Source organism: Phaeovulum veldkampii DSM 11550 (assembly GCF_003034995.1).
GTDB classification, from domain to species: domain Bacteria; phylum Pseudomonadota; class Alphaproteobacteria; order Rhodobacterales; family Rhodobacteraceae; genus Phaeovulum; species Phaeovulum veldkampii.
The window spans coordinates 1-56,182 of the sequence record NZ_PZKF01000010.1 but is presented as its reverse complement, the minus strand read 5'-3'; the positions used below and the strand labels follow the sequence as shown (position 1 = coordinate 56,182).

52 protein-coding genes, 3 tRNA genes and 1 pseudogene (1 of these 56 cut by a window edge) are annotated in these 56,182 nt (G+C 62.7%); 17 read left to right on the top strand and 39 right to left on the bottom strand.

Annotated features, from left to right (window positions below):
• Positions 1-255, top strand: the end of a protein-coding gene (gene rpsB / locus C5F46_RS06085) for a 30S ribosomal protein S2 (RefSeq protein ID WP_107324501.1). 504 nt of this gene lie to the left of the window's left edge; only the last 255 of its 759 coding nucleotides appear in the window; its start codon lies off the left edge, out of view; the stop codon is at positions 253-255.
• A 75-nt stretch (positions 256-330) separates the two neighbouring features.
• Positions 331-1,242: a translation elongation factor Ts gene (tsf, locus tag C5F46_RS06080; RefSeq protein ID WP_107324469.1), complete on the top strand. Its 912-nt coding sequence runs from the start codon at positions 331-333 to the stop codon at positions 1,240-1,242.
• 49 nt (positions 1,243-1,291) lie between these two features.
• Here tsf and C5F46_RS06075 read toward each other — a convergent pair whose 3' ends face one another.
• Positions 1,292-2,086, bottom strand: a complete 795-nt coding sequence (locus tag C5F46_RS06075) for a helix-turn-helix transcriptional regulator (protein WP_107324468.1) — start codon at positions 2,084-2,086, stop codon at positions 1,292-1,294.
• Positions 2,087-2,279: 193 nt separating this feature from the next.
• On the opposite strand from C5F46_RS06075, the gene C5F46_RS06070 reads away from it, so the two are divergent.
• The gene (locus tag C5F46_RS06070; RefSeq protein WP_107324467.1) at positions 2,280-3,461 is read left to right on the top strand and encodes an NAD(P)/FAD-dependent oxidoreductase; all 1,182 of its coding nucleotides are present in this window, start codon (positions 2,280-2,282) and stop codon (positions 3,459-3,461) included.
• A 6-nt stretch (positions 3,462-3,467) separates the two neighbouring features.
• Here C5F46_RS06070 and C5F46_RS06065 read toward each other — a convergent pair whose 3' ends face one another.
• From C5F46_RS06065 to C5F46_RS06005, 13 genes are all read right to left on the bottom strand, one after another.
• Positions 3,468-3,899 carry a protein tyrosine phosphatase family protein gene (locus C5F46_RS06065; protein WP_107324466.1) on the bottom strand — a complete coding sequence of 144 codons (432 nt, stop codon included), beginning with the start codon at positions 3,897-3,899 and terminating at the stop codon, positions 3,468-3,470.
• A gap of 93 nt (positions 3,900-3,992) precedes the next feature.
• Positions 3,993-4,703 carry an HAD-IA family hydrolase gene (locus C5F46_RS06060; RefSeq protein ID WP_107324465.1) on the bottom strand — a complete coding sequence of 237 codons (711 nt, stop codon included), beginning with the start codon at positions 4,701-4,703 and terminating at the stop codon, positions 3,993-3,995.
• On the bottom strand, positions 4,700-5,356 hold the full coding sequence (gph, locus tag C5F46_RS06055; protein ID WP_107324464.1) for a phosphoglycolate phosphatase: 657 nt from the start codon (positions 5,354-5,356) through the stop codon (positions 4,700-4,702). Before gph ends, C5F46_RS06060 begins: the two co-directional genes overlap by 4 nt.
• The gene (locus tag C5F46_RS06050; protein WP_107324463.1) at positions 5,356-5,910 is read right to left on the bottom strand and encodes a thioredoxin family protein; all 555 of its coding nucleotides are present in this window, start codon (positions 5,908-5,910) and stop codon (positions 5,356-5,358) included. Before C5F46_RS06050 ends, gph begins: the two co-directional genes overlap by 1 nt.
• Entirely contained in the window at positions 5,910-6,854 is a 945-nt protein-coding gene (locus C5F46_RS06045) for an MBL fold metallo-hydrolase (RefSeq protein WP_107324462.1), read from the bottom strand. Before C5F46_RS06045 ends, C5F46_RS06050 begins: the two co-directional genes overlap by 1 nt.
• Before the next feature lies 1 nt (position 6,855).
• Positions 6,856-7,773, bottom strand: a complete 918-nt coding sequence (locus C5F46_RS06040) for an MBL fold metallo-hydrolase (RefSeq protein WP_107324461.1) — start codon at positions 7,771-7,773, stop codon at positions 6,856-6,858.
• A gap of 99 nt (positions 7,774-7,872) precedes the next feature.
• Entirely contained in the window at positions 7,873-8,562 is a 690-nt protein-coding gene (gene rpe / locus C5F46_RS06035) for a ribulose-phosphate 3-epimerase (protein ID WP_107324460.1), read from the bottom strand.
• 54 nt (positions 8,563-8,616) lie between these two features.
• Positions 8,617-9,990 (bottom strand): ribulose-bisphosphate carboxylase, encoded by a 1,374-nt coding sequence (locus tag C5F46_RS06030; RefSeq protein WP_107324459.1) that lies wholly within the window; start codon positions 9,988-9,990, stop codon positions 8,617-8,619.
• Between the two features lie 21 nt (positions 9,991-10,011).
• Entirely contained in the window at positions 10,012-11,076 is a 1,065-nt protein-coding gene (gene fba / locus C5F46_RS06025; RefSeq protein WP_107324458.1) for a class II fructose-bisphosphate aldolase, read from the bottom strand.
• A gap of 29 nt (positions 11,077-11,105) precedes the next feature.
• Positions 11,106-12,107 (bottom strand): type I glyceraldehyde-3-phosphate dehydrogenase, encoded by a 1,002-nt coding sequence (gene gap / locus C5F46_RS06020; protein ID WP_107324457.1) that lies wholly within the window; start codon positions 12,105-12,107, stop codon positions 11,106-11,108.
• Between the two features lie 15 nt (positions 12,108-12,122).
• Positions 12,123-14,096: a transketolase gene (gene tkt / locus C5F46_RS06015; protein ID WP_107324456.1), complete on the bottom strand. Its 1,974-nt coding sequence runs from the start codon at positions 14,094-14,096 to the stop codon at positions 12,123-12,125.
• A gap of 8 nt (positions 14,097-14,104) precedes the next feature.
• Complete coding sequence (locus C5F46_RS06010; protein ID WP_107324455.1) at positions 14,105-14,977, bottom strand: phosphoribulokinase; 873 nt, start codon at positions 14,975-14,977, stop codon at positions 14,105-14,107.
• Positions 14,978-14,982: 5 nt separating this feature from the next.
• Positions 14,983-15,981: a class 1 fructose-bisphosphatase gene (locus C5F46_RS06005; RefSeq protein ID WP_107324454.1), complete on the bottom strand. Its 999-nt coding sequence runs from the start codon at positions 15,979-15,981 to the stop codon at positions 14,983-14,985.
• Between the two features lie 111 nt (positions 15,982-16,092).
• On the opposite strand from C5F46_RS06005, the gene cbbR reads away from it, so the two are divergent.
• From cbbR to C5F46_RS05990, 3 genes are all read left to right on the top strand, one after another.
• Positions 16,093-17,025, top strand: coding sequence for a LysR family regulator CbbR (cbbR, locus tag C5F46_RS06000; protein ID WP_107324453.1), 933 nt, complete (start codon positions 16,093-16,095; stop codon positions 17,023-17,025).
• An 88-nt stretch (positions 17,026-17,113) separates the two neighbouring features.
• Positions 17,114-17,938, top strand: coding sequence for a cyclase family protein (locus tag C5F46_RS05995; RefSeq protein ID WP_107324500.1), 825 nt, complete (start codon positions 17,114-17,116; stop codon positions 17,936-17,938).
• A gap of 108 nt (positions 17,939-18,046) precedes the next feature.
• The gene (locus C5F46_RS05990) at positions 18,047-19,018 is read left to right on the top strand and encodes a quinone oxidoreductase family protein (protein ID WP_107324452.1); all 972 of its coding nucleotides are present in this window, start codon (positions 18,047-18,049) and stop codon (positions 19,016-19,018) included.
• Between the two features lie 130 nt (positions 19,019-19,148).
• On the opposite strand, the gene C5F46_RS05985 is transcribed toward C5F46_RS05990, so the two are convergent.
• The 6 genes from C5F46_RS05985 to C5F46_RS05960 form a co-directional block, all read right to left on the bottom strand.
• Positions 19,149-20,774 carry an alpha-D-glucose phosphate-specific phosphoglucomutase gene (locus C5F46_RS05985; RefSeq protein WP_107324451.1) on the bottom strand — a complete coding sequence of 542 codons (1,626 nt, stop codon included), beginning with the start codon at positions 20,772-20,774 and terminating at the stop codon, positions 19,149-19,151.
• Complete coding sequence (gene glgX / locus C5F46_RS05980; protein WP_235820098.1) at positions 20,771-22,867, bottom strand: glycogen debranching protein GlgX; 2,097 nt, start codon at positions 22,865-22,867, stop codon at positions 20,771-20,773. The genes C5F46_RS05985 and glgX overlap by 4 nt, the downstream gene beginning before the upstream one ends.
• Entirely contained in the window at positions 22,858-24,291 is a 1,434-nt protein-coding gene (gene glgA / locus C5F46_RS05975) for a glycogen synthase GlgA (protein ID WP_107324449.1), read from the bottom strand. Before glgA ends, glgX begins: the two co-directional genes overlap by 10 nt.
• Positions 24,292-24,394: 103 nt before the next feature.
• The gene (gene glgC / locus C5F46_RS05970; RefSeq protein WP_107324448.1) at positions 24,395-25,666 is read right to left on the bottom strand and encodes a glucose-1-phosphate adenylyltransferase; all 1,272 of its coding nucleotides are present in this window, start codon (positions 25,664-25,666) and stop codon (positions 24,395-24,397) included.
• 16 nt (positions 25,667-25,682) lie between these two features.
• Entirely contained in the window at positions 25,683-27,830 is a 2,148-nt protein-coding gene (gene glgB / locus C5F46_RS05965; protein ID WP_107324447.1) for a 1,4-alpha-glucan branching protein GlgB, read from the bottom strand.
• Between the two features lie 9 nt (positions 27,831-27,839).
• Entirely contained in the window at positions 27,840-30,227 is a 2,388-nt protein-coding gene (locus C5F46_RS05960) for a glycogen/starch/alpha-glucan phosphorylase (protein WP_268939039.1), read from the bottom strand.
• A 157-nt stretch (positions 30,228-30,384) separates the two neighbouring features.
• Between C5F46_RS05960 and C5F46_RS05955 the strand changes: the two genes are divergently transcribed.
• Positions 30,385-31,995: an alpha-glucosidase gene (locus C5F46_RS05955; protein WP_107324445.1), complete on the top strand. Its 1,611-nt coding sequence runs from the start codon at positions 30,385-30,387 to the stop codon at positions 31,993-31,995.
• A gap of 106 nt (positions 31,996-32,101) precedes the next feature.
• On the opposite strand, the gene C5F46_RS05950 is transcribed toward C5F46_RS05955, so the two are convergent.
• On the bottom strand, positions 32,102-33,145 hold the full coding sequence (locus C5F46_RS05950) for an ATP-binding protein (protein ID WP_107324444.1): 1,044 nt from the start codon (positions 33,143-33,145) through the stop codon (positions 32,102-32,104).
• A gap of 228 nt (positions 33,146-33,373) precedes the next feature.
• Between C5F46_RS05950 and C5F46_RS05945 the strand changes: the two genes are divergently transcribed.
• Complete coding sequence (locus C5F46_RS05945) at positions 33,374-33,769, top strand: hypothetical protein (protein WP_146160216.1); 396 nt, start codon at positions 33,374-33,376, stop codon at positions 33,767-33,769.
• 25 nt (positions 33,770-33,794) lie between these two features.
• Here C5F46_RS05945 and C5F46_RS05940 read toward each other — a convergent pair whose 3' ends face one another.
• From C5F46_RS05940 to C5F46_RS05930, 3 genes are read right to left on the bottom strand one after another with little or no spacing between them, the layout of a single operon-like run.
• The gene (locus tag C5F46_RS05940) at positions 33,795-34,313 is read right to left on the bottom strand and encodes a gamma carbonic anhydrase family protein (RefSeq protein WP_107324442.1); all 519 of its coding nucleotides are present in this window, start codon (positions 34,311-34,313) and stop codon (positions 33,795-33,797) included.
• On the bottom strand, positions 34,310-34,966 hold the full coding sequence (gene gmk / locus C5F46_RS05935) for a guanylate kinase (RefSeq protein WP_235820097.1): 657 nt from the start codon (positions 34,964-34,966) through the stop codon (positions 34,310-34,312). The genes C5F46_RS05940 and gmk overlap by 4 nt, the downstream gene beginning before the upstream one ends.
• Positions 34,967-34,969: 3 nt before the next feature.
• The gene (locus C5F46_RS05930) at positions 34,970-35,860 is read right to left on the bottom strand and encodes a YicC/YloC family endoribonuclease (protein ID WP_107324498.1); all 891 of its coding nucleotides are present in this window, start codon (positions 35,858-35,860) and stop codon (positions 34,970-34,972) included.
• A gap of 160 nt (positions 35,861-36,020) precedes the next feature.
• On the opposite strand from C5F46_RS05930, the gene C5F46_RS05925 reads away from it, so the two are divergent.
• Positions 36,021-36,704, top strand: coding sequence for a PAS domain-containing protein (locus C5F46_RS05925; protein WP_107324441.1), 684 nt, complete (start codon positions 36,021-36,023; stop codon positions 36,702-36,704).
• Between the two features lie 30 nt (positions 36,705-36,734).
• Here C5F46_RS05925 and C5F46_RS05920 read toward each other — a convergent pair.
• Positions 36,735-36,810, bottom strand: a tRNA-Val gene (locus C5F46_RS05920).
• A 439-nt stretch (positions 36,811-37,249) separates the two neighbouring features.
• Between C5F46_RS05920 and C5F46_RS05915 the strand changes: the two genes are divergently transcribed.
• Positions 37,250-37,516 (top strand): DNA cytosine methyltransferase, encoded by a 267-nt coding sequence (locus tag C5F46_RS05915; protein WP_107324440.1) that lies wholly within the window; start codon positions 37,250-37,252, stop codon positions 37,514-37,516.
• A gap of 113 nt (positions 37,517-37,629) precedes the next feature.
• Here the strand turns inward: C5F46_RS05915 and C5F46_RS05910 are convergent.
• A pseudogene (locus C5F46_RS05910) lies at positions 37,630-37,980 on the bottom strand (IS110 family transposase); the annotation flags it as partial.
• A 113-nt stretch (positions 37,981-38,093) separates the two neighbouring features.
• Positions 38,094-40,652, bottom strand: coding sequence for a CFI-box-CTERM domain-containing protein (locus C5F46_RS05905; RefSeq protein ID WP_181317734.1), 2,559 nt, complete (start codon positions 40,650-40,652; stop codon positions 38,094-38,096).
• A gap of 523 nt (positions 40,653-41,175) precedes the next feature.
• On the opposite strand from C5F46_RS05905, the gene C5F46_RS05900 reads away from it, so the two are divergent.
• Both C5F46_RS05900 and C5F46_RS05895 read left to right on the top strand, forming a co-directional pair.
• Positions 41,176-42,108: an IS5 family transposase gene (locus C5F46_RS05900; protein ID WP_107324437.1), complete on the top strand. Its 933-nt coding sequence runs from the start codon at positions 41,176-41,178 to the stop codon at positions 42,106-42,108.
• Positions 42,109-42,149: 41 nt separating this feature from the next.
• A complete protein-coding gene (locus C5F46_RS05895) occupies positions 42,150-42,965 on the top strand; it encodes a tyrosine-type recombinase/integrase (RefSeq protein ID WP_235820096.1) in 816 nt (271 codons plus the stop codon).
• A gap of 75 nt (positions 42,966-43,040) precedes the next feature.
• Here C5F46_RS05895 and C5F46_RS05890 read toward each other — a convergent pair.
• A tRNA-Val gene (locus C5F46_RS05890) sits at positions 43,041-43,115 on the bottom strand.
• Positions 43,116-43,134: 19 nt separating this feature from the next.
• Positions 43,135-43,602 (bottom strand): HU family DNA-binding protein, encoded by a 468-nt coding sequence (locus C5F46_RS05885; RefSeq protein WP_107324435.1) that lies wholly within the window; start codon positions 43,600-43,602, stop codon positions 43,135-43,137.
• 316 nt (positions 43,603-43,918) lie between these two features.
• Here C5F46_RS05885 and C5F46_RS05880 point away from each other — a divergent pair, with 316 nt between their 5' ends.
• Both C5F46_RS05880 and C5F46_RS05875 read left to right on the top strand, forming a co-directional pair.
• Positions 43,919-44,146: a hypothetical protein gene (locus C5F46_RS05880; protein ID WP_107324434.1), complete on the top strand. Its 228-nt coding sequence runs from the start codon at positions 43,919-43,921 to the stop codon at positions 44,144-44,146.
• Positions 44,147-44,248: 102 nt separating this feature from the next.
• Entirely contained in the window at positions 44,249-44,464 is a 216-nt protein-coding gene (locus tag C5F46_RS05875; RefSeq protein ID WP_328588556.1) for a hypothetical protein, read from the top strand.
• A gap of 83 nt (positions 44,465-44,547) precedes the next feature.
• Here C5F46_RS05875 and lon read toward each other — a convergent pair whose 3' ends face one another.
• Positions 44,548-46,962, bottom strand: coding sequence for an endopeptidase La (lon, locus tag C5F46_RS05870; RefSeq protein ID WP_107324433.1), 2,415 nt, complete (start codon positions 46,960-46,962; stop codon positions 44,548-44,550).
• A gap of 328 nt (positions 46,963-47,290) precedes the next feature.
• Between lon and C5F46_RS16595 the strand changes: the two genes are divergently transcribed.
• Positions 47,291-47,458 carry a hypothetical protein gene (locus C5F46_RS16595; protein WP_168796854.1) on the top strand — a complete coding sequence of 56 codons (168 nt, stop codon included), beginning with the start codon at positions 47,291-47,293 and terminating at the stop codon, positions 47,456-47,458.
• Between the two features lie 38 nt (positions 47,459-47,496).
• On the opposite strand, the gene C5F46_RS05865 is transcribed toward C5F46_RS16595, so the two are convergent.
• Positions 47,497-48,816, bottom strand: coding sequence for an ATP-binding protein (locus C5F46_RS05865; protein ID WP_107324432.1), 1,320 nt, complete (start codon positions 48,814-48,816; stop codon positions 47,497-47,499).
• Between the two features lie 41 nt (positions 48,817-48,857).
• On the opposite strand from C5F46_RS05865, the gene C5F46_RS05860 reads away from it, so the two are divergent.
• Both C5F46_RS05860 and C5F46_RS05855 read left to right on the top strand, forming a co-directional pair.
• Positions 48,858-49,757, top strand: a complete 900-nt coding sequence (locus tag C5F46_RS05860) for an MBL fold metallo-hydrolase (protein ID WP_107324431.1) — start codon at positions 48,858-48,860, stop codon at positions 49,755-49,757.
• A gap of 68 nt (positions 49,758-49,825) precedes the next feature.
• A tRNA-Asn gene (locus C5F46_RS05855) sits at positions 49,826-49,900 on the top strand.
• Between the two features lie 19 nt (positions 49,901-49,919).
• Here the strand turns inward: C5F46_RS05855 and C5F46_RS05850 are convergent.
• The 8 genes from C5F46_RS05850 to C5F46_RS17280 all read right to left on the bottom strand — a co-directional run.
• Entirely contained in the window at positions 49,920-50,171 is a 252-nt protein-coding gene (locus C5F46_RS05850) for a hypothetical protein (RefSeq protein WP_107324430.1), read from the bottom strand.
• A 134-nt stretch (positions 50,172-50,305) separates the two neighbouring features.
• Positions 50,306-51,424, bottom strand: a complete 1,119-nt coding sequence (locus tag C5F46_RS05845) for a phage major capsid protein (RefSeq protein ID WP_107324429.1) — start codon at positions 51,422-51,424, stop codon at positions 50,306-50,308.
• A 20-nt stretch (positions 51,425-51,444) separates the two neighbouring features.
• On the bottom strand, positions 51,445-52,905 hold the full coding sequence (locus tag C5F46_RS05840) for a hypothetical protein (RefSeq protein ID WP_181317733.1): 1,461 nt from the start codon (positions 52,903-52,905) through the stop codon (positions 51,445-51,447).
• Positions 52,905-53,261 (bottom strand): hypothetical protein, encoded by a 357-nt coding sequence (locus tag C5F46_RS05835; RefSeq protein WP_107324428.1) that lies wholly within the window; start codon positions 53,259-53,261, stop codon positions 52,905-52,907. Before C5F46_RS05835 ends, C5F46_RS05840 begins: the two co-directional genes overlap by 1 nt.
• A 239-nt stretch (positions 53,262-53,500) precedes the next feature.
• Positions 53,501-55,594, bottom strand: coding sequence for an AAA family ATPase (locus tag C5F46_RS05830; protein ID WP_107324427.1), 2,094 nt, complete (start codon positions 55,592-55,594; stop codon positions 53,501-53,503).
• Positions 55,591-55,764, bottom strand: a complete 174-nt coding sequence (locus C5F46_RS16590) for a hypothetical protein (protein WP_168796855.1) — start codon at positions 55,762-55,764, stop codon at positions 55,591-55,593. The genes C5F46_RS05830 and C5F46_RS16590 overlap by 4 nt, the downstream gene beginning before the upstream one ends.
• Entirely contained in the window at positions 55,761-55,991 is a 231-nt protein-coding gene (locus C5F46_RS05825; RefSeq protein WP_107324426.1) for a hypothetical protein, read from the bottom strand. Before C5F46_RS05825 ends, C5F46_RS16590 begins: the two co-directional genes overlap by 4 nt.
• Positions 55,988-56,182 (bottom strand): helix-turn-helix domain-containing protein (locus C5F46_RS17280; RefSeq protein ID WP_412779345.1); only part of this gene is annotated, 195 nt, incomplete at its 5' end. The genes C5F46_RS05825 and C5F46_RS17280, both read right to left, overlap by 4 nt.

Below are 56,182 nucleotides of genomic sequence, written 5' to 3'. Positions count from 1 at the left end.
AAGGAAGATCTGGCGATCCTCGAAGCGCAAAAGCTGGGCATCCCGGTTGTGGCCGTGGTTGACACCAACTGCTCGCCCAAGGGCGTGGATTACATCATCCCCGGCAACGACGACGCCGCCCGCGCGATCGCGCTGTATTGCGACCTGATCAGCCGCGCCGCGCTGGACGGGATGAGCGCGCAGATGGGCGCCGCCGGTGTGGACCTTGGCGCGCTGGCCGACGCCCCGGTGGAAGAGCTCGCCGAAGAGGCCTGAGCCTGCCGCAACAGAAATGTCATCGGGCGGGGATATTCCCCGCCTGACCCATTCTCAAACCCAGGAGAGCCAGACATGGCAATCACCGCCCAGATGGTGAAGGAACTGCGCGAGACCACCGGCGCAGGGATGATGGATGCGAAAAAAGCGTTGACCGAGACCGACGGCAACATGGAAGCCGCGATCGACTGGCTGCGCACCAAGGGCCTGGCGAAAGCCGCCAAGAAAGCCGACCGCGTGGCCGCCGAAGGTCTCGTTGGCGTGGCTGTCACCAATGGTCGCGGCGTCGCAGTCGAGCTGAACTCGGAAACCGACTTCGTCGCCAAGAACGCCGACTTCCAGTCGTTGGTGCGCGAAATCACCAAGGTCGCGCTGGAAACCGGCGAATCGATCGAAGTGCTGAAAGCGGCGCATCTGAACGGCACCCCGGTCGAGCAGGCGCTGACCGATGCCATCGCCCGGATCGGCGAAAACATGACCCTGCGCCGGATGCATCTGCTGCAAGGTGATACCGTCGTGTCGTATGTGCACAACGCCGCCGCCGAAGGCATGGGCAAGATCGGCGTTCTGGTTGCGCTGACGGGGCCGGCCGACAAGGCGCTGGAAATCGGCAAGCAATTCGCCATGCACATCGCCGCCACCGCGCCGCTGTCGCTGTCGGAGGCCACGCTGGACCCGGCGCTGGTTGAGCGCGAGCTGCAAGTGCAGACCGCCAAGGCGCTGGAAGAAAACGCGACCGCCGACAAGCCCAAACCCGATGCGGTGATTCACAACAACATCATCCCTGGCCGGATGAAGCGGTTCCTGTCGGAAAATACGCTTTTGGGTCAGGCTTTCGTGATCAACCCTGATCTGACCGTGGCGCAAGCTGCCAAAGAAGCCGGGGTCGAGATCACGGGCTTTGCCCGCGTCGCCGTGGGCGAGGGCATCGAGAAAAAAGAAGAAGACTTCGCCGCCGAAGTCGCCAAGACGCTGCAAGGCGCCTGAGGCCAAGTCAACAGATCAAAGGCCGCCGTCCCGCAAGGGGCGGCGGTTTTTATTTGTAGGCCTTGGGAGGCGCCGCGGCTAGGGGTGGCTGATCGTCAGCGACATTCAGGAATATCTGCCCCTGCATCGAGGCTTTCAGCACCGCCTGCGCTGTCGTCTCGACATCCAGCACCTCGCGCGCAAGGCGCAGGTGCTTTTCCACGGTGGCCGGGGTCAGCCCCAGAATCGTTGCGATATCGGCGGTGGTCTTGCCATCACCCACCCATTCCAACACCTCGCGCTGGCGCGGGGTCAGGCCTCGTCTGGTGCCGATGAAGGGCAGCGAGGACACCCGGAGATGAAACGCCAGATTGGCCACCATCAGATCGCGGCGGTGTTCTGACCAGATCGCGTCAACCTGCGCCTGGCTGATACCGGGCGCGGCGCACAGCCCGATCGCGGCCTTGTTGCGGAGGTTCTCTGACGGGAAGCTGACGGTGTAACCCGCGGTGACACGATGGGCGCGGTTCAACTCATACACCCGGCGCTCTTCTTCCGTCAGGGTGTCCGGGTCACATGTGGCCGCAATCCCGTTCCACGAACAGTCGCCCTCATGATCGGCCGCCCATTTCACCATCGGAGAGTGGCGAAACAGGCCATCATGCACATAAGCCTCGGTAAAGGCGGGGGCGTGGTTCGACAGAAACAGCGTATCGTCAAGATTCCCGAATCCTTCAGGCCTGCGAAAGCGCGTGCAGCCATAGATCAGCCGGTCAAACCCGTAACGAGCCATCTGGCTGACGTGCAGCGACCAGATCGCATCAATACAGCGCTCCCTAAAAAGTCGTTCTAAATGATCGAGCACTCAGCGCCTCCTCCGCGTGCATCAAAACTGAAATCATAAAGAGATCCACGAATAGCGGGATCTGCCCAAAGTGACCCGAAATGTACCTAAAGGTTAGTGCCACAGCCCCCAGCCTGTCGAGAGAAGGATCGCGGAATGTTGAACTTTCCGCCAAGACAGGTAGAAACTTGCCGATGCGGCCACGGAGGCAGGGATGCGGCAAGGTGGCTATGACATCGTGATCGTGGGCGGCGCGGTAATGGGGGCCTCGATCGCCTACTGGATCACCCGTACCTGCCCCGGAGCAGCGGTTCTGGTGGTGGAGCGCGATCCGACTTTTGCGCGCGCCTCCACCGCGCTGTCTGTGGCCTCGATCCGGTCGCATTTTTCAAACCCGGTCAACGTGGAGATCAGCCGCTTTGGTTATGAATTCGTGCGGGATTTTGCCCGCATGGTGCCAAACGCCGGGGTTGGCGATCTGGGCCTCAAGGAAAACGGCTATCTGTTCCTGACCGGCACTGCCGAGGGCGCCGCTACGCTGGAGGAACTGGCCGCGATGCAGCGCAGCCTTGGCGCCTCGACCCAGGTGCTGGACGCCGCCGATCTTGCCCACCGCTTTCCCTGGATGAACCTTGAGGGGATCATGGCCGGATCGTTCGGGCCGACCGGCGAGGGGTGGTTCGACAACATGGGCCTGCTGACCGGCCTGCGCACCGCCGCACGCGCTCAGGGTGCCATATTCACCACCGATACCGTCGTCGGGCTGGAGCGCGATGGCGACCGGGTGGTGGCGGCGCAGTTGCAGCAGGCAGGCCGGGTAGAGGCCGCGGCCTTTGTCAACGCCGCCGGAACGCGGGCCGCTGAAGTGCTGCGCTGGTTGGGCGAGGATTTGCCGGTAGAGCCGCGCAAACGAACGGTTTTTGTGATCGACGCCCCAAATGCCCGGCACCCCGACGCGCCGCTGCTGATCGACCCTGCGGGGTTTTATCTGCGCCCTAGCCATGATCAGTGGATCACCGCAACGGTCCCCGCCGAAGACGGCCCCTGCGCCGCCGATGATTTCGACCCAGATCACGCCCAGTTCGACGATATCATCTGGCCACGACTGTTTGCCCGAGCGCCGGGGTTCGACGCGGTCAAGGTGCTGCGGTTCTGGGTCGGACATTACGCCTATAACACATTGGATCAGAACGCGATTCTGGGGCGCCACCCAGCCTTTCAGAACCTGTATCTGGCAAACGGCTTTTCCGGCCATGGCCTGCAACAGGCACCGGCCGTAGGCCGCGGGATTGCCGAACTGATCCTGTCGGGCGCGTGGCAGACACTGGACCTGTCGCCGCTGGGGGTAGAGCGGATTCTGGCCCGCCGCCCCTTTGCCGAACGCGCCATTGTCTGACCCGCCTCACCCCCGCAGACGGGGCCGATCTTCGATGGCGGGCGCAAGGCCCGTGGCGTCATAGCCCGCGCGGCGTGTGGTAGCCAATATTTCAGCGGTCGGCAGATGACCCGCCATGGCCATCGCCCAGAGGTAGCACGACCGCGTGCCCGAGCGGCAATAGGCCAGAACCGGGCCTTCGCAGTCACGCAAAGCAGCCTCGAAACGCGTCACAAGATCGGGCGTCAAGTTGCCGGAATAATAGGGAATATAGCGGTAAGCCAGCCCAGCGGCCGCAGCCATGCGCGCCATTTCATCCGCCCATAGATCGGGTTCGATCTCATCATCGGGGCGGTTGTTGATGATGGTGCGAAAACCGGCCGCGGCGGCGGCGACGAAATCTTCAGGTGCGAGTTGCGGCGACACCGCAAAACCCGGCGTGATCTGCCGAAGGTCCATTCCGTTCTCCCTGTCGGGCGCGGTTCTCCCACCGGCGCCGTGGGCCATCTGGCAAGATGACCCGGTCCAGTGTCGCCTGCGCCGCAGGGATATTCAAGCACCGGCAGAGGGTTGCGCCGCAAGAAAACCGGCCAGAGGATCGGGCAGCGGCGCAGAAAGGTCGGGCAGGCGCCAATCGGCCGCCGAAAAATCCTCGCCCACCGTGTAAACACTGGGTGTGATCAGAACCCGCAGCCCCGCTGCCTGCGCCGAGGCAAGCCCTGCGCGGCTGTCTTCAAAGGCGACCGCCGCAGACGCGGGCAGGCCCAGACGCTCAAGCGCCAGAAGGAACACATCGGGGGCGGGCTTCTTGGCCTTGACCTCATCGCCTGCGGCGATCACGTCAAACACCGCCTCAGGTTCGGCGCCCCAGCAGGCGCGGGTCAGGGCGGCGACATTGGGCAGGTTGGTGGTGGTGGCAACCGCAAGCTTTAGCCCCGCAGCGCGCGCCCGCGTGATCAGATCGGCCACACCACGCCGCAAGTGCAACCCGCCCCGCGCGAGGATGTCCGCGTAACGCGCTGTTTTTTCGATATGAAGTGCTGCAATCTGTTCGCTGCGCAAAACCGGCGCGGCCAAGGTCGCCTGATGCGCAGCCATCCGTTCCTTGCCGCCGGTGGTGCGCAGCAGAATGCGGTAATCGGCCTGGCTCCAATGCCAGCCAAGGCCATGGGCGGCGAAGGTTTCGTTGAACGCCTGCCTGTGCGCCTCTTCGGTTTCAGCCAGCGTTCCGTCAACGTCAAAGATAAGCGCAGCAAGGGTCATGCAAGACGCTCCACAATGGCGGGAAGATCGGTGAAATCGGAAAAGGCCACGTCATGCGGCAGCGCCTCGACCGGGGTTTTGCGATAGCCTTCGGTGAACAGCGCAAAGGGCATGGCGGCGGCCTGCGCGGTGGCGGCGTCAACCTCGCTGTCGCCGACATAGACGGCGCGGGGGGCGCCCAGATCGGCCAGCACCCTGAACAGCGGCGCCGGGTCAGGCTTGCGCACCGGCAGGCTGTCGCCGCCCAGCACCACCTGAAACAGCGGCAGCAGGCCCAGATGCGCCAGAACCGCCCGCGTCGGCGCCAGCGGCTTGTTGGTGCAGATCGCCAGCGGATGGCCAAGGGCAGCCAGCCGGTCGAGCGTTTCGCGGACATTCGGATAGGTCACGGTCAGGGTGACAGCATCTTCGTAGCGTGCTATAAAAGCGTCATAAATTTCGGAATTGCGTGGGCCATTGGGGTCTTCGCCCGAGGCGCGCAGCAGACATTCGACCAGATGCGGCACCCCCTTGCCGACAAAGCTGCGCACCTGTGGCAGCGTCAGCGGGTGCAGCCCCGCCTCGGACAGAACCGCGTTCGAGGCCGCGTGAATGTCGGGCGCGCTGTCAATCAGCGTGCCGTCGAGGTCGAAAATGACGGGCACACGGCTCATCAGGCATCCTTCCATTTGATCGAACATCCCATCGAGGGGATCTGGTGCTCCGGCCCCTTGCCGGTGCGGGCGACTTGCATCATCGCTTCATATAGCTCACGCCGGGCGTCGGGCGCACCTGCCTGCTTGGCCGAGGCATCCAGCCGGCCACGATATTGCAAGCCACCACCGGCGTCAAAGCCAAAGAAATCGGGGGTGCAGACCGCCCCATAAGCCTTTGCAACAGATTGACTTTCATCGTAGAGGTAGGGGAAAGGGAAGGCCCGTTCGCGCGCCAGTTTCGCCATGTTGTCAAAGCTGTCTTCGGGGTAGTCGGCGGCGTCATTGGCCGAGATCGCCACAACGCCGATGCCTTCGGCCTGCAAGGCCGAGGCATCGCGCAGGATGCGGTCAAGGATTGATTGCACATAGGGGCAGTGGTTGCAGATGAACATCACCAACGTGCCCTTTGGCCCGGAAATCTGATCAAGGCGCCAGCGCTGCCCGTCGGTGCCGGGCAGATCAAAGCCCGGCGCAGGCCAACCGAAATCACAGACAGGCGGCGAGACGGCCATTATTCAAACTCCATTTCCGCAAAGACCACGCCGGCATTCTTCGTGGCCAGTTCCTCGAACGTGTCCAGATGCGCATAGGGGCTTTGGTCAACGTAATAGGCGCCGGCAAGATCCCCTCCGTTTTCAATGTGCTCCGCGATTTTGCTGCGAAGATAGGCGAGGTAGTCGCGAGTATAGCGGCGCACCTGCGCAAGATTGGTCGGGTGGCCATGACCCGGAATCACATAGGTCGGTGCCATCGGCTCCAGCTTCGTCTCCCATGTTTCGATCCAGCAGGAGGTGCAGGTCTCGGCAAAGATCGGGGGCATCCGTTCCTGAAAGGCAATGTCGCCCGCGATCATCAGACCCTGATCGGGCAACCAGACCTGGGTGTCGCCGGGCGAATGGGCGGGGCCAAGGTGTAGCACCTCGATCCGGAACTCCCCCATGGTGATGTCACGCCGGTCGGTGAAGGTTTCGGTAGGGCCCATGGGCACCGTGCCCTCAGCCTTGTCGCGGTTGTAAACCTTCATTGCATCAAAGGCTTGCGGCAAGGAATGATCGAATTCGGCGGCCGCATCGACATGTGCCAGAACAGGCACACCCTGGTCGATCCAGTAGTTGTTGCCCAGCATCGCGTGGCCCTGGCCGTTTTCATTGATAACCAGTTTCACGGGCTGATCGGTGACAGCCTTGATCTCGTCATGCAGGGCCCGCGCCAGGCTGGCGGCCGCGCCTGCATTGATCACGATCACCCCGTCGCCCGTCACGATGAAGGACAGGTTGTTGTTATGGCCCGAGTTTTCGTAGGTCGGGGGGGCGGTCGCGCCGATTGCAGTGAACACGCCCGGGATCACCTCGACTGGCTTTTCATACAGCACCGATTGCGGATACTGATCCGGGATATCTTCGGAGGCGAACGCGGGAACAGCCAGCAAGGCAACGAAAAACATAATGTATTTCATGCTACACCTCGGGTACGAAGCGGTAGCCGTCGGCAGTCTTCTCGGCCCGGCCGAGGCCGCCTTCGGGCAGGTGAAAGCCGATCAGCCGCATCTGGCCTGTCGCGATCTGATCCAGAAGAGCGGCGCGGGTCGGCGCGGCCATGTCGGGGTCTTGATCTGAGCCTGACTTCCACAGCGGGCGTTCAAAGCCGACATGGTGGTTGCCGATCGCATCGCCGACAACCATCACCGACTCTGATCCGCTGCGCAGTTCAAACGCCATATGGCCCGGTGTGTGGCCGGGGCTGAGGCGCGATGCGATGCCAGGCAGGATTTCCTCGCCATCGCCAAAGGTTGCGATACGATCTTGCATCGCCTCCAGCCGCCGCCTGGCGCCAACGGCAAAGGCCGTGCGCGAGGTGCCGATCGAGTCCACCGTGGCCGGGTCCATCCAATAGTCCCATTCGGCCTTGCCGATCATATGGGTGGCATTGGCAAAGACCGGCTCGTCAAACTCGTCCAGCAGACCCCAGAGGTGATCGGGATGGGCATGGGTAAAAACGACATGTGTGACATCTTCGGGGGTCAGCCCCAGCGCCGCCAGTGCGTCCCCCAGTTTGCCGGCGGTAGGCTGGAAATCGGGGCCGGAGCCGACATCGAACAGCACCGTGTTGGTGCCGTCGCGCAGCAGGGTCACATTGCAGGGCGGCATCAGCGCATCGCCGGTTATGCCGTAACGATCAAGAATGGGGGCAAGCTCTGCCTCGGGCAGGCCGCCCAGAATGAAATCTCGCGGCAGAACCAGATGACCGTCGGACAGGGTGTCGAGGGTGACGCCCCCCATGGTCAGGGTGTTGGCCGCCCAAAGCCGGTGCGGAAGCCCCGCTGCGGCCAGTGCTGCGGCGGCGCTGCGCAGAATCACACGGCGCGTGAATTGCATGTCCCGTCCTCCCCGATCAGGCATTCATTCTGGCGAATATGACCGCCAAAATGTCGCAGGGCAAGCTCCTCCCAAAACTTGCCCTGCGTCTCCCCGACTTCAGCTCCGGGCCGCCTCGGCGGCGGCGCGGATCGCCCGGATATTTTCGCCATAAGGCGCGGTATTGCTGACCGACCCGCCCTTGAACACGGCCGAGCCTGCCACCAGAACGTCAGCCCCGGCCGCCGCCACCAGAGGTGCGGTTTCGGGGGTCACACCGCCGTCGATCTCGATGTGAATCGGACGGTCGCCGATCATGGCGCGCAGGCGGCGCACCTTTTCGACTTGGCTGTGGATGAATTTCTGCCCGCCAAAACCGGGGTTTACGGTCATCACGCAGACCAGATCGCACAGGTCGAGCATATGCTCGATCGCATCCAGCCCGGTGCCGGGGTTGATCGCCAGACCGGCCTTGGCGCCGGTGGCGCGGATCGCCTGCAAGGTGCGGTGGCTGTGCGCGCCCGCCTCGGGGTGGAACGAGATGATGTCGGCGCCCGCGTTGGCAAAGGCCTCGATATAGGCATCGACCGGGGCGATCATCAGGTGAACGTCCATCACGCCCTTGATATGCGGGCGGATCGCGGCGCAGGTGGCCGGGCCAAAGGTGATGTTGGGCACGAAATGGCCATCCATCACATCGACATGGACCCAATCGCAGCCCTCAGCCTCGATGGCGCGGCATTCGGCGCCGAAATTGGCGAAATCGGCAGACAGGATCGACGGGGCGATCTTGATACGGCGGTCGAACATGGGGGCTCTCCGATGGGAAGGGGGCGCCGCCGGCGAACCGGCGGCGCGATGGTGTCACACGCCGAGCGCTGCGCGCCAGCCCGGATAGATCTTGTCGGCATCGGCCGGGAAGCTTTCGAAGGCGCGGGCGAATTCGCGGTGGGTTTTCGCAAATTGCACCGGATCGGCGCCTTCACGCCAGCACATTTCAGCCTGACGCAGCGAGGTCGCCCCCGCAATGGCGCCGTCGATATGGCCAAAGGCGCCGCCGCCCGCAGTCATGATAAGGTTCGAATGGCCCAGGTTCTTGAAGAAGCCCGGCATCCGCAGCGCGTTCATGCCACCCGAAATGATCGGCGTGGTCGGGTTCATGCCCGCCCAGTCCTGCTTGAAGTAGGGGCCTTCGGCGACATCGTCGGTGATCATGTAGGCCATCAGCTTGTCGGCCGCTTCGCCTTCCATCTTGCCAAAGCCCATGGTCCCGGTGTGGATACCCGAGGCACCTTGCAGACGCGCCATTTTCGACAGAACGAAGGCAGTATAGCCACGCATCGACTGCGGCGAGGTGACGGCGCCGTGGCCCGCACGGTGATAGTGCAGATACTGGCGCGGGAAGGCGCGGCGCGCGGTGGTGATCGCGGCCGGGCCGGTCACATAGCCATCGACGAGGAAGGCCACATGGGTCGCGTTCTCGCCAAAGGTTTCCAGAATGAACTCGCCGCGGGCGAGCATTTCATAGTGGTCATCGGCGGTAATGTTGAACGAGAACAGCTTGGCCATCCCGGTCTTGTCCTGTGCGCGCTTCATCGCATCAGCCACAAGCCGCACCGTTTCCTTCATCGGCGCAAAGATCTGGTTGCCCTGCGGTTCATCATTCTTGATGAAATCCCCACCCAGCCAGAAATCATAGCAGGCATCGGCAAACGGTTTCGGGCGCAGGCCCAGCTTCGGCTTGATGATCGTGCCGACGATGAAGCCGCCATCGACCGTGGGGCGACCCAGCACGCGCCACAGATCCTTGATCGTGGTGGTGGGGCCGTCAAACGCGCTCAGGTAGCTGGGCGGCAGCCAGAAGTCGTGCATCTTGGCGTATTCGACGTCGCCCATGCCCTGGTTGTTGCCGATCGTCAGCGTCAGGAACGAGCACAGCATCGCCCGCCCGTCGATCATGTTGCGATCAAACAGCGCAACCGGATAGGCGATCTTCATCAGGCCGGCGGCTTCGTCGATCTCATAGACCAGCGCATCGACACCGCGGGTGAAATCGTCGGTCGTCGAGACTTCGACGTTGGTGCCGGTCGAGCTTTCGGCGGCGAAATGCGCAGCCGTTTCCAGAAAGCCGTAGCCGGCTTTCGGTTTCATAATGTAGGCAACCAGAACGTGGTTGCCGCCGGCCATCAGGTCGGCCTCGTTCAAATCGAGCCGCGCGTAGCGAGCTGACTGGTCCATTATCCCTCTCTCCCTGTTCGATCAGGCGGTTTTCGGATCAAGCGACCCGCTGGCATAGCGTTTGGCCATATCGTCTTGCGCGATGACCTTGATCTTGCTGGCATTCCCGGCGGTGCCAAAAGCTTCCAGGCGCAGCTTGCACAGGTCGCGCATCGCATCCATGGCCGGTTTCAGGAATTTGCGCGGATCGAATTCCTTGGGGTTTTCAGTCGCGATCTTGCGGAACTGGCCGGTCATCGCCATCCGGCAGTCGGTGTCGATATTGACCTTGCGCACACCCATCTTGATGCCGCGCACGATCTCTTCGACCGGCACGCCAAAGGTCTGCGGCATCGCCCCACCATAAGCGTTGATGATGTCCTGCAATTCCTGCGGCACGCTCGACGAGCCGTGCATCACCAGGTGGGTGTCGGGCAGTTTCTTGTGGATCGCCTCGATCACGCTCATGGCCAGGATCTCGCCATCGGGCTTGCGCGAGAATTTGTAGGCGCCGTGGCTGGTGCCGCAGGCGATGGCCAGGGCATCGACCTTGGTCTTTTTCACAAAGTCCACCGCCTGATCGGGATCGGTCAGCAGTTGGGAATGGTCCAGCTTGCCTTCGGCGCCGTGGCCATCCTCGGCCTCGGATTCGCCGGTTTCAAGGCTGCCCAGAACGCCCAGCTCGCCCTCGACCGAGGCGCCGACCCAATGCGCCATCTGGCTGACGCGCTGGGTGATGTCGACGTTGTATTCATAACTGGCCGGGGTCTTGGCATCGCCCATCAGCGAGCCGTCCATCATCACCGAAGTGAAGCCGTGACGGATCGCCGACATGCAGGTGGCCTCGTTGTTGCCGTGGTCCTGATGCATGCAGAGCGGAATGTCGGGATAAATCGCGGCCAAAGCCTCGATCATCTTGGCCAGCATGATGTCGTTGGCGTAGTTGCGGGCGCCGCGCGACGCCTGGATGATGACCGGGGCGTCACAGGCCTTGGCGGCCTCCATGATCGCCAGACCCTGTTCCATGTTGTTGATGTTGAACGCCGGCACGCCATAGCCATATTCGGCGGCGTGGTCGAGCAGTTGACGAAGCGTAATCAGTGCCATGTCTGTTGTTCCTCAGCTTGATCCGACGTTCAGATCAGTTTGCCCATTGCCACGGCGGTATCGGCCATGCGGTTCGAGAAGCCCCATTCGTTGTCATACCACGACAGGATGCGGACCATGCGGCCGTCCAGCACCTTGGTCTGGTCCATGTGGAAGACCGAGGAATGGCTGTCGTGGTTGAAGTCGCTGGAGACATTCGGCTGGTCGGTGTAGCCCAGAATGCCCTTCATCGGGCCATCAGCGGCGGCGCGGATCGCGGCGTTCACCTCGGCCACGGTGGTGTCGCGGCTGGCTTCGAACACGAGGTCCACCACCGAGACGTTCGGGGTCGGAACCCGGATCGCCACGCCATCCAGTTTGCCCTTCAGTTCCGGCAGCACCAGACCCACGGCCTTGGCGGCCCCGGTCGAGGTCGGGATCATCGACAGCGCCGCAGCGCGGGCGCGATACAGATCCTTGTGCATCGTGTCCAGCGTCGGCTGGTCGCCGGTGTAGGAGTGGATCGTGGTCATGAAGCCCTTGGTCATGCCAATCGCATCGTTAAGGGCCTTGGCCACCGGCGACAGGCAGTTGGTGGTGCAGGACGCGTTCGACACGACCAGATCGGCGGAGGTCAGCGTGTTGTGGTTCACACCGAAGACGATGGTCTTGTCGGCATTGTCGGCGGGCGCCGAAACCAGAACCCGTTTCGAGCCGTTTTCAAGGTGATAGGCGGCCTTGTCGCGGGCGGTAAAGATGCCGGTGCATTCCATCGCCACATCGACGTCGCCCCAGGGCAGCTCTTTCGGGTCGCGGATCGCGGTCACCCGGATCGGGCCGCGGCCAGCGTCGATCGTGTCGGCGGTGGTGGTCACGGTGCCGGGGAAGCGGCCGTGAACACTGTCGAAACGCAGCAGGTGGGCGTTGGTTTCAACCGGACCCAGATCGTTGATCGCAACAACTTCAATATCGGTGCGGCCGGATTCGATGATCGCGCGCAGCACGTTGCGGCCGATGCGGCCGAAGCCGTTGATGGCAACTTTGACAGTCATGGTATTCCCCTCGTCTCAGATCAGGTTTTTCGCTTTGGCGACAATGGCCTCGGCGGTGATATTGAAGTGTTTGTACAGTGCCGGGGCAGGGGCTGAGGCGCCAAAACCGGACATGCCCACAAAGCCGTCTTGCGGCCCGAGGAACAGATCCCAGCCCATCCGCAGCGCCGCCTCGCAGCCTACGCGCGGCGCGGTGCCCAGCACCGTTGCGCGGTAGGCGTCGGATTGCGCCGCAAAGGCTTCAAAGCAGGGGGCCGAAACGACGGCTGCCTTGATCCCTTCGGAAGCCAGTTGATCGGCCGCAGCCAGCGCCAGTTCCACCTCGGAGCCGGTGGCGATCAGCGTCACATCGCGGGTGCCCGGATCACGCAGCAGATAGGCGCCTTTCGCGGTCAGGTTTTCGGCGGTGTGATCGACCCGCACAAGCGGCAGATTCTGGCGCGACAGCACCAGCATGACCGGCGTTGCGGTCGATTGAATCGCCATTTCCCAGGCTTCGGCGGTTTCCACCGCGTCGCAGGGGCGGATCACAAGCAGGTTCGGAATGGCACGGTTGGCGGCCAGATGTTCCACCGGCTGGTGGGTCGGGCCGTCTTCGCCAAGGCCGATCGAGTCATGCGTCATGACGTAGGTCACGGGCACGCCCATCAGGGCCGACAGCCGGATCGCCGGGCGGCAATAGTCGGAGAATACAAAGAAGGTGCCGCCGTAGGGCTTGAAGCCGCCGTGCAGCGCGATCCCGTTCATCGCGGCTGACATGCCGAATTCGCGGATGCCGTAGTGCATGTAATTGCCCGAGAAATCACCCGGAACCACTGATTTCATTCCCTTCGAGCGGGTCAGGTTCGACCCGGTCAGGTCGGCCGAGCCGCCGATGGTGAAGGGCAGGGTGCCGTTCACCACCTCCAGCGCCATTTCGCTGGCCTTGCGGGTGGCGACCTTCGGCTTGTCGGCCGAAAGTTTCGCCTTGTAGGCCGCAATCGCCGGGGCGAGCGCCGAAACGTCACCCGCTTCGGCGGAAATAAAGTCGGCGCGGGCGGGCGACGCTTGCAGACGTGCCTCCCATTCAGCCCGCGCCGTAGCCCCGCGCGATGCCACCCGGCCCCAGGCAGCGTAGATTTCGGCGGGGATTTCGAAAGGCCCGTGGGTCCAACCCAGGAATTCGCGGGCCGCGGCAATTTCGGCGTCACCCAGTGGGGCGCCGTGAACGTCATGGCTGCCCTGCTTGTTGGGCGCGCCAAAGCCGATGATGGTGCGGCAGGCGATCAGCGAGGGGCGCGCATCCTTGCGTGCAGCCTCGATCGCGGCGGCGACCGCCTCCATGTCGTGGCCATCGACCTCGGCCACATGCCAGCCAGAGGCCGCAAAGCGTGCCTTCTGGTCGGTCGAGGTGGCCAGTTCAGTGTCGCCGTCGATGGTGATCTTGTTGTCGTCCCACATCACGATCAGACGGCCCAGACCCAGATGGCCCGCAAGGTCGATCGCCTCGTGGCTGATACCCTCCATCAGGCAGCCGTCACCGGCGATGACATAGGTGAAATGGTCCACCAGATCATTGCCGTAGCGGGCGTTTTTCAGGCGTTCTGCCAGCGCCATGCCCACCGCGGTCGCAATGCCCTGGCCCAGCGGGCCGGTGGTGACCTCGATCCCGTCGGCATGGCCATATTCCGGGTGGCCGGCGGTGCGCGAGCCAAGCTGGCGGAAGGCGCGCAACTGGTCCATGTCCATGTCGGCATAGCCAATCAGATGGTTCAACGCATAGATCAGCATCGACCCATGACCGGCCGACAGCACAAAGCGGTCGCGGTCGGCCCATTTCGGCGCCTTGGGGTCGATCTTCATGAAGCGGTTGAACAGGACGGTCGCCACATCGGCCATGCCCATCGGCATCCCAGGATGGCCCGAATTGGCTTTTTGAACCGCATCCATCGCAAGCGCGCGGATTGCGTTGGCCATATGCTTTTCTTGCGTCATATCAAGGTCTTTCATGTCGTTCCTCAGGCCCGCTTGGAATCGCGCACCAGCCGCTCGATCAGCGGGGTGAGGATCAGTTGCATCGCGATATCCAGCTTGCCGCCGGGGATCACGATGGAGTTGGCGCGGCTCATCCAGGATCCGGAGATCATGTTGGTCAGATAGGGGAAGTCAATCCCGCGCGGGTTTTTGAAACGGATCACCACGAGGCTCTCATCCGGGGTAGGGATCCAGCGCGCCACGAACGGGTTCGAGGTATCGACGACCGGCACACGCTGGAAGTTGATGTCGGTTTCAGTGAATTGCGGCACGATGCAATGCACATAGGCATGCATCCGGCGCAGGATCACATCAGTCACGGCCTCGGTGGTATAGCCGCGCTGTGCCCGGTCCCGGTGGATTTTCTGGATCCATTCGAGGTTCACGACGGGCACCACCCCGATCTTCAGATCGGCCAGCGCGGCAAGGTTCACCTCGTCGTTCACGACCGAGCCGTGCAGACCTTCGTAGAACAGCACGTCCGACCCGTTATCAAACGGCGCCCAATCGGTGAAATGCCCTGGCGCCACGCCGTATTTTTCGGCCTCGGCGGCGTCGTGGACATAGTGTCGGGTGCGCCCCTTGCCGGTCTCGCCATATTCGCGGAATACCCGCTCCAGCTCGCCCAACTCATTGGCTTCATAGGAGAAATGCGAAAACGTCGGATCGCCCGCAGCGTAACGCTTGTCAAGTTCGGCCTTCATGTCGGCGCGGTTGTAGCGGTGGAAGGCATCGCCCTCGATGGACACGGCCTTAACGCCCTCGCGGCGGAAAATCTGGTCGAAGGTGTGCTTGACCGTGGAGGTGCCGGCGCCCGAGGAGCCGGTGACAGAGATGATCGGATGTTTCTTGCTCATAGGTCTCAGCTCCGGAACAGGCCGCGGGTGTTGAACAGCGCCGAGGTTTCTTCCTCGGGCAGGTCGTGATAGGCAGCAACTCGCGCCACCTTGGCGGGCGAGCCGAACACGAAAGGTGTGCGGGCGTGCAGTTTTTCGGGCAGCGCCTCAAGGATCGGTTCGGCCCCGTCGGTCGCCGCGCCCCCCGCCTGAGTGATCAGGAAGGCAATGGGCGCGCATTCGTAGACGTGGCGCAGCCGACCACGTTCATAGCCTTTGCGCTGGTCGCCCGGATACAGGAAGATGCCGCCGCGGGTCAGGATGCGGTGCGTTTCAGCCACCAGAGAGGCCACCCAGCGCATGTTGAAGTTCTTGCCGCGCGGGCCTTCGGCACCGGCCACGCAATCGTCGATAAAGGCGCGGATCGGGTGCGGCCAATGCCGGTAGTTCGAGGCGTTGATGGCGTATTCGGTGGTGTCCTCGGGCAGCGACCGCGGGCTGGGCACACGCTCGAAAACGCCGGTGTCGGGATCAAGCACCCACTGGATCACGCCATCGCCAAAGGTGGCGACGATGCAGCACTGCGGGCCAAAGATGATATAGCCGCCGGCAAGCTGTTCGCTGCCTTTGCGAAGGAAGCTTTCGTTCGGGCCTTCGGCGACCGGGAAGATCGAGAAGATCGTGCCGATCGACACGTTCACATCGATGTTGGACGAGCCGTCCAGCGGGTCGATGGCGAGCGCAAGGCTACCCTCGGGCTGCAACTCGACCACGTCATCCTGTTCTTCGGAGGCGTAGTAACGCACCGCCGAGCCCATCAGCGCATCCATGAACGCCTCGTCGGCGATCACGTCCAGCGCCTTTTGCCCGTCGCCGCCGATGTTGACGCCGCGAGCCTCGGCTAGGTTCGTGTCGATGCCGTTGCGGGCGATGATGCGCGCCAGCGTTACCCCGACCTGAGCCAGACGCGTCATCGCATCGCCAAGCGGTTGGGGCAGGGCCAAGCCCTGTAGATCCAAAGACATGAGACCTCCTCCTTGTCGTTCACCGTCTCCGGCGAATGAGGCGCACCATTACGATATTGCCCCCTCAGGGAAATTCAATTATTGTTAAGTCGAATTCAAAAAGTTTGAAACATGCGGATTGATGCCGTTACTCTGAAACAGTTGCGCGCGCTGCTCGCCGTAGCGCGGGGCGGATCGCTGACCGCTGCAGGCGCGGCATTGGGGCTGACGACCCCTGCGATTCATGCCCAAATCAAGGGATTGGAAGAAGCCTTCGGCACCCGCTTGTTGCGCCGCGCCGCAGAAAGCTCCGGATCGGATCTGACCGAGGCCGGGCAGGTGGTGCGCAGTGCCGCCATGCGGATCGAAGACGCTTTGTCGCAGGCGATCATTGATGTCACCGCGCTGGAACAGGGGCAGGCGGGGCGCGTGGTGCTGGGCGTGGTGTCTACCGCACAATATTATGCGCCGCGCCTGATGAAACAGGTGCAGGCCTGTTGCCCGCAACTGGATGTCATGCTGCGGATCGGCAACCGCGAAGCGATCATCACCGGGCTGGAACGCGGCGCCTTTGATCTGGCGATCATGGGCCGTCCGCCGCGGCGCCCGGCGGTGGTGGCCGATCTTCTGGGGCCGCATCCGCACGGCCTGATTGCCGCTCCCGATCATCCCTTGGCGGGCAAGGCGGCCCCATCGGCTGCGGATTTGCAGGCCGAAACCTTTTTGGCCCGCGAAGAAGGCTCGGGCACACGCATCCTGATGACGCGCTGGCTGGACCGGATCGCCGAGGGCCGCACATTCAAGACGATGGAGATGGACAGCAACGAAACCATCAAACAGGCGGTGATGGCCGGGTTGGGTGTTGCCTTTGTCAGCCTGCATACGGTGATGGAAGAACTGACCGCCCGGCGGCTGGTTCTGCTGCCTGCGCCGGGACTGCCGGTGGTGCGCAGCTGGTTTCTGGTTCGCCCCGACCTGGAGGCGCCGCGCCCCTCAGCGCTGCGGTTGTGGCAAGCAATCCTCGATCTGAGGGCGAGTTACCTGCCGGGACATCCCGCCGGTTGACATGGTCGCGTTACAATTGAACCGTTAGGTGGACAAGGTCGCGGAGGTTTCCGCCGACGGGTCTGTTCAAGCGCTTTGCAGGTTTGAGATGTGCGATCTTTGCGTGATGAATGCCGTCAAGGATCGCCTGCTGAGCAGACGCGATCTGTTTCGTTCGGCCTCGGCGGCGGGGGCAGGGGCCTTGTTGGGGGCGAGCGCGGCGCCTGCGGTCGCCTTGGGTGCAAGCAGCGGCCAGATGGCCGATATGACCCATGTTCTGGATGAAAATTTTCCCACATTTTCAAATAAAAGCACGTTTCACCTCAAACAGAGGTCGCGGTTTGAAAAGGTCGGATTCAACACGAAGGAGATTGTGGTCAATGAACATAGCGGCACGCATATTGATGCGCCGCTGCATTTCTCGGCCGATGGCGCCTCGGTCGATGAAATTCCGGTAGAGCGGCTGATCGTGCCTCTGGCGGTGATCGACATTCGCGCCAAGGCTGCCGAAAACGCCGATTCGCAACTGACCCCCGATGATCTGAAATGCTGGACCGACACCCACGGACCGTTTCCCAAAGGCTGCTGTGTGGCGATGAATTCCGGCTGGGCCGCGCATGTCAACACGCCCCGCTTCCGCAATGCCGACTGGGGCGGCACCCTGCATTTTCCGGGCTTTCATGTTGAAGCCGTGCAGATGCTGCTGGAGGAGGGCGACGATATCGCGGGGATCGCGGTGGATACGCTGTCGCTCGATATTGGCCCGTCGCCCGATTTCCCCACCCATTGCGCCTGGCTGCCGACGGGGCGCTGGGGGCTTGAATGCATCGCCAATCTGGATCAAGTGCCCCATGCGGGCGCGACGCTGATTGTCGGCGCGCCAAAGTTCAAGGGCGGCACGGGCGGGCCCTCACGGGTGTTCACGCTGTTCTAAGAGTTCTGCGCGCATTGCGAAGCGCGGCTATTAGTGGTTTCCTCGGCTTGTCTTCTTGGCCAGTGACGCCTCGGACAGAACCTCAAAAGCCTTTGTGAAGGAGTGACCATGCCCTATGCAATCGCTGTGCGCACCCCCGGTGGCGTGGATCAGTTTCACCGGGTCGAAATTGCCCCGCCGCAGCCAGGAGCCGGGGAAATCGCCTTAAGACAAACCGCTATAGGCTTGAATTTCATAGATATTTATTTTCGTTCTGGCACCTATCCATGGCCGGTTTCGCAGAACCTGATCACCGGTTCCGAAGGCGCCGGCGTGGTCGAGGCCGTGGGCGAGGGGGTCGATCTGGCCGTGGGGCAGCGCGTGGCCTACACGATGCCGAATGGTGCCTATGCCAGCCACCGCCTGATTCCGGCGGCGCAGGCCGTGCCGCTGCCCGATGCGATCCCCGACAAGGTGGCGGCGGCGGTGATGCTGAAAGGGTTGACGGCGCAATATCTTATCCATCACTCTTACGCTGCAAGCCCCGGCGAAACCGTGCTGTTTCATGCCGCAGCGGGCGGTGTCGGGCTGCTGGCCGGGCAATGGCTGGCCGCGCGCGGCGTTCACGCGATCGGCACCGCGGGCGGGCCGGAGAAATGCGCGCTGGCTGCGGCCCACGGCTTTGCGCATGTGATCGACTATCGCGCGCAGGATTTTCAAGCCGAGGTGATGCGGATCACCAACGGCGCCGGTGTGGCTGCGGTCTATGACTCGGTTGGTGCCGATACGGTGATGCAATCGCTCGATTGTCTTCGCACCTTTGGTACGCTGGTGTGCTTTGGCCAATCCTCGGGCGCGCCGGACACGTTCCGCATCGGCGATCTGGCGCGCGGCTCATTGCGGCTGACGCGGCCGACGCTGTTTCATCACACGCGAAACCCGGAATGGTTGCAGCAGGCGGCGGGCGATCTGTTCAGCCTTATTTCATCGGGCCGGATCAAGGTAGAGATCGCACAAAGCTTTGCGCTGGAGGATGTGGCCGCGGCGCATCTGGCGCTGGAGGGGCGCCGAACCACCGGTTCCACAGTGCTGATCCCGTAATCGGAAGCATCCTTCGGTTACATAATACTGATTATCGGATTATTGACAGTCCGACCGCGGTTCTTTTTCCATCGGCCACACCCGGCGGTTGGCCACGCCCCTTCTGACCGGGGCGTGGCGCTCCGCGATGTCAGGTGATCACATCGGGTTCTTCGCGTCCGGTATAGCCTTCGATGCCGACCAGCACCTCGGTTGCGCGGATCACCGGCGCAAGCGCAGCCTGCGGGTCCAGCGTCAGCCCGTCGGGGCCCGGTTCATAGCGTTCCAGATAGACGCGCAAGGTGGCGCCTTCGGTGCCGGTGCCCGACAGCCGCAGCACCACGCGCGCGCCATCTTCGAACAGCACGCGCAGACCCTGCCCTGACGACGCCGAACCATCGACCGGGTCGGCATAGGCGAATTCATCAACGGCAGCGACCGTCAGCCCCTCGACCACCTGACCCGGCATTGTTGGCATCGCGGCGCGGAACTGGTTCAGCATCAGTTCGGCAATATCTACCGGCAGCGCTTCGTAATCGTGGCGCGAATAGTAGGTGCGGCCAAAGCGTTCCCAGTGATCGGCCATGATCTCGGCCACGCCTTGCCCGCGCACCGCGATGATGTTCAGCCACATCAGCACCGCCCAAAGCCCGTCCTTCTCGCGCACATGGTCCGAGCCGGTGCCAAAGCTTTCCTCGCCGCACAGGCTGACGCGGCCGGCATCCAGCAGATTGCCAAAGAATTTCCAGCCCGTGGGCGTCTCGTAGCAGTCGATCCCCAGATCGGCCGCGACCCGGTCCACCGCCATCGAGGTGGGCATCGACCGCGCCACCCCCTTCAGCCCTGCTGCATAGCCGGGGCACAGGTGGGCATTGGCCGCCAGCACCGCCAGACTGTCCGACGGGCTGACATAAACGCCCCGCCCCAGCACCATGTTGCGGTCGCCATCGCCATCAGAGGCAGCGCCAAAATCGGGCGCGTCGGGGCCCATCATCTCGGCCATCAGCTCATGCGCCCAGGTCGGGTTCGGGTCGGGGTGCATCCCGCCGAAATCCGGCAACGGCGTGGCATGAACCACGCTGCCAGGCGCAGCCCCCAGACGGCGCTCGAAAATCTCGGTCGCATAGGGGCCGGTGATCGCGTTCATGCTGTCGATGCGGACCCGGAACCCCTCGTGAAAAAGGCCGCGCAGCGCCTTGAAGTCAAACAGGGTTTCCATCAGGTCGGCGTAGGCCGCCACCGGGTCCACCACCTCGACGACCATCGCCCCCAGAACCGTCTCGCCCAGAACAGTCAGGTCAGGGTCGGGCACGTCCAGCTTGCGATATTCGGTGATCGTCTGCGTCGCGGCAAATATCGCCTCGGTCACCGTTTCAGGCGCCGGGCCGCCATTGCCGATGTTGTATTTGACCCCGAAATCCTCATCGGGGCCGCCGGGATTGTGGCTCGCCGACAGGATAATCCCACCCGCGGCGCCACGGATGCGGATCAGATGCGAGGCCGCCGGCGTAGACAGCCACGCCCCCTGCCCCACGATGACCCGCGCGGCGCCATTGGCGGCTGCCATTTTCAGAATGATTCCGGCGGCTTGTGCGCCGAAATAGCGACCATCGCCGCCCAGGACCAGAACCTTGTCCGCAACCCCGCCGATCGCATCGAACGTCGCCTGGACAAAGTTTTCCAGATAGTTCGGCTGCATGAAGACCGCTGTTTTCTTGCGCAACCCCGAGGTGCCGGGCTTTTGCCCCGCAAAGGGCGTGGTCGTGTGGCGGGTCATGGTCTCTCCTGCACAGGTTCGGGCGCTGCGGCAATGAATAGCTGGACTGATTGCGCTGCAACAGGGGTTTCGGCCGCGGCAAACTCGGCCTCGGGCGCCAAAGGGTCGGCGCTGTCCAGCATCATGCGCCAGCGGCCTTCGGGCAGGCGCATGATCGTCGGCCCGCCGGGGTTCAGAACAAGAAAGGCAGCCGCAGCCCCCCAGCACGGCGCCGCGGCCGCTACACGCAATTCGGCGCCAAGACAGCAGATGCCGGGGGCGTGCCAATCGGGGCCCTTGGGTTCCTCGCCCGACGGCAGCCGCCAGACCAGATCACGCAGACCATCCTCGGCGCGCAGGCCAGAATGCAGGAACCGGCGCTGGCGCAGCACCGGATGGGCGCGGCGTAGCGCGGTCAGCCGCGCCACGAAAGCCACCAGGTCCGGGTCCGCCGCCGCCCAGTCAAGCCAGGTCGTGTCATTGTCCTGCGCATAGGCATTGTTGTTGCCGCGCTGGCTATGGCCGATCTCGTCGCCTGCCAACAGCATCGGCGTGCCCTGCGACAGCAACAGCGTGGCCAGCATAGCCCGTTTGCGTGCCGCACGGGCCGCGGTAATGGCCGGATCGTCGCTTGGCCCCTCGATGCCGAAATTGTCCGACAGATTTTCGCTGTGCCCGTCGCGGTTGCCCTCTCCATTCGGCAGATTGTGCTTTTTTACAAATGATACAACATCTTGCAGCGTGAATCCGTCATGCGCACTGAGGAAATTCACTGAAGTCGTTGCTAAACGGCCCGAAACATCGAAAATCTCGGCCGAGCCCACGATCCGGCGGGCCAGTTCCGCCCGGCTGCCATCGCCACGCCAGAACCGGCGCACGCCGTCGCGATAGCGGTCGTTCCATTCGGCGAAGGGCGGCGGAAACTCGCCCAGCCGGTAGCCGCCCGGCCCCACATCCCAGGGTTCGGCAATCAGCTTGACGCGGGCCAGAACCGGATCCTGACGCAGCGTCGACAGAAAGGCCGCGCGGGGGCTGAAACCGCCCCGCTTGCCGCGTGCCAGCGTCGCCGCCAGATCAAAACGAAATCCGTCGATGCCGATCTGCTCGACCCAGTAGCGCAGGCTGTCCATCGCCAGCCGAAGCATCATCGGATGCGACAGGTTCAGCGTGTTGCCGGTGCCGGTGTCATTGATATAATGCCTCCCGTCCTCGGTCAGTCGATAGTAGCTGCTGTTGTCGATGCCGCGAAAGGCCAGCGTCGGCCCCGTCTCGTCGCTTTCGCCGCTGTGGTTGAACACCACGTCAAGGATCACCTCGATCCCGGCTGCATGAAACCGCTCGACCATCTGGCGAATTTCAAGGATCGGGGCGCTCAGGCCATAGCGCGGCTCGGGCGCGAAAAAGCCGATGGGCTGATAGCCCCAGTAGTTGCGCAAGCCCTGGGCAACCAGAAAGCGGTCGTCCAGAAAGGCATGGACGGGCAGCAACTCGATCGCGGTGATGCCCAGCCGCACAAGATGGTCGATCACCGGCTGCGACGCCAGCCCCTGATAGGTGCCGCGCAGCCCCCGTGGCACCGCCGGATGCCGCGCCGTCATGCCCTTGACATGCGCCTCGTAGATCACTGTTTCGTCCCAGGGCCGGCGTGGCCCCGGCGCCGCGGGCGGCAGCGCCGCGCACACCACCGCTTTGGGCACAAACGGCGCGCTGTCGCGGGTATCAAACGACAGATCGCCCCGCGGGTGGCCCACCTCGTGCCCCATCAGCGCATCATCCCAGACCAGCGGCCCCACCACCTGGCGCGCATAGGGGTCGATCAGTAACTTGTTGGGGTTAAAGCGGTGCCCGGCCTCCGGCTCATAGGGCCCATGCACGCGGTAGCCATAAACCGCGCCCGGCTTCAGCCCCGGCACAAAGCCCGACCATATCCCACCCTCGGCCTCGGGCAGCGTCAGCCGGGCCTGTTCGGTCTGGCCGTTGGGCGAAAACAGACACAGTTCGACCCGCGTCGCATGGGCCGAAAACAGCGCGAAATTCACGCCCTCGGCGCTGACCGTGGCCCCCAGCGCCGCAGCACAGCCGGGGCGGATATGCACCGCGCCACTCAATCGCACAGGCTTTCGTAAACCGCGGCATAGCGCGCGGCCGAGGCCTGCCAGCCCAGATCGGCCTTCATTGCGCGCCGCTGCATCGCAGCCCAGCCCTTCCCGTCGGCGTAGAGTTGGCCCAGCCGCCGCAACGCCTGCCGCAGCCCCAGCGCATCGACAGGGTGGAACACCACCCCTGTCGCAGCCGCGGCAGCCAATGTGGCGGGCGTGGCGCCGATCACCGTATCGGCCAGCCCCCCGGTCGCCGCCACGACGGGCAGCGTGCCATAGCGCAGCCCGTAAAGCTGCGTCAGCCCGCACGGCTCGAACCGCGAGGGCACCAGCACCGCATCGCCCCCCGCAAACATCCGGTGGCTCAGCGCCTCATCATAGCCAATGCGCACCCCCACCCGGCCCCGATACCGCGCCGCAAGCCCCAGCATTGCCGCCTCGGCCCAGGTATCGCCCGAACCCAGAACGCACAGCCCCCCGCCCGCCTCCAGCAAGGGCTCGATCGCGGGTGCGATCAGATCTATCCCCTTTTGATGCGTCAGGCGGCTGACCAGAATGACCAGCGGCCCCGGCGCTTCGGCCAAACCGAATTCTTCCAGCAGCGCCCTGCGGTTGTCGGCTTTGCCCTTCAGGCTTCGGCCCGAATAGGGGGTTATTTCCGGGTCCGTTTCCGGGCTCCAGACCTCGGCGTCGATCCCGTTCAGGATGCCGTGCAACACCCCCGCCCGCGCCGCGATCACACCTTCAAGGCCCAGCCCGAACTCTGGCCGCATCAGCTCCTCGGCATAGCGCGGGCTGACGGTGGTGATCGCATCGGCGGTCATCAGACCGGCTTTCAGCGTCGAGACATTGCCCCAGTATTCAAACCCGCCCGGATGAAACTCCGACAAGGGCAGCCGCAGCGCGGCCAGCCGGTCGGCGACGACGTGACCCTGAAAGGCAATGTTATGCACCGTCATGACGGTTTTCACCGCCGCCCCGGCATAGCGCAGATAGGCGGGTGCCAGCCCCGCCTGCCAGTCATGGGCGTGCAGCACCTGGGCGCGCCAGCCCTCGGCATCGCCTGCCTGCGCGATCTGCGCCGCAGCCCAGCTCAGCGCCGCAAAGCGTTCGGCGTTATCAGAAAAATCACGCCCACCCTCGGAATACGGCCCGCCACCGCGCGCAAAAAGATGCGGCGCCTCAAGCACCATCACCTCCAGCGCGCCACACTGGCCCAGCAGCACCCGCCCCGGCCCACCAAACAGATCCGCCACCTCCCAGACCACACGCGGTGCGTCAAGCTGCGCCACGACGCCCGGATAGGCCGGGATCATCACCCGCATCTGCCAGCCCTGCCCGGCCAGCGCACCAGGCAGGGCGCCCACCACATCGGCCAGCCCGCCGGTCTTCACCAGCGGCACACATTCCGATGCGACCGACAGCACCCGACCCTTCATCTCGCCCACCTTCCGCACCTTCAGCTTGGTCCAAATATCCTCGGGGGGTGAATTGCGCGCCCGCGCAAGAGGGGGGGCAGACAGCCCCCCTGCCCGGTTTCCGCTATCCCCGGACCGAGGCGCGCGCCTCCAGCATCGACTGCGTGATCAGCACCACACCGCCTTCGGTGCGGCGAAACCAGCGCGCATCCTCTTCGGGGTCTTCGCCCACCACCAGCCCTTCGGGGATCACCACGCCGCGGTCGATCACGCAGCGCGTCAGTTGCGCCTTGCGCCCGATCTGCACATAAGGCAGCGCAACCACATGATCCAGAGCGGAAAAGCTGTGCGCCCGACAGCCGGTGAACAGCAACGAATTGCGCACCTCCGACCCCGACACGATGCAATCGCCCGACACCAGCGACGACACTGCCATGCCGCGCCGACCGTCCTCATCATGGATGAATTTGGCGGGGGGCACGATCTCGGCATAGGTCCAGATCGGCCAGGCATTGTCGTAGATGTCAAGTTTCGGGGTAAACTCGGTCAGGTCGATATTGGCCTGCCAGAAGGCATCAATCGTGCCCACATCGCGCCAGTAGGGTTCATGCTCCAGCCCCGAGGTGACACAGCTTTCGGCAAAGCGATGGGCCATCGCCTTGCCGTTGCGCACGATCTCGGGGATCAGGTCGTTGCCGAAATCGTGGCTGGAGTTTTCGTCCTCGGAATCTCGGATCAGCAGATCACGCAGGAAGGACCAGTCAAAGACATAGATCCCCATCGACACCAGCGCATTGCCCTCGTCGCCCGGTATGCCGGGCGGATCTGCGGGCTTTTCCAGAAACCGGGTGATCCGGCCAGAGGCGTCAACCTCCATCACACCAAAGGCGCTGGCCTCGGCGCGCGGCACGGTGAGACAGCCGATCGTCACATTGGCGCCGGTTTCGACGTGCTGCTTCAGCATCACCTCGTAATCCATCTTGTAGATATGGTCGCCCGCAAGGATCACGACAAACTTGACCTTGTAATCATCGACGATGTCGATGTTCTGCGTCACCGCATCGGCGGTGCCCAGATACCACTGGCTTTCGCTGACCCGCTGGCTGGCGGGCAGGATGTCGAGGTATTCGTTCCGCTCGGCCCGGAAAAAGCCCCAGCCGCGCTGCATGTGGCGGATCAGGCTGTGCGCCTTGTATTGCGTTGCAATCGCCATCTTGCGGATGCCCGAGTTCAGCGCATTCGACAGCGCAAAGTCGATGATCCGGGTCTTGCCGCCGAAATAGACGGCCGGTTTCGCGCGCCGGTCGGTCAACTCCTTCAGGCGCGAGCCGCGCCCGCCCGCCAGCACAAAGGCCATGGCCTGGCTGGACAGCCGCATGTTCGGTCTTGGTTTCATTCCCGCTCTCCCCCCGTCATATCGTCTCTGGCATCAGCATCACCACCGACAGCGGCGGCAGGTAGACTCCGGCGCGCTGATCGTCGCCGGTCGTGACACCGCCCAGATTGCCGCGGTTTTTGCCCCCATAAACCGCGGAATCGGTGTTGAGAACCTCGCGCCAGCGGCCCGGTTGCGGCAGCCGCACGCCATAGCCTACACGCTCGACCGGCGTGAAATTGGCCAGCAGAACCAGCGGCGGCGCCCCGGCCGCGCGTCGTTCGAACACATAGACCGAATTGGCGGCATCATCGGCCTCGATCCAGCCAAAGCCCTGTGCGCGGCAATCGCCCCAATGCAGCGCGGGCGTGTCGCGGTAAAGCCGGTTCAGATCGCGGATCAGGCTTTGCACGCCGCGGTGGCGCGGATCGTCCAGCAGGTGCCAGTCCAGCGCCCCGGCCTGCGCCCATTCGCGGTCTTGGGCAAATTCCTGCCCCATGAACAGCAGCTTCTTGCCCGGATGCCCCCACATGAAGGCGTAAAAGGCGCGCAGGTTGGCGAACTTTTCGCCCTCCAGCCCCGGCATCTTGCCCAACATGCTGCCCTTGCCGTGCACCACCTCGTCATGGCTGATGGGAAGGATGAAGTTTTCACTGTAAGCGTATGACGAAGCAAATGTCATTTCATTATGGTGATGGCGCCGGTGAATCGGGTCGCGGGCGATGTAGCGCAGGCTGTCATTCATCCAGCCCATATTCCATTTGAAGCCGAACCCTAGCCCGCCTTCGTGAACCGGATGTGACACTTTCGGGAACGAGGTGCTTTCCTCGGCCACCGTCAGAATGCCCGGCGCGCCGGCATAGGCGCTGGCGTTCATGGATCTGAGAAACTCTATCGCCTCAAGGTTTTCGCGCCCGCCGTGAATGTTGGGCACCCATTCGCCCGCAGGCCGCGAATAGTCGCGGTAGAGCATCGAGGCCACAGCATCGACGCGCAGCCCGTCCAGATGGTATTCCTCCAGCCAGAACAACGCATTGGCCAGCAGGTAATTGGCCACCTCGCGGCGGCCATAGTTGTAGATCAGAGTGTTCCAGTCGCGGTGAAACCCCTCTTTCGGGTCGGCATGTTCATAAAGCGCGGTGCCATCAAAACGTGCAAGACCATGGGAATCCGAGGGAAAATGCCCCGGCACCCAATCCAGGATCACCCCGAGCCCGCGCCGGTGCGCGGCATCTACCAGCGCCGCGAATTCCTCGGGGCGGCCGTGGCGGATGGTCGGGGCATAAAGCCCCACCGGCTGATAGCCCCAGCTGCCGTCAAAGGGATGTTCGGTGATCGGCAGCAACTCGATATGGGTAAAGCCCATATCGACCACATAATCAACAAGTTGCGAGGCAAGCTCAAAGTAGGACAGCGGCCGCCCCCCCTGATCCCACACCCGCCGCCAACTGCCCAGATGCACCTCATAGATGGAAATCGGCGCGCCGATTGTGTTGGCCGCGGCGCGGGTGCCCATCCAGCCCGCATCCTGCCAGCCATGCAGCCCCAACTGCCGCACCACAGACGAGGTTCCGGGCGGGTGTTCTGCACCAAACCCCAGCGGATCGGCCTTCAGCGGCTGCAACAGCCCGTCGGCGCCAAGGATTTCGTATTTATAAGCCTCGCCCGCCACCAGACCTGGCAGGAATATCTCCCAAACCCCTGTGGCGCCCCGCTTTCGCATCTGATGGCGGCGTCCGTCCCAGTTGTTGAAGCCGCCCACCACAGACACCCGCCGCGCCTCGGGGGCCCAAACGGCAAAATGCACGCCCGCCACGCCCTGATGCCGGATCAGATGCGCCCCCAGCGCCTGCCACAGCCGCCGGTGGCGACCCTCGCCGATCAGATATTCGTCGATCTCGCCCAGAACCGGGCCAAAGCGGTAGGGATCGTCAAAGTCCCACTGCCCCGCCGCACCCTCGGCGCGCAGCCGGTAGGCCACTCCCTCGGGGAAGGCAGCGGCAAAGACACCCGGCGCCACCGCAGCCAGTTCAACCGTCTCGCCCGCCTCTGGCATCGCCCACAGTCGCGCCGCATCGGGTTGCAACGCCAAGATCCGGCCCCCATGCGCACCCAGAACGGCAAACGGGTCGTTGTGTCGGCCTTCGGCCAAAGCGCGCGCCTCGGACGGATCAATCAGCGCCATGTCATCCCCTTACAGCGCCGATGCGGCGCCCCAGATTTCGGCCATATAGCCCCGGATCGCCCGGTCAGAGGAAAAGAACCCCATCCGCGCGGTGTTCAGGGCCGCCATGCGCCACCAGTCGTCCGGGCGCCGAAAGGCCGCCTCGACGGCGCGTTGCGCCTCTGCATAAGCGGTAAAATCCGAGGCGACGAGGAAATAATCCGAATGCCACATGTTATGCACAAGGCCATGATAGCGGGCCGGTTCGTCAGGGCTGAACTGCCCTTCGGCAATCATCTGCAACACATCCTGCAACGGCTGGCTGGCCAGAATTGCCTGACGCGCGTGATCGGGGGTCTTGCGCCGCTCCACCACCTCGGCGGCGGTCAGGCCGAACAGGAAGAAGTTGTCCGGCCCCACCTGTTCGCGGATTTCCACATTGGCGCCATCCAGCGTGCCGATGGTCAGCGCCCCGTTCAACGCGAATTTCATGTTGCCGGTGCCCGAGGCTTCCTTGCCCGCGGTCGAAATCTGTTCCGACAGATCGGCCGCCGGGATCAGCCGTTCCGCCATCGAGACGTTGTAATTCGCCGGATAGACCACCTTCAACAGATCGCCAGTCACCGGATCATTATTAATAACCGCCGCCACATCGTTGATAAGACGAATTATTTCCTTGGCCGCAAGATAGCCGGGCGCGGCCTTGCCACCAAATATCCTGACCCGCGGCACCCAGTCGCCCTGCGGATTCTGCCGGATCGCGTGCCAATGCGCGATGGTTTCCAGAATGTTCAGCAACTGGCGCTTGTATTCGTGGATACGCTTGACCTGAACGTCAAAGATCGCGTCGGGGCAGACGGTCACGCCCTGAGTCCGGGCGATCCAGTCAGCGAGCGCCACCTTGTTGGTGCGCTTGGCCGCGGCAAAATCGGCCCGGAAGGCGGCATCATCGACATGCGCCTCAAGGCCCTTCAAGCGGTCCAGATCGGCCTCCCAGCCCGGCCCGATCGCCTTGGTGATCAGCCCCGACAGCGCCGGGTTCGCCATCCGCAGCCAGCGCCGCGGGGTGACGCCGTTGGTCTGGTTGACAATGCGCCCCGGATGCAGCGCCTCAAGTTCGGAAAACAGGTTCTGCCTTACCAGATCGGTATGCAGCGCCGACACCCCGTTGACCTTGTGCGCGGTGATAAAGGCCAGCTCGCCCATCCGCACCTCGTGGTGCTTGACGATCCCCACCCAATGCGGCCGGGTCGGATGATGGCGCAGGTGCCAGGCGTCGATTTCCTCGATGATCTGCAGATGCCTCGGCAGCACATTGCCCATCAGATAGGTCGCCCAGCGTTCCAGCGCCTCGGGCAGCAGGGTGTGGTTGGTATAGCCCAGACAGGCCACCGCAATGTCGATCGCCGCATCAAAACCCAAGCCATGCTGATCGACCAGCAGCCGGATCAGTTCCGGCCCGGCAATCGCAGGGTGGGTATCGTTCATCTGGATCGCCACATGCTGCGGCAGATCCTCCAGCGCATAGCCCGCCGACAGGTGGCGGCGCAAAATGTCCTGCAACGCGGCCGAGGTCAGGAAATATTCCTGCTTCAGCCGCAGTTCCTTTCCGGCATAGGTGGTGTCGTCAGGGTAAAGCACCCGGCTGAGCGTGCGCGCCAGCGCCTCGGGTTCGGCGGCGGCGGCATAATCACCGCGGTTGAACCGGTCGAGATCGAACAGCGTCGTAGGCTTGGCCGCCCAAAGCCGCAGCGTATTGGCCCAGCGGCCCGCCCAGCCCACCACCGGCGTATCATGGGCCTCGGCGCGCACGGTTTCGCCCGGCAGCCAGACGGCACGCCCGCCCTCGCGCACCACCTCGCCCTTGAAACCCACCTCATAGGCGGCCTCCGGGCGCTCGAATTCCCAGGGGTGGCGCTGGTTCAGCCAGTCTTCCGGGCTTTCAACCTGACGGCCCCCTTCAAAGCGCTGCTTGAACAGGCCATGTTCATAGCGGATGCCATAGCCGTAACCGGGGCAGCCCAGCGTCGCCATGCTTTCCATGTAGCAGGCCGCCAGCCGCCCCAGCCCGCCATTGCCAAGTGCCGCGTCGGGTTCGTCCTCGACGATGGCGCGAAAATCCTGCCCCAGCGTTTCCAGCGCGGCTGCCGCCACATCGCGCAGACCAAGGTTGATCGCGGCATCTTCCAGAATCCGGCCGATCAGAAATTCCATCGACAGATAATAGACACGCTTGCGCCCCTCGTCCCAGGTCTGGCGAGTGGCGGCAAACCACGGCTCCACGATCCGGTCGCGCAGCGCGAAAGATAACGCCAGCCGCCAGTCGTAGACCGAGGCATGGGCGGCATCCTTGCCCATGGTAAAGGTCAGGTGGCGCAGGATGTCACTGCGGAATGTTTCTGGCGAGGGGGCGATCAGATCTTTCACGGGCGGTGGCTTTCCTGCAATTTCCACCCTCTTGATGGCGGCGCGTCCCCTCTACGTCAAGCAAGCCCGGCGCCGCAGGCGCAAATGATTTCAAGCCGCCCCGCCGCAGGCTATGCTTTGCCCGAATCCCGGGCAGGCAGAGGGCAGGATGAACAACGACTGGTGGCGCGGCGCAGTGATCTATCAGATTTACCCGCGCAGTTTTCAGGATGACTCGGGCGATGGCGTGGGCGATCTGGCAGGCATCATCCGCCGCCTGCCCTATGTGGCCAGCCTTGGTGTCGATGCGATCTGGCTGTCACCGATCTACACCTCGCCGATGGCCGACATGGGCTATGACGTGTCAGACTATCGCGGCATCGACCCGGTATTCGGCACGATGGCCGATTTCGACCGGCTTGTGGCACGGGCGCATGATCTGGGGCTGAAGGTGATCCTTGATCAGGTGATCAGCCACACCTCAGACCGCCACCCCTGGTTTGCCGATGCCCGCAAGCGCGGTGCAAAATACGACTGGTATGTCTGGGCCGACCCGAACCCCGACGGCACACCACCGAATAACTGGCTCTCAGTCTTTGGCGGCCCCGCCTGGGAATGGGAGGCGGGGCGGCGCCAGTTCTATCTTCACAACTTTCTGGCATCCCAGCCCGACCTGAACTTTCACAACCCCGCGGTTCAGGACGAAATGCTTGATGTCCTGCGCTTCTGGCTCGACCGGGGCGTGGACGGGTTCCGGCTTGATACTGTGAACTACTATTTCCACGACCCTGAACTGCGGCCAAACCCACCCGCCATGCCGCGCAAGGATGGCCGCCCGCAGCCCGCACCCTATGACATGCAACTGCACCTGCACGACAAGACGAGGCCCGAAAATCTGCCCTTCCTGGCCCGGATGCGGCAGCTTCTGAACCGCTACGACGCGCGCTGTCTGGTGGGCGAGGTGGGCGATGCGCCGGGCCGCGCGCTCAAGATCATGGCCGAGTATACCTCGGGGCCGGATCACCTGCACATGGCCTACAGCTTTGACATGCTGGGGCCGGATTATACGCCCGAACATTTCCGCGCCTGCATCGACAGCTTTTTCGCAGCCGCCCCCGATGGCTGGCCGTCCTGGGCCTTTTCCAACCATGACGTGATCCGCCATGTCACCCGCTGGGAAAAGGACGGGGCATCGCCTCAGGCACTGGCAAAACAGGCCATCGCGCTGCTGGCCTCGTTCCCCGGCACGATCAGCCTTTATCAGGGCGAAGAGCTGGGCCAGACCCAGACCGAGATGGCGTATCACGAACTGACCGACCCGCCCGGCCTGCGCTTCTGGCCCGAGGATAAGGGCCGCGACGGCTGCCGCACCCCGATGGTATGGGAAACCGATGCCCCGAACGCCGGCTTTTCCGCCGCCCGCCCCTGGCTGCCAGTCAAGGCCCCCCAGGCCGCCCGCGCCGTCGCCGCGCAAGAGACCGACCCCGGCTCCGTCCTCGCGCAGTATCGCAAGGTGCTGGCCTTCCGCCGCGCCAGCGCCGCGCTTCGTACAGGCGATATCCGGTTTCTTGACCTGCCCGCGCCGATTTTGGGCTTTGTCAGAACCGGCGAGACACAACGCCTGACCTGCCTTTTCAACCTCTCTCCCGAACCTCGCACGATTGCCGCGGCGCCCGATGGTATCGCCGTTGGCCCCGGTGCCGACCCCGATGCGGGCCGTAGCGCGGGCAACAGCCTGACGCTTCCTGCAAATGGCTGGCTCTGGTTGAAAACCACCTGACCGCAGCAGGCCATCCGCTGTCTTTCATCTTGGCCGAAATATCCTCGGGGGGTGAATGGGCCGCAGGCCCAGAGGGGGGCAGACAGCCCCCCTTCCCGGTCCGGGCTCAGGTCTCGGGCAGGATCACGCTGAACCGGCTGCCCTCGCCCTTCACGCTTTCAATGCGGAACCGGCCGCGGTGGCGGGCGATGATATGCTTGACGATCGCCAGCCCCAACCCGGTGCCGCCCTTCTCGCGCGAGCGGTGCGAGTCGACGCGATAGAACCGCTCGGTCAGGCGCGGCAGGTGGATCGCGTCGATCCCCTCGCCTCGGTCAACCACCGAAACCTGAATCGCCGGGCCGCGCAGCACCGGCTCATAGGGCAACCTGGTCAGACCGACGCGCACCTCGCCGCCCGCGCCGCCGTATTTCACCGCATTCTCGACCAGATTGTGAAACACCTGCGTCAGTTGGTCGGCATCGGCGGGCACCGGAACCGGCCCCGCCATCCCTTCGGCGATCAACTCCACCCCCGCGGCTTCGGCCTGCGGGCGCAGAGTGACCAGCGTCGAATGCACCAGCGCCGCGAGATCGACCCGCGTCGTCGGGCGGCGGCGTTCCTCGGCCTCGACCCGGCTGAGCGACAACAGATCGCCCACCAGCCGGTTCATCCGCCCCGCCTCGCGCTCCATGATGCCCAGAAACCGCTCGCGCGCGGCCGGATCATCGCGCGCCGCCCCGCGCAGGGTTTCGATAAAGCCCAGCAGCGCCGTCAGTGGTGTGCGCAACTCATGGCTGACATTGGCCACAAAATCGCGCCGCATCGCCTCGGCATGTTCCAGCGCGCTGATGTCTTCAAAGGCCAGCATTGCCCGCCCCCCCGGCAAGGGCGCGGCCTGCACCATGGCCACAATCTCGCCCCGCGCTTCGGGGCCTGATCCGGTGATCTGCGCGCGCACCCGCGTGGATGTGCCCTGCCGCAGGGCCGCCTCCAGCGCCAGCCCCAGCACCGGCTGGCGCAGGATGGTGACAAAGGGCCGCCCCTCGGGCGCCTCGCCAAACAATCGCCGGGCCGGGCTGTTGGCAGCCAGCACCCGTTCATCGCCATCGACGATCAGCACCGGCAGCGGCACCCCGTCGATTACCGCCACCATCAGCGCATCATCCATAAAACCCCCCGTCTTCCCGCCCAAGGCTTGCAGAAAGCCCCTGGCATTGTAAACCGACCGCAGGCGAGAACGCAGCCGAGTCAATATTTCTTGAGTGTAGGCTTCATTATCTGTAAACCTAAGCGTGTAGTATAAAGAGTGGTGTCGCGCAAAAACTGAATACTTCCTTTGATGGAGGCAGTTCTTCCGACAAGTTCCCCGCAATCTGTCAAGGTCGAAGGGGACCACATGGCGGCTGAACATTTCCGGAGCAGGTCACTGCGCTCCGCATCCGCCTGTATCGAGCGGATGGCGTCCACCGGACGCGTCATTCTTGTTGTCGAACCAGCTCATCATCTGCCCTCCAGCCTGCGCGGCGTCACCGGCACGCAGATATTTCAGACCGGGCATCGCGAGCTTGATGGCGCGCTGCTGGACCGGGTTCAACCGGATGTGGCGCTGTGCCCGCTGATGGTGGCCGGGTTTGACGCCCTTGATCTGGCTGAAAGGTTGGTAAGCCTCGGCTACCGCGGGGCGCTGCGCGCCACCACACAACCCGTTCCCGACCGCAACCTGATCTTGCGCGAAATCCGCGCCATCTGCCCCGGTCTTGATTTCGACCTGATCGAGTTGCCCGCCCCCTGACCCCTGCGAATCCTGTGACCCTGCGCTACAGCGCCCGCAGCCCCGCGCCATAGCGCCGTGCATTGGCGCGGTAATGCGCCGCCGATGCCAGAAGGCGCGCCTGCGCCGCCGCATCCAGCACCCGCACCACCTTGCCCGGCGCCCCCATCACCAGCGAAAAATCGGGAATGTCCTTGCCCTCGGTAATCAGTGCCCCAGCCCCGATCAGACAGCCCCGTCCGATCTTGGCGCCGTTCAGCACCGTGGCGCCCATGCCGATCAGACTGCCCGCGCCGATGATGCAGCCGTGCAGCATCGCCTTGTGGCCCACCGTGCAATCGGCCCCGATCACCAGCGGAAAGCCCATGTCGGTGTGCAGCACGCAGTTTTCCTGCACATTGCTGCCCGCGCCGACCCGGATTTCCTCGTTATCGCCGCGCAGGGTGGCGCCAAACCAGATGCTGGCGCCCGGCTCCAGCACCACCTTGCCGATCAGGTTGGCATCGGGTGCTACCCAGGCGTCGGGCGCGATCTGCGGTGCGATCCCGTCAAGTTCGTAGATCATCGGGCGTCAAACTCCCTGTTCAGCAGGCGGACGTGATCGGTCAACGCGGGTTGCTGCTGGCGACGCAGGCGCTGGGCGGTGATGATATGCTGCAACCGTTCCTCGGTTTCGTGCAGATCCTCATTGACCAGAACATAGTCGTATTCGGCCCAGTGACTGATCTCGTCGCGGCTTTTTTCCATCCGGCGGTGGATTGTTTCGTCGCTGTCCTGCGCGCGGAAACGCAAGCGACGTTCCAGTTCTGGGATCGAGGGCGGCAGAATGAAGATCGACAGCGAGTCACGCCCCAGCGCCGAATTGCGGATTTGCTGTGCGCCCTGCCAATCGACATCGAACAGTACATCGCGCCCCGCCTCCAGCGCCTGTTCCACCGGCTTTCGGGGCGAGCCGTAGAAATTGCCGAACACCTCGGCATGTTCCAGCATCTCGCCCGCTTCGACACTGGCGCGAAATGCCTCCTTGTCGAGAAAGTAGTAATCTTGCCCCTCCACCTCGCCGGGCCGCGGCGTGCGGGTGGTGGCCGACACGGAAAACCGCATCGTCGGATCCCATTGCATCAGCCGCCTGGCCAGCGTCGATTTGCCCGCGCCCGAGGGCGACGAGAGAATGATCAGAAGCCCGCGCCGCATCGAACCTGCCGCCAAACCCGCCATTGCCTACTCCACGTTCTGGATCTGCTCGCGCATCTGGTCGATGACGTGCTTGAGGTCAAGCCCGATGGCGGTCAGCGCGGCCGAGCCGGCCTTGGAACACAAGGTATTCGCCTCGCGGCCGAATTCCTGGGCCAAAAAATCGAACTTGCGCCCTACCGGGCCCGGCATGTGCAGCAGCGCCCGGGCTGCGGCGACATGGGCGCGCAGGCGGTCAAGCTCTTCGGTTACGTCGGATTTTACCGCGATCATCGCCAGTTCCTGCGCGACACGCGCCGGGTCGGCGCCGGGGGCGCTCTCCATCACGCGGGCCAGCGCCGCACGCAGGGCTTCGGCCGCCTCGGGGCGGCGGGCCTCGGCGGCCAGCGCTGCGGCCTCGGTCAGGGCCGCGATCCGGTCGATCTGCCCGGCCAGAACGCGGGCCAGCGCCGCCCCCTCGGCCCGGCGCATCGCGTCAAATTCCGCCAGCAGCGGCGGCAGATCGGCCAACAGCGCCGCGCGCAAGGCGCCGGTGTCGGGGGCGGGGGTTGCGGGTTCGGTGACGCCGCGCAGGGTGGCAAGGTCGGTCGCGCGCGGCGCCGCCAGTTCCAGCCCGCGGGCATTGGCCGCCGCGGTGATCCGCTCCAGCAGAGTCAGCGCCGCCTCCAGCCCCGCAGGGTTCAACTGCGCAACCTCTGCCGCCCCCGGCCTGGACAGCCGCAGCGTCACGCTGACATTGCCGCGGCTGGCCACGCGGCCCACCGCCTCGCGCAGCGCAGGCTCCAGCCCCTCGATGCCATCGGGCAGGCGCAGCCGCAGATCCAGCCCCTTGCCATTGACCGAGCGAATATCCCACACCCAGTCGCACCCCGCCCCGGCCCCCTGCCGCGCGGCAAAGCCCGTCATCGATACGATCACGGCATCGTGGCCCGTCTCGCCCATCACCCTGCCCTGCCCTTAACCATTTGGTAACTTTCCTCACCGCAGTCTCGCTCACCCCGGTATAGTTACGCAAAGCTGAACGGGGCAGACCTAGCATGGCCCGCCCCCCGCGTCGAACCTTTCCGGGAGTGCCCGCATGGACCTGAATGACCACACTGACGGCAAGATCATCGCGCTGGGCACCGCACCGCGCAGCCCCGCCGACCGCGCCCTGGCCGATCTGCGCAGCTATTGGGAAGCGCTGCGGCAGGGCCGCCCGGTGCCCGCCCGCGCCGAGGTGGACCCCCGCGGCATCGAACGCGCGCTGGATTACACCTTTCTGCTGGAACGGATCGCGCCGGGCATGGGCCGGTTCCGGCTGGCGGGAATGCATCTGAACGACCTGATGGGGATGGAGGTGCGGGGGATGCCGCTCAGCACCTTCTTTGCGCCGCTGTCGCGCAAGCCCGCGGCCGAACTGCTGGAGGCGGTCTTTGCCAACCCCGCCGTGGCCGAGGCCAGCCTGCACGCCGAAACCGGCATCGGCCAGCCTGCGCTGGCTGCACGGCTGCTGTTGCTGCCGCTGACCTCGGATCTGGGCGATGTGAACCGGGTGCTGGGCTGTCTGGTGGCCGAAGGCAGCATCGGCCGCAGCCCGCGCCGCTTTGATCTGGCAAGCGCCGCCATCGCCCCGGCTCTGGCGGGCCTGCCGGTTGACATGAGCCTGCCTGTGACCTGGCCGCTTGCCCCCCACGGCCTCGCCGAGCCGCCCGCCCGCCCCGGCGCCTCCACCCCCGAAACACGCCGCGCGGCCCTGCGACTGGTGAAATCTGACCGCTGAACGACGCGCCCGGTCTGGAAACCGCTGAAATGGTGGGTGATGAGGGACTCGAACCCCCGACATCCTCGGTGTAAACGAGGCGCTCTACCAACTGAGCTAATCACCCGGCGCGGTGCTTGTAGCGGGCTTGTCGGCGTCAGGCAAGCGGTGGCAGGCAGGGGGCCGTCGCAATCGGTCGGGAAACGAAAAGGGGCGCCGCCCTCGGCGCGCCCCTGATCGGTGAATTCATGGTGGGTGATAAGGGATTTGAACCCCTGACATCTTCGATGTGAACGAACGTCGCACTGCCCAACCCATTGTTCTTTGGTGAAAGGCACGGTTCGCAATCGGCCTTTGTTCATGGTTTATACAGGTGTCTCAGGTTCACACAGGTTCAGCGAACCTAAGCGCACTTCGTAAATTCCGCGACCCGCTGGTCACGATCATAGCCGGGCACCATTTAGTCAGTGCCGCGACCGTGTCAGTAATTACAGCGCGATGACCCGCGTTGACATTTTGTTCTTGTTGTCGCTGTATCGTGTTGCGGACATCAAGCGAGGCGCGAAATGCACTGCGATCTGACCTCAATCGAGCTTTGCGCTGGCGCTGGCGGCCAGGCATTGAGCGTGGAGCAGGCGGGCTTCGGGCACCAAGCACTCGTTGAGATCGATGATTGGTGCCGCCAGACTCTCCGCATCAACCGACGACACTGGAATGTGGTCGAAGGCATACAGGCTGACCTGACACAGTTCGACGCTCGTCCATATGCTGGCGTTGACGTTGTAGCCGGTGGCGTGCCACGCCCTCCGTTCTCAAAGGCCCGAAGCAGGTAGTCGCTGTCGCCCCTTTCTGTCACTAGACGTCTCAAAGCCTGCTTAAACCGCCTTATGTTGTGGCAATTCCAGAAATCACCACAAATGAATTCAATTACTTAGCGGATTTGCTGTTGAACTTGGGGCGTCTTCACCTCGACGAAACGCATGGTCGGTCGGCTGGCCGCCTCCGCGATGGCCTCGGCATCCGCCATGTCGTTCTTCTGGTTCTTCAAATACGGCTTGACGAACTTCGGGGCGATCAGGCGCACCTCGTGCCCGATTTGCGCCAACGTCCGCGCCCAATAATGAGATGTCGCGCTGGCTTCCATGGCAACGAGACATCCGGGATGCATCTGCATGAACGCAAGAAACTGCTTGCGCGACAGTTTCTTGCGAAACACGACTTCGCCCTCCGCTGTCGCACCGTGCAGTTGAAAGACCTGCTTCGCCAGGTCAACGCCGATGATCGAGACTCTCTTCATAGCCAATTCCTCCTGCTCCCGTCCGGATCAATCTGGCGCAAGTGCCGTCAGGAGGGGCTACCCAACCCATCATCAGAGCCGTCCACAACTCTTTGTCGCCGATCTCGATGTCCTCAGGTGAGGCCGGAGCGCCGCAAGACAGCCACTAGGTTCGAAAGAACCCACCTTGCTGCTTTTGCACGAAGTTGATGTGGCTTTGTCGTACGGGCCAATTTCGGGCCAATCCACCAATAAAACCTGATAAAGGCGCGACCAAGCCCAAATCTCACCAGATGCTTGTCTCGGAAACCCCGTAAAGAAACGACATCTGGATGCATGCGATCGCCAAATGCTGCGGTCGCAACAAAACACCCTCCTCCTGCTCCAGAAATGGGATCAATCTCGCTTTCTTGAGGATCGTCATCCGGGGGCACGAAGTCGGGATTTCCATCGGTCCACTCAGGCGCTTCGATTTCAATGCCGTCATCCTCCGGTGCAGGGTTCCCCCCTGGGTCCGGCTCACTTCCAATCCCCGTTCCGGGCTCGAGCGTTTCGAGATCATCGTCATCTTCCGGGCCAATGGTGATCCGGTTCGCGATTACATCATAATCCGGCCAGTAGCTTACGCTGGAACTCCACGGCATCGCATTCGCCACCGCATCCGATGAATCATCAAGAACAGTCAGGGATCGTCCAAATACTTCATCGGCTCGGATATCTACCGGTCCAGCTTCACTAGCAGGCTGGGCCGCGGGCGGCTGACTATCAGGAACACCATCCACGTTTGAAAAATTCAGATAAAGCTCCTTCAACTGATCCAGGGTCAATTTTGAAAGCCGCCCCATCATAATTGAATCGACCTCCTCTTGGGAGGAAAAGTCCAAGACCATGCTCGACAGTTTTTCACTCAAGGAAGCCGCGCCAACCAACACGATATCGTTTCCTTCTGGGCCAGAAACGATTAGATCGTCATCTTGAATTCGGGTTGCTTCTGCGAGATCGTCCTGATTTCTAAACACTCCGTCAAACCCGAGCCGATCTTCGGCACTCAAATCATGAACAACCGTATCGTGGCAGCCACCAAAAAGAAATATGTCCTCCCCATCTCCTCCGGTGACCGACGCCCTATCACCATCCCGCTCGCCCGTCAGGATGATCAGATCGTCGCCACTACCGCCATCTATGACATCCTCTCCACGGTCTGAAATGATGATGTCATCATCATCCCCCCCACGAAGAGTGTCATTCCCCACCCCGCCGGTCAGAATGTCGTTCCCGCCACCGCCGTCTAGGTTGTCATTCCCGACATGCCCCCGTAGAATGTCGTTGCCCGAGGCACCGAATATCACATCATCGGTTGTGCCGGTTCGATGATCCGTCTGATGATGTGCACCCTCGATAGTCAAATCAACCTCGGGATCCGAGATGGTCAGCATGACCAATTCGTTGTCATTGAGCGTGATCGAAGAAGCCAATGCCTCTCCGCTTGTGACCTTCATGTCCCCTCGGGAATCAGCAATCTCCCCATCCGGAAACGGTGATGATATGCTTTCATCCACGGAGCCGGTGTAAGGTGAATCGGCAGAAATCAGATGATGCAAGATGGCGTGCTTGCCGATGACCGCGCTTGAAATATCGATTTGCGCGGTCTCTCCACTATTATTGTGGAGGAATACGATTTTTTGCCCGGCCTCCTGAAATCCGGTGATTCCGATCTCCTCCGGAACAACCATCCCTTCCACTGCATCGATATCAGAGATCGTTTGCTTGCCTGATAGGTTCGCCTGCGCCAGATCGTAAATCTGACCCAGCGGCGTTGCTATAACGTGAATCTCTGATGCATTGGCCTCCGCCTCAGGAAACTGAGCATCATACAGCTTGTTGGACAACCATTTATACTGCGTTCCCCAATGGATTACCTCATCCACTCCAATATCAATATATCTGGCAAACTCCTCTATCCATGCCCCAGCCAGATTTACACCCACAGCACTGTTTGCTGCGATGTTGAATTCGGACAACGATACCTTCAGATTGGACGAAAAGCCTTCAGATTCACTGAAGGTAACCGCTGGCCGGATGCTCCAGTCCGCTTGCCAATCGAGTGATCGTTCTGCGTCGGGGTAAGTGTTTTGATATATCGTATCGATCAATGGGCGATTTTCGGCTGAAATAGCTTCGGCAATTTCACGGCTCTGTTCAATGCCATCCGAGCTCCAAGCAGCCCCGGCCTGAATTCCAATTGACGGAACTGCCCAATCTTCTCCCAAAGTCTGGGACAGTTCCTTCCGTAGGTCGTCGAGATAAGATATCTGAATGTTCGCTATTGTTCCGTAGTCTGAAGCGGTCATGGATGACCAGAACTCGTTGCCAATTTGAAATCCAGTCACCTTTGCCTCAGGGTTTTCAGTTATCGCGTTCCGTAATTCGCTCAGGTAGCGTTCGAATCCTGCGGTTTCAAATGTCTGGGTTGTCGGATCATAAAACTGAGTTGTTGGAATAACTACCGTCAATCCTGCGTCATGGTCATCGGCAAGCTCCATCGCTTCTCGCAGAGTCATGACGTATCCATCGGTCCCGGGCTCCATGCTCGGTCCAAAAACTCTGCTCAGTCCACCATTTTCCCAGGTTTGTTGCTCTGTAACCGCTCCGCCTGGATACCGAAACTCAGAAAAATGAATTTCTTCAAGCATTTCACGGAAGGGCTCACCGTGAACCACGCTGTCCTTTGTCAAAACTATGTTGGCCCCGAAGTGGGAATTAGATACGAGCGCCACGCTTGCAACCCTCAGGCTTGGGGCACTTTTTTGCCAATAGAAGTGGCGCTATTCGGCTTATGCCAAAATTTGAACATCAGCGCGATTGGCAATTAAGTTCCGAGTTTTCGCTTTCAACATCGTCGTGCAACCAGAACTTTGCGCAGCAACCCTGCAACGAGTTCCGATTCTCCCTATTGATACCCCTGATATGGTTTAAATTTCCTTGCGCAGCACAGTGCATGTGAAACTGTCAAAGTTCGAGCGGCTGTCCGAATGCGGTGCGACCGCGGGCAAGTAGCCGTCTGAAAGCGAAGCACTCCCCCGAAGATGGGGCAGGCGAAAAGGACGTGGAGAAATCCTTGGAAATCCGGGCCGCCGAGTTCACCACCGGCGAGGCTCTGTTGCGCAAAGCCCTTGGGGGATTCACCTCGTGAATCCAGCGTGATAGCTGGATGGCATGAGCAGACCGACACCCCCGACCTACAAGATCAAGAATTGGCGGGCCTATAACGAAGCGCTGAAGCGCCGAGGCTCGCTGACGATCTGGTTCGATCCCGAGATGACGTGGGAGGCCTTGCCGACCGGCAAGCGTGGCCGGCAGCCCACCTACAGCGACGCCGCCATCCAGACCTGCCTGACGATGAAAGTGCTGTTCGGCATGGCGCTGAGGCAGACGACGGGCTTTGTCGAAAGCCTTCTGCAGTTGAGCGGGCTCGACTGGTCAGTGCCGGATTTCAGCACGCTGTCGCGCCGGCAGAAGACCCTCGCCGTGAACATCCCGTATCGAGGCTCGGAGGAGCCGCTGCACCTCTTGATCGACAGCACCGGCATCAAGGTCGAGGGTGAAGGCGAGTGGAATGCCCGCAAGCATGGTGGCGCCAAACGCCGCGTATGGCGCAAGGTTCACCTCGGCATCGATGAAAAAACACTGGAAATCAGGGCGGTGGAGTTCACCAGCAGCGATATCGGCGATGCGCCCATGCTGCCCGAATTGCTCGACCAAATCCCGCCCGATCAAGAGATCGGCAACGTCACCGCAGATGGGGCCTACGATACGCGCAAGTGTCACGACGCCATCGCCGACCGCGGGGCCCATGCCGTCATCCCGCCCCGCAAGAATGCCAAACCCTGGAAGCCCGACAGCGCAGGCGCGATCGCCCGCAACGAGGCCCTCCGCGCATCCAAACGCCTGGGCCGGAAGATCTGGCGGAAATGGAGCGGCTACCACCGCCGAAGTCGGGCCGAGACCAAGATGCACTGCATGAAGCTGTTGGGCCAACGCCTCATGGCGCGAGAGCCCGACCGCCAAGTCGCCGAGCTTCAGATCCGTGTCGCCGTCATGAACGGCTTCACCGCGCTCGGCATACCCGTGACCGAGGCCGTGGGATAAGTGTGTCCGGGGAAAGGGGTAGCTCGGCCATCAGTCGATTTGTGCAACAGAGCCCGGGGCGGCCAGTCGCCACAACGATGGGATACACCGGGCTTGCCATCAAGGCCCACTTCGGCGCCCTGCGGCCCGACCAGATCACGACAGACCATTGCCGGTCCTACACAGCGCAAAGGCGCGCAGTCGGGATATCGATCGGCTCGGTCTGGACCGAGTTGGGCCACCTGCGCACCTGCATGACCTGGGCGGCCGACAAGGCGAGGTTGATCCCGGTTGCGCCCTATATCGAGCGGCCGCAGAAGCCTGCCCCCAAGGACCGATACCTGACCCACGCCGAGATCGAGCGACTGCTGGCTGCGGATTGCGAGCCTCACATCAGGCTGGCAATCCTGCTTATGCTGACCACCGCCGCTCGCGTTGGCGCCGTGCTGGACCTGACGTGGGATCGCGTCGACATGGACCGGGGCCAGATCAACCTACGCGCCGATTGCGAAGGCCCGCGGAAGGGGCGCGCTGTTGTGCCGATCAATGCGACCATGCGCGCTGCGCTCATGTCGGCGCGCGAAGCGGCTCTGTCCGATTTCGTCGTAGAGTGGGCAGGTGTGCCGGTTCGGTCAATCCGCAAGGGCTTTGAGCGCGCGGTCAAGTCCGCAGGGCTAAACGGTGTGTCGCCGCACGTCCTGCGTCATACCGCAGCCGTTCACATGGCTGAGGGCGGGGTGCCCATGTCAAAAATCAGCCAGTATCTCGGACATTCATCAACGGCCGTAACCGAGAGGGTCTATGCCAGATATGCGCCCGATCACCTGCGCGAGGCGGCCGAAATCCTCGACTTCGGGAGGGTTCGTGGGGTGCGTTAGGTTCAACAAACCATGGCGCACTTCGCAAAACGAAAGCGCCCCGGCAAAAAACCGAGGCGCCTCAACGCGTTATAATGGTGGGTGATAAGGGATTTGAACCCCTGACATCTTCGATGTGAACGAAGCGCTCTACCGCTGAGCTAATCACCCGGTGGCGGGGGTAATAACGTCAGTCGTCACCCTCTGCAAGAGCCTGATGCGCAGTTTTTTCACCCTTTGCCGCCTCATCCGCATCATGCCGACGCAGCTTGATCACCAGCGTCTCGCCGGCGCTGCGGTCGAGGTGGCGGCTGACGCGGGCGCGGCCGAGCGGCGGCAGGTGCAGATCCTCGCCGCGGGCCAAAGCCTCGCCCAGAACCATCAGCACCGCCTCGGAAATTTCGCGCACATCCTTTTTGCGGTGACCGCCCGAGGCCGCCTGCACCCGCTCTACAAATGCCTTGCGCCGCAGGACGGGGGCCGCATCGCTAACCGTATCTTGGGCAGGCTCTGCCACCGGCGACATCGCCACAAGGGCGGCAGGCTGGGGCGCGGTGACGACCGGTTTCGGGGCCCGCGGTTTTGCCGGTTTGCGCGGCGCCTTGGCCTGGGCTGGATCGGCGGCCGGATCGACGCTGGCAGGGGCGGGTTGGGGCATCTCTCGGGGCGGGTCTTTTTGGCCATTCGCAAAAACCTTTCTATTTGACCCCAGTCTATCATTCCAACAGCGCCAAGCCAGAGTGATTTCAAAAGCCTCCGGTGGTTTGCAGAAAGGGACATATCTCTGCCGCCCTCAGCCCGATTTCAGCCAAAAGCACAGTCTCCGGCGTAAAACTTGTGACAAGAAGGAGACAAATCGTTGTGAAACAGAGACCGCACAGCTTGACACTTGACCGATTCAGGGAGTGGGTGCAGCGTTTTGCCATACGAATGCGGATCCTGATTATCAAACCAAAGTTGCAAAGGAGCCTACCATGCGCAAACTGCTTCTCGCTTCCTGCATCCTGGCCACCACCTCCAGCCTTGCGCTGGCGGGCGGCTATTCCGCCCCGATCGTCGAGGCGGAGCCCGTTGTGGTCGAACAGGCCTCGACCAGCAACGCGGGCCTGATCGTGCCGTTGCTGCTGCTGGTGGCCATCGCCGCCATCGCCTCGTCGAACAATGACGACGAAGAGCCGATGATGACCGTGGTCGACAGATAAACTGAGAAAAGCGCAGCCTATGCTCGCGCGTGATACAATGCCTGCATCTTTGCGGCACGTCTTCTTGTCTCAAAGATGTAGGCTATGTTTTGTGGATATGACATGATGAAAAAACTGCTTCTCGCCTCCTGCATCCTGGCCACCACCTCCAGCCTTGCGCTGGCGGGCGGCTATTCCGCTCCGATCGTCGAGGCGGAGCCCGTTGTGGTCGAACAGGCCTCGACCAGCAACGCGGGCCTGATCGTGCCGCTGCTGCTGCTGGTGGCCATCGCCGCCATCGCCTCGTCGAACAATGACGACGAGCCTCGGCCCAAGTAAGCCACTTTCAACGTTGCGCGATGCCGCGACCACGAATCGAAAAGCGCGCCAATTGGCGCGCTTTTGATTGGTTCGGTCGCCGCTTAGTGTGCCACCTGCCCCGTGACAGCATTGGTAGCCGCCGCGTCATGGGCAGCCTTTGCTGCCGCTTCCTCGGCCTCTTCGTCCCATTCCACCGGCTCGGGCATCCGCACCAGCGCTTGCGCCAGCACTTCGCGCACATGCGACACCGGAATGATATGCAACCCAGCCTTCACATTCGCCGGGATTTCGGTCAGATCCTTGGCGTTTTCTTCGGGGATCAGCACGGTCTTGATCCCGCCGCGCAGCGCCGCCAGCAGCTTTTCCTTCAAGCCGCCAATCGGCAGCACGTTGCCGCGCAAGGTGACCTCGCCGGTCATGGCGATATCCTTGCGCACCGGAATGCTGGTCAGAACCGAAACGATCGACGTCACCATCGCCACGCCGGCCGAGGGGCCATCTTTGGGGGTTGCCCCTTCGGGAACGTGAACGTGGATGTCCACCTTTTCGAATTTCGGCGGCTTCACCCCGATTTCGGGCGCGATTGATCGCACGAACGAAGATGCCGCCTCGATCGATTCCTTCATCACCTCGCCCAGCTTGCCGGTGGTTTTCATCCGGCCCTTGCCGGGCAGGCTGACCGCCTCGATCTGCAACAGATCGCCGCCGACAGAGGTCCAGGCGAGGCCCGTGACCACGCCGACCTGATCCTCTTTCTCGGCCAAGCCATAGCGGTAGCGCTTGACGCCCAGATACCCTTCCAGGCTGTCGGGCGTGATCTCGACCGATTTGACCTTGCCCTTGAGGATCTCGGTCACCGCCTTGCGCGCCAGTTTGGCCAGCTCGCGTTCCAGGTTCCGCACCCCCGCCTCGCGGGTATAGCCGCGGATCATTTCGGTCAGCGCGGCATCGGTAACGGCAAACTCGCCCTTTTTCAGCCCGTGATTCTTGATCTGCTTGGGCAACAGATGCTGGCGCGCGATTTCGCGCTTTTCATCCTCGGTATAGCCCGCCAGCGGAATGATCTCCATCCGGTCCAGCAGCGGCCCCGGCATGTTATAGCTGTTGGCCGTGGTCAGGAACATCACGTTCGAAAGGTCATATTCCACCTCAAGATAGTGATCGACAAAGGTGGCGTTCTGTTCCGGATCCAGCACCTCCAGCATGGCGCTGGCCGGGTCACCCCGGAAATCCTGCCCCATCTTGTCGATTTCATCGAGCAAGATCAGCGGATTGGTGGTTTTCGCCTTTTTCAGCGCCTGGATGATCTTGCCCGGCATCGAGCCGATATAGGTGCGCCGATGGCCGCGGATCTCGGATTCGTCGCGCACCCCGCCAAGGCTGATGCGAATGAATTCGCGCCCCGTGGCCCGCGCCACGCTGCGCCCCAGCGACGTCTTGCCCACGCCCGGAGGGCCGACGAGGCACAGGATCGGCCCCTTAAGCTTGGCGCTGCGCGCCTGCACCGCCAGATATTCGACGATCCGCTCCTTGACCTTTTCCAGCCCGTAGTGGTCGGCATCCAGCACCGCCTCGGCCGCGGTCAGGTCTTTCTTGACGCGCGATTTCACGCCCCAGGGCAGGCTCAGCAGCCAGTCCAGATAGTTGCGCACCACCGTGGCCTCGGCCGACATCGGCGACATCGACTTCAGCTTTTTCAGCTCGGCCTGCGCCTTGTCATGCGCCTCTTTCGAGAATTTGGTGGCGTTGATCCGCGCTTCCAGTTCGTTCAGTTCCGACTGGCCGTCCTCGCCATCGCCCAGTTCCTTCTGAATGGCCTTCATCTGCTCATTCAGGTAATATTCGCGCTGGGTCCGCTCCATCTGGCTTTTGACACGGCTCTTGATCTTCTTTTCGACCTGCAACACCGACATTTCGCCCTGCATCAGGCCAAAGACCTTTTCCAGCCGTTCGGCCACGTCGAGCGTTTCCAGCAGGCCCTGCTTTTGCGACACCTCAATGCCCAGATGCCCCGAAACGAGGTCGGCCAGTTTGTCGGCCTCGCGCGTTTCCGACACCGCGCTCATCGCCTCTTCGGGGATGTTTTTCTTGATCTTGGCGTAGCGTTCAAATTCCTCGGCGACCGAGCGCAGCAGCGCCTTGACCGTCGCCTCGTCGCCCGGTGTTTCGGCCAGTTCGACGGCGCGCGCCTCGAAAAATGCCTCATTGGGCAGAAATTCGGTGATCTGCACCCGCGCCTTGCCCTCGACCAGCACCTTGACGGTGCCATCGGGAAGTTTCAGCAGTTGCAGCACGTTGGCCAGAACACCGACGCGATAGATGCCATCGGCCGCCGGGTCATCAACGCCGGGGTCGATCTGCGATGACAGCAGGATCTGGCGATCATCGGCCATCACCTCTTCCAGCGCGCGCACCGATTTTTCGCGCCCTACGAACAGGGGCACAATCATGTGCGGAAACACGACTATGTCGCGCAAGGGCAGCACAGGGTAGCTGGGTGCGAGCGTTTGGGTCATTCTTTTTCCTCTGTGGCAGGAGGGCACCGGCCCCACGCTTGGCAGCCCCGGCCCTCCCCGATCATGGCCCATATCTAGGGGCGGGGAGGCACGGGTTCAACATATCCTTCCAATCGGCGGAAAAGCCCGCGTGTGGCGATCTCTTGCCGATGGTGCAGAATGGCCGATTCCCATGGGGTCGCCAAGCGTTTACAGCGTGTCACGCGGCTGTTAACTTTTTCCCAACGTCGCCGGAACATCCAAGCGACATCGGCGGGGCGCCTGTGGAAAGTTGTTAAGATTTTGCCGCCAGACTGACGAGATGCCGACCGGGCAAGGAATCGCACCCATGCGCAACAAAATCGACGGCACGCCCCCCGTCAGAGCCACCCCGGCACCCGCGCGGACAGCGCAGCGCGTCTGGCCCTCGGGGTGGTGGCTGATGCCCGCGCTGGCACTGTCGCTGGGCGTCTGGGGCTGGTTGCTGGCCTGGGTTCTTGGCGTTTGGCGCGGCTAGCCCACTGCGGCGGGGCGCCCCGGATTACAGCGGAAAACTCAGAGTGGCAGCATCACCTCGGCCTTCAGCCCGCCCAGTCGCGTGCTTTCGCCCAGCCGCAACTGGCCGCCATGGCTGCGTGCAATCTCGGCCGCAATCGCAAGGCCCAGGCCCACACCCTGCCCCCGGTTCTGGTTGCGCGCCGGGTCCAGCCGGGTAAAGGGGCGCAGCGCCTCGTCACGCCGCTCGGGCGGGATGCCGGGGCCATCGTCCTCGACGGTAAAGCGCAATGATCGTGGCCCCAGCGCCACCGAAACCTCGGCCCGGCCGCCATAGCGCACCGCATTGCCGATCAGGTTTTCCAGCGCCCGGCGCAGGTCGCCGGGGCGAAAGGTGGCACGGCCCTGCCCCTCGATCCCGGTCAGCGTTACATCCTGCCCGGCTCTGCGCGCATCCTCGACGAGAGCGGCGGCAAACTCGACCGGGTCCAGCGTCTCGGCGGGTTCTTCCGACCCGGCATCGCGGGCAAAGTCCAGAAAGGCGTCGATCAGGCGGCCCATCTCGTCAACATCGCGTTCCAGCGCCGCAACATCCTCGTCTTCGGGCAGTATCGACAGCCCCAGCCTCAGCCGCGTCAGCGGTGTGCGCAGATCGTGGCTGATCCCCGACAACATAAGCCGGCGCTGTTCGGTTTGCCGGTCAATCCGGGCGCGCATCTCCAGAAAGGCGGTGCCCGCCGCCCGTACCTCGGCCGCGCCACCGGGCCGATAAGGCAGCACCCTGCCCTTGCCAAATTCCTGCGCCGCCTCGGCCAGCCGCCGGATCGGACGCAACTGATTGCGCAGAAAGACATAGGCGATGAAGGTCATCAACAGCCCGGTCGCCACCATCAGCACCAGCAACTGATGCGGGTTCGAGGCCGACACCCGCCCGCGCGCGAATTGCACCTGCATCGGCCCGTGCCGGGTGCCAAGCACCAGCCGCACATGGTCCAGATCCGACAGATCGACCAGCGTGATTCCCGCCACCGCCTGACGCAGCGTGGCGATCACGACGCGGCCGGAAAGGTCGTAAAACACCCGCGGATCGCCCGCCTCGGGCGCAACCGGCAGGGCCAGTTCCAGCGCAAGGGGGCCCGCCACCGCCCCGGCACGGGCCAGCGCGGCTGCCGGAGCCGCGTCAAGCGCCACCAGATCGGCCACCAGGCGCACCTCGCGCGCCATGCTCGATGTCATCTGGCGCGTGACATCCTCGAAATGGCGCTGCAAGAATCCGACCGAGACAACAAGCTGGATCGTGACCACCGGCAGAATGAGGATCAGCGCGGCCCGCCCGTAAAGCCCGCGCGGCATCATGCGTTTGAGCCAGCCGAAATCCATGCCCCAACCCTACCCGCGACGGCCCGCACAGGAAAGCCCCGATGACAGACGCCCCCCGCCCCGGCCAGCCGGTTTCCCTCGCCCCCGGCCTGCGCTGCATTCTGGCGCCCAACCCGTCGGCGATGACGCTGTGGGGCACCAACACCTATCTGTTGGGCGAGACCGAAATTGCGGTGATCGACCCCGGCCCCGACGACCCCCGCCACCTGGCCGCGATCCGCGCCGCGCTGGCGCCCGGCCAGCACATCAGCCATATTTTTGTAACGCATGCCCATCTGGACCATTCCCTCGCCGCCCGCCCCCTGGCCCGCGCCACCGGCGCGCCGGTGCTGGCCTTCGGCGGCCCCGCCGCGGGCCGCTCGGCGCTGATGGCGCGGCTTGCAGCCGAGGGGCTGACCTGCGGTGGTGAAGGGGTGGATGCCGAATTCGCCCCTGACATCTGCCTTGCAGATGGCGCTGTGGTGACGGGCGCGGGCTGGCAATTGCAGGCGCTGCACACTCCGGGGCATTTTTGCAACCACCTTTGTTTTCTTTGGGCAGGAGGCGCTTTTACGGGCGATCATGTGATGAGCTGGGCCAGCACGCTGATTTCTCCCCCCGATGGCGATCTGAATGATTACATGACCTCGCTCGACCGCCTCGCCGCAGCGCACCCACCGCGCCTGTTCCCCGGCCACGGCGCCCCGGTCGCAGCCCCCGCCGCCCGGATCGCCGACCTGGCTGCCCACCGAAGGGCGCGAACGGCCCAGATTCTGGCCGCCCTGCACGATGGCCCGGCCAACGCCGCAACCTTGGCACAGCGCCTTTACACCGACACCCCCGCGCCACTCCTGCCCGCCGCAACCCGCAATATCTTGGCACATCTTATTGATATCGCTTCACAAAAAGTTGCCATATCCGAAGGAATCCCGAGCGCCGACACCCTGTTCCGGCACTTGTGATTCACCATCAAAAATCTCACAAATCCCTCTGGACGCCCCCGATCCACCCCGCTATACAGCCCCCGTGTTCCGGCGTAGCTCAGCGGTAGAGCAGTTGACTGTTAATCAATTGGTCGTAGGTTCGATCCCTACCGCCGGAGCCAAAAATCCCAAGAAAATCAGCTAGTTAGAAGCCCGCCTCAGGCGGGTTTTCTTGCTTATTTTTCCCTTGTCACTGGATTTGTCACCGGCTTCCTTCCTGCCAAACGGGCGAAGGTTTCCAGAGGCTACGGCACGCCTGACCGCCGCCGAATCGAAGCCTGCCAAGGCGCAAACCATGCGGAAGTCCTCGCCGCGCATCCATCGCGCCGCGTCCGGGTCGTTCAGTCCCATAAACAAGACCATGCGCCACAAGGCCAGTTCCGCGTTGATCATGTCACCCCCAAGAAGAAGGGCGGACCAGCATCACGCTAGCCCGCCCAGGTTTTGCGGTGTCACCGGGAAAGGAGCAAATCGGCCACCGCCGCCGGGAAAGTGTGTCTGACTTCACCCCCCGGCCTTTCTCTTGATCACTCGCCCGCAGGCTTGACGCCCAAGACCAGCGCCTTGACCGCTTCCGGGTTCGTCAATGCGCCACCGACGCGGCGGCGGACATACCAGCGAACAAAGCCGGGCTGCGTCAACTGATCCCGGATCACGGCAAGGCCGATCCGATCCGCAATCGTGTAAGCCTGCCGGAAGTCGCCAAACAAGGCACCCACGGCCCCATCGGCAAGCGCGGGCATGTCCTCTGCCAGATTGACGGGATAGCCCATCAGCCGGTCAGGAATGGCAGCATCCAGCGACGCCTGATAGATGAAACGCCCGTCCGCATCCTTCAGCTTCCGAATGCGGTTTCGCATGGCGCGCGTCATCATCCAGCTAGCGCCGGGCAGATACGGTGCCTTTAGGGCGTCCACCAGATCGGCCAAAGGATCGGCCCCGGCAGGCATGGCAGGCAATGCGCCCGCTGCCCCGGTATAGATCGCGCCAATCGCATAGTTCGCCGGATCGGCACCCCATGCGAATTCGTCATCCGGCACCAGATCATAATCAAGGATGCCGCGCGGCTGACCTACACCGTCACCATTGATAAACGCCGCCGCTTCCTGCCGGGCGAAACGATCCGCAATCTTGCCTTGCAGCCATTGCTCCACCGGAAAATCGCTATCGTCCAGCATGTCCAGCGTCGCGCTAGGCAAAGCGTAATGCTCTGAAACTGCGATTTTGTGCCGGGTCATAAACGACGCGGCGGTGCCAGCACGAACGCCGGTTTCGCCGATCCAGTCGCTAGCGGGTTCCTCACGGTCCACCAGCACCTCGATTTCGTTCTTTGACGTGGCGATGACCGAAGCAACCGCACGCATCGGGCTGGACTCTCGCACAAGGGCAAAAATCCGATCATTCCAATCCGAACGAACGCTGACGCCTTGACCGTCAGACGTGACGGAAAGCGCCTTTGTTTCGCCGTTGCGGAAATAGGCACCCATGGCCTTCGCTTCCGCGCCAAGCTCACCGCCCAGATCGCCGGTGACACGCCCGCTGCGCTTGATCGCAAGAATTTCGCGCTCAAGCCCGTTGAAACGACCTTGGATCGTTTCGTTCAGTTTCTCGACGGTCTCAACCGCCGCTTTCAGTTCAGTCTGCATTTGATTACCTCATCGGTTTTTCAATGAAAGCCACCGATGATGCCGCGCAGCGTCACGCTGACCGCCTCACCGTTTTGATCCAGCGTCACGCTGTCCAATCCATCGTCAAGGAAACGAATGCGCGCCTGCGCTTCCTTCCTCGCCATTTGTGCAACCACCCCCGCAACCGCATTGGCCCGGTCATCGTGACCGCCGGGCGGGTGATCAATCATGTCGCGCCCGCTGCGCGTTGTCCTGCGCTCTAGGGCTGTCAATTGCTTTGCCACCACTTCGCAGGGCGGCAATTCCACCGCGCCAGCATTCAGGGCAGGCGCAAGCGTTGCATAAAGTTCGCTACGCACCCCGGCTGCCGCCTGATAGCGTATCCCATGCCGGGCAAATTCAGTCGGCACCCATTCGCCCGCGTATCGGTCGCCCGCAACTTGCGTAATCCCGTATGCCTTCAACGTCGCCGCGTAATCCGCGCAAATCGCTGCCGGATTTCCCTTTCGGCCCCGGACCAGATCAACCACAAGCGCCTCGCCCTCGCGATGACCAATAGCCAAGGTGAATTCGTCCGCGCCGCCGCCGGTCGGATCAACAAAGCCCACATAAGACACTCCCGCACGCCTTGGCAGTTCCAAAGGCCCGGAACGCTGCGCAGCCTGCACTTGTTCCACCTTAAGAAACGCCTCTATGTCGCTGCGAAACTGCGCAAAATACTCCGCAGACGCCCGCGCCGCATCGTCTCGCATGGCGTCATCAATAACGCGCTGCGGTAATGTCGGGTTCATCGTCAGGCTAGGTGCCTGCGCGACCAGCACGCGACCAGCCTTGCCGAAATGCTGCCGGTGCGCATCCCATAGAACGCCGCGCCGGGCATAAGGTGACGAAAGGCAAATCAGCTTGCCGCCAAGCGTTGCCAATGCAGGGCGCAAGGCTGCGATGATTTCCGCATCAGGTGACGCGCCTTCCGATTGCCAAAAGGCCACCTCATCGCAGATCGCCGCCGCTAACGTGTAACCGCGAACGGATCGGAAAGACGCGGTGCCAACCTCGATTGCGCAACGGTTTGTCAGTTCGATCCCGGTTTCCGTCTCGCGCTGCACCATGGGCCGGATCATCGGGTGATCGCACATGCCCCGCACATAGCGAAGCAAGGTTCGCGCCTGTGGCCTATCGGCTGCAATTAACATCACGGTCGCAATCTCGCCCGGTGCCAGCTTGGCCCGGTGATCCTGAAACGCTGCCTCAAAGACCGCCACAAGCGCCGCTGCATGGCTCTTGCCGCCGCGCCTACCTACCACTAGCCAAAGTTCATCATGCGCCTGTGTGGGCGTCTCTGCGCGTCCTGTAAGGGCAAGGAAGGATTGCGCCTCATCATCGGTCAACGGCAAGCCATAGAAGCCGGAAAGAAGCGCCCGCCATGCTGCGAAGGAAGGCCCGGCGAAGGTATCGCCGAACAAGACAGGATCGGTCATTGCGTCGCGGATCGTGACCATTAGCCCGCCTCCGCTTTCCGCCGCAGATAGCTTGACAGATCGGTGACGTCCTTTGCCTTGCGTTCTAGGCCAAGCGTTCGCCAAAGACCTAGCAGGGCATTGCTAGCCTGTGTCCACCGGCCCGCGTCAAACTCTCGCCCTTCCGCTAGTTCGCGCTCTTGCGACGCTAGCCAATACTCTGCCCACAAGGCCCGTTCGATCAAAGACCGCTGCGCATAGGACAAGGAAGCCTCACCGCCCAGATCGTCGCAAACGGTCAGATAACGCGCGGCCATGTCGCGGCCCAAGGCGGTGCGCATGTCCAGCCCGGCAATCCAGCCTTGCGAGTATCTTTCCGGTGCCTGTTGCGCTTTCATCTGTGACAAATCCAGTGACAAATCGCCATGTAATCAGCCCATACCGTTGATCTAAATGGCGTCTTTCGATCATGGCAATTGATAGAATATCACTTACCAGCCAAAGGGCCAAGCCTTTTTAGAATTGTTCTAAGGTAGGCTGCCCCGTGCTGCCGATCGGTCACGCGGGCAGATTGTCCCGCTTGTCCCGCTTTCATCATCACATCAACGCCCAGTCGGTGCGGGACACGGGACATGCCTTAAGCATTTGTCCCGTTTGTCCCGCTAATATCCGCTTCTGCATCGGGACATTCTTCAATTTGTCCCGCTTTGTCCCGCTTGTCCCGGTGTAACTTTACGCCAAGGATGATCGCCGGATCGGTGGACATATAGACGTCATCCTTGGCCGTCATCCTGCCCATTTCGACCAGATCGCGCCGGACACGTTGAAATGCTTTCTTCTTGGCGTCTGCGGTATCGCCGGTGTGTTTCGCATAGAAGGCGGCTCGCCAATCCTCCAACTGGACGCCTAAGAAGCCTTCCTCGCCCCATAGGCCCGCCGCCGCGCCTGCGGTTTCGTATGTGCTAAGGGCTAGCCTTTGGGTCGGGCTTAGCTTCTCGATCCTCTCCGGCGCGTCTGTGGCAATTAGGACGGCGCTTTGTGCCATGCCGTCCAGTTCGATTTCCTGAAAGCGAAAGAACAAATCCCTAGGCGGTTCTGCATCCTTCATCTTTGTGTTGATCAGGCGCATTTCCGCGCCGTCCTTTTCCACGCGATACTCGCAATCCAGCGCCCCCTTTAGGGCCATGGCCCCGCGCGCCCGTTGCTTTTCCGCATGGCCCGAATGGTGAACGATCAAGACGGCGCAACCCGGAAAACGGGCTTTCAATTGATCCACCGCCGCCACAAAGACGCTCATGTCTTGCGTGTTGTTCTCATCGCCTGCGCCGAAGTTCCGGGCCAAGGTGTCGATGATAATCAACGCCGGTGCGCCATGTTGTGCGGCCAGATCGGCCACGGCTTCCGCTACGGCTGTTGCGCTTGCCTCATCCATTAGCTGCGCGGCCCTTTCAGACTTGAAGAGGGGAACGCCGGTAAGTGGCACCTGTCGGGCTTGGCTCCACGCTGCAAAGCGCCGCGCAAGCCCGTTGTGGCCTTCACCTGCGATAAAGAAAACCGATCCTTGCTTTGTGTCCCGCCCATGGAAACGGGTTCCTGTGGCGACTGACAAGGCAATGTCCACGGCCAGAAACGACTTGCCGCAACCCGGATCGCCAAAGATCAGACCCAGGGTTTCCGTCTCGATCAGTTCGCCGATGATGTATTCAGGCGCGCGGAATTTCAGATCGGCCACCGGCACAAACTGAAACGCGGGCGGCTTGGGCTTTGGCGGGTTCTGTTGCCCCTGTGGCGCGTTGTTCTGCCCCGTGGGCGTCTGACTTGATCGGCCACGATACTTGCGCGCAATGGCGCTTAGATCGGCCCCATTGGCCCGCGCAAGGCCCGGGACGGTCGCCCAATTGGTCCCGCCGCTTGTGTCAAAGCCCGCCCATTTGGCGGCGACTTCGCCGGGCTTGTATTTAGTGCCTTGTGCTGACCAGCTTTCCGCGATGGAAAGCCCCCCTTGTGATCCGCCTGACCATTCATGCAGGCCCATCAAGACGGAAAGCCAATCGGCATAACCGCAATCCGGCGGGATGTAGGACAAGAGTTCGGCCACCTCATCCGCGCAGGCGGTCTTGTCCCGTGTCATGTCATATGATCCGGCGCGCGGTGTCGCTTGCTCTGACAGTTTCGGCGCGGGCTTTTTCGGCCCGTATGTCTCCGCCACCCATGCGAGAAAGTCTTTAATCTCCGCCTCGGAAACGACTTGCAACGCTTCTTTGACGCCAAGGAAGCCGTCTAGCGGGTCCAGGCCGTGCCAATGGTAAGGCTTGCCGGTGTCGGGATGCAGGCCATACGCGACGAATTGCTGACCATTGGAAAGGATTTCGACTTTGTCCTTTTCGCCAAGATCGGGCAGTTTCACTTCTTGCTTGCGGGCAAAGTCACTTGCCACAAGAAAGCCGGTCTTTGGCGCAAGGCCGGTGCGCTGCAATCCGCCCGGATGCCTGCGCATCCATTCCGCCACAATGGCCGCGCTTGCCTCTGGGTGCGTCACATCAATATCGACAAAGGCGACGCCTTGGCCCGTCTTGATCCCGACGCTTGGCGTCTGCGCGAAGTCTGTGGGTGTGAAGTCTTCATCGGTCCACCCGGTCGGGATTGCGCGCTTGCCTCTGCAAGGCACTGGCCGGTATCCGTTTTCAATCAGGCGGGCGGCAATCTGCGCCGGTGTCTGTTGATTGCTCATTCCTGCTCATCCTCCGGACGGAGATTCAGATCTTTATCCAAACGGGCGAGGAAGGCTTTTCGGTCCGCATAGGATAGCTTTGGCCAATTGTTGACCAGCCAGATTTTCCGGACGACGTCCGGGCGGATCGGACCAGTCAAAAGTTCGGGTGACTTTTTGCGCTTGGTCATTGCATGGCCTCGCCGGGCGGCAATACCACGTCACGCTCGATCACATCGGCAAGGTCGCGGAAGTAATCAACGGCACCAACCGGCCCGCGTGTAGCCAAGACGATTGCGAGTGCTGCCGAAACTATGCCCTTTTCCGCGTCCGCCTGTGACGCGGCACGCAAGGCGATAAAGGCCACGGCAGCTTGCACCTCGCGCGAATTCAGGCGGGTATCTGCGGCGGCCATCATTTCCGGCCCCCGGCTGCGCGCGGCTGCTCTTGCTCATTGGCAATTAGCCAAGTCTCAATCGCTGCTCGCCGGTAATAGATTTTCCGGCCCAAACGGATAAAGGCAGGCCCGGTGCGCAATGCGCGTTCGCGCTGCACTGTCCGGACGGAAACGCCCCTTGCGGCGGCATATTCGGCTTCTGTTACCCCGGC

What these genes read in the sequence shown, in the direction of transcription:
- tkt (WP_107324456.1), bottom strand. Translation starts at nt 14,096, where the DNA reads ATGAAAGACCTTGATATGACGCAAGAAAAGCATATGGCCAACGCAATC.
- C5F46_RS05885 (WP_107324435.1), bottom strand. Translation starts at nt 43,602, where the DNA reads ATGCCCCAACCCGCCCCTGCCAGCGTCGATCCGGCCGCCGATCCAGCC.
- C5F46_RS06010 (WP_107324455.1), bottom strand. Translation starts at nt 14,977, where the DNA reads ATGAGCAAGAAACATCCGATCATCTCTGTCACCGGCTCCTCGGGCGCC.
- C5F46_RS05940 (WP_107324442.1), bottom strand. Translation starts at nt 34,313, where the DNA reads ATGATCTACGAACTTGACGGGATCGCACCGCAGATCGCGCCCGACGCC.
- C5F46_RS05955 (WP_107324445.1), top strand. Translation starts at nt 30,385, where the DNA reads ATGAACAACGACTGGTGGCGCGGCGCAGTGATCTATCAGATTTACCCG.
- C5F46_RS06045 (WP_107324462.1), bottom strand. Translation starts at nt 6,854, where the DNA reads ATGAAATACATTATGTTTTTCGTTGCCTTGCTGGCTGTTCCCGCGTTC.
- C5F46_RS05830 (WP_107324427.1), bottom strand. Translation starts at nt 55,594, where the DNA reads ATGAGCAATCAACAGACACCGGCGCAGATTGCCGCCCGCCTGATTGAA.
- C5F46_RS05985 (WP_107324451.1), bottom strand. Translation starts at nt 20,774, where the DNA reads ATGACCCGCCACACGACCACGCCCTTTGCGGGGCAAAAGCCCGGCACC.
- C5F46_RS06070 (WP_107324467.1), top strand. Translation starts at nt 2,280, where the DNA reads ATGCGGCAAGGTGGCTATGACATCGTGATCGTGGGCGGCGCGGTAATG.
- C5F46_RS05825 (WP_107324426.1), bottom strand. Translation starts at nt 55,991, where the DNA reads ATGATGGCCGCCGCAGATACCCGCCTGAATTCGCGCGAGGTGCAAGCT.
- glgB (WP_107324447.1), bottom strand. Translation starts at nt 27,830, where the DNA reads ATGGCGCTGATTGATCCGTCCGAGGCGCGCGCTTTGGCCGAAGGCCGA.
- C5F46_RS06040 (WP_107324461.1), bottom strand. Translation starts at nt 7,773, where the DNA reads ATGCAATTCACGCGCCGTGTGATTCTGCGCAGCGCCGCCGCAGCACTG.
- C5F46_RS05880 (WP_107324434.1), top strand. Translation starts at nt 43,919, where the DNA reads ATGCGCAAACTGCTTCTCGCTTCCTGCATCCTGGCCACCACCTCCAGC.
- tsf (WP_107324469.1), top strand. Translation starts at nt 331, where the DNA reads ATGGCAATCACCGCCCAGATGGTGAAGGAACTGCGCGAGACCACCGGC.
- C5F46_RS05840 (WP_181317733.1), bottom strand. Translation starts at nt 52,905, where the DNA reads ATGGTCACGATCCGCGACGCAATGACCGATCCTGTCTTGTTCGGCGAT.
- C5F46_RS16595 (WP_168796854.1), top strand. Translation starts at nt 47,291, where the DNA reads ATGCGCAACAAAATCGACGGCACGCCCCCCGTCAGAGCCACCCCGGCA.
- glgA (WP_107324449.1), bottom strand. Translation starts at nt 24,291, where the DNA reads ATGAAGGGTCGGGTGCTGTCGGTCGCATCGGAATGTGTGCCGCTGGTG.
- C5F46_RS05835 (WP_107324428.1), bottom strand. Translation starts at nt 53,261, where the DNA reads ATGAAAGCGCAACAGGCACCGGAAAGATACTCGCAAGGCTGGATTGCC.
- C5F46_RS06030 (WP_107324459.1), bottom strand. Translation starts at nt 9,990, where the DNA reads ATGGACCAGTCAGCTCGCTACGCGCGGCTCGATTTGAACGAGGCCGAC.
- C5F46_RS05990 (WP_107324452.1), top strand. Translation starts at nt 18,047, where the DNA reads ATGCCCTATGCAATCGCTGTGCGCACCCCCGGTGGCGTGGATCAGTTT.
- glgC (WP_107324448.1), bottom strand. Translation starts at nt 25,666, where the DNA reads ATGAAACCAAGACCGAACATGCGGCTGTCCAGCCAGGCCATGGCCTTT.
- gph (WP_107324464.1), bottom strand. Translation starts at nt 5,356, where the DNA reads ATGAGCCGTGTGCCCGTCATTTTCGACCTCGACGGCACGCTGATTGAC.
- C5F46_RS05950 (WP_107324444.1), bottom strand. Translation starts at nt 33,145, where the DNA reads ATGGATGATGCGCTGATGGTGGCGGTAATCGACGGGGTGCCGCTGCCG.
- gmk (WP_235820097.1), bottom strand. Translation starts at nt 34,966, where the DNA reads ATGGCGGGTTTGGCGGCAGGTTCGATGCGGCGCGGGCTTCTGATCATT.
- C5F46_RS05945 (WP_146160216.1), top strand. Translation starts at nt 33,374, where the DNA reads ATGGCGGCTGAACATTTCCGGAGCAGGTCACTGCGCTCCGCATCCGCC.
- cbbR (WP_107324453.1), top strand. Translation starts at nt 16,093, where the DNA reads ATGCGGATTGATGCCGTTACTCTGAAACAGTTGCGCGCGCTGCTCGCC.
- C5F46_RS05865 (WP_107324432.1), bottom strand. Translation starts at nt 48,816, where the DNA reads ATGGATTTCGGCTGGCTCAAACGCATGATGCCGCGCGGGCTTTACGGG.
- C5F46_RS05860 (WP_107324431.1), top strand. Translation starts at nt 48,858, where the DNA reads ATGACAGACGCCCCCCGCCCCGGCCAGCCGGTTTCCCTCGCCCCCGGC.
- C5F46_RS05925 (WP_107324441.1), top strand. Translation starts at nt 36,021, where the DNA reads ATGGACCTGAATGACCACACTGACGGCAAGATCATCGCGCTGGGCACC.
- fba (WP_107324458.1), bottom strand. Translation starts at nt 11,076, where the DNA reads ATGGCACTGATTACGCTTCGTCAACTGCTCGACCACGCCGCCGAATAT.
- rpe (WP_107324460.1), bottom strand. Translation starts at nt 8,562, where the DNA reads ATGTTCGACCGCCGTATCAAGATCGCCCCGTCGATCCTGTCTGCCGAT.
- C5F46_RS05900 (WP_107324437.1), top strand. Translation starts at nt 41,176, where the DNA reads ATGAGCAGACCGACACCCCCGACCTACAAGATCAAGAATTGGCGGGCC.
- C5F46_RS16590 (WP_168796855.1), bottom strand. Translation starts at nt 55,764, where the DNA reads ATGACCAAGCGCAAAAAGTCACCCGAACTTTTGACTGGTCCGATCCGC.
- C5F46_RS05850 (WP_107324430.1), bottom strand. Translation starts at nt 50,171, where the DNA reads ATGATCAACGCGGAACTGGCCTTGTGGCGCATGGTCTTGTTTATGGGA.
- lon (WP_107324433.1), bottom strand. Translation starts at nt 46,962, where the DNA reads ATGACCCAAACGCTCGCACCCAGCTACCCTGTGCTGCCCTTGCGCGAC.
- C5F46_RS06005 (WP_107324454.1), bottom strand. Translation starts at nt 15,981, where the DNA reads ATGTCTTTGGATCTACAGGGCTTGGCCCTGCCCCAACCGCTTGGCGAT.
- C5F46_RS05915 (WP_107324440.1), top strand. Translation starts at nt 37,250, where the DNA reads ATGCACTGCGATCTGACCTCAATCGAGCTTTGCGCTGGCGCTGGCGGC.
- C5F46_RS05845 (WP_107324429.1), bottom strand. Translation starts at nt 51,424, where the DNA reads ATGCAGACTGAACTGAAAGCGGCGGTTGAGACCGTCGAGAAACTGAAC.
- C5F46_RS06060 (WP_107324465.1), bottom strand. Translation starts at nt 4,703, where the DNA reads ATGACCCTTGCTGCGCTTATCTTTGACGTTGACGGAACGCTGGCTGAA.
- gap (WP_107324457.1), bottom strand. Translation starts at nt 12,107, where the DNA reads ATGACTGTCAAAGTTGCCATCAACGGCTTCGGCCGCATCGGCCGCAAC.
- C5F46_RS05905 (WP_181317734.1), bottom strand. Translation starts at nt 40,652, where the DNA reads ATGCTTGAAGAAATTCATTTTTCTGAGTTTCGGTATCCAGGCGGAGCG.
- C5F46_RS05995 (WP_107324500.1), top strand. Translation starts at nt 17,114, where the DNA reads ATGTGCGATCTTTGCGTGATGAATGCCGTCAAGGATCGCCTGCTGAGC.
- C5F46_RS06050 (WP_107324463.1), bottom strand. Translation starts at nt 5,910, where the DNA reads ATGGCCGTCTCGCCGCCTGTCTGTGATTTCGGTTGGCCTGCGCCGGGC.
- C5F46_RS06065 (WP_107324466.1), bottom strand. Translation starts at nt 3,899, where the DNA reads ATGGACCTTCGGCAGATCACGCCGGGTTTTGCGGTGTCGCCGCAACTC.
- C5F46_RS05875 (WP_328588556.1), top strand. Translation starts at nt 44,249, where the DNA reads ATGATGAAAAAACTGCTTCTCGCCTCCTGCATCCTGGCCACCACCTCC.